Here is a 54671-nt window from a genome sequence, read left to right as displayed (position 1 = left end):
AAGTGCCAACGAGGCATAGACGCCGCCGGGAGTGTCGTAGACCGCCAGGATACGTGAGCCGATCTCGACCCGTGTGACCCAGTTCTTTTCCAGCCGAGTTGTCTCGATCACGTCTTTCCAGGGTTTTTCATCCGCCATGAGTTACGCCTCCGCCTTCTGCCGGATCTGCCTCAAGATCTCGCGATGGGCGGCCAGATACCCCCCAGGCTCAACATGAATGTGGTCTTTCAGCTTCTCATGAAGGCGAGGTAACGCGTGGAAAGGAACTGAGGCCACGTAGTGATGCTCTGCGTGGTAGTTCATGTTCCAGCACAAAAAGGACCAGGGGGCGGATACCAGATTGGTGCGCGTATTTTCGGACATCTGCGCCACGGTGGGGCGTCCGACATGTTCGGTCATCCGGATAAAGCGCATCACAGGCTCACCCAAAAACAAAGGGATTATCCAGTACCAGATCAGTCCCCACCAGCCGATGATGGCCATGCCCAGAAAGATGGCCGTATAGATGGCCAGCATTCTGCGCGCATCGCGATACACCGCCTGATGTTCCACTTTCGGGATGAATCGCAGCTCGGTCTCGCTGAGGTTGCCGCTGGCATGGCGAAACAGTTCCGTGAATTTACCGCGCCAGTAGGGCAGGGCGGACAGGTACATAAGGTACTCCCTCAACGTCTCGGGCAATGGGATCAGTTCAGGGTCGTCCCCGGTCAGTTGCGTATAAGTGTGGTGATCGCAATGTTCATAGCGAAAGAACCGATGCGGCAGGATAATGATCAGGCCGCAGATCTGACCAACCAGATCATTCAGCCACCTTGTACGGAATACGGTATAGTGCACGCATTCATGCTGCAGCGAGAAGTGGTGTACCAGAACGATGCCCTGGAGTAACATTGCAGGCCATATCAGCCAGTTGTTCCATGCCAGAGTAACAAGGGTGGTCGTGCAGGCCAGCACCAGAACCCAAAGCGCCAGATGGCATAAGCCGGGACCGTTAGACCGTTGCATGAAACCTTTCAGCTCTTCACGCGTGAGCTTGCCTTCGGCCAATGCCTGAGACAGGGGCGTTACGATTGCTTGTGACATGTGAGTTCCACACAATTTGCCGGTGCGGGGGCCGCGCCCTCATCGCATTTTCCGGCACCGGAGACGGGAGTGCTCCGCACCATAGGGTCCTGTCGGGTGGACTCTATTGCTACCAGATTAGCGTGATGGCACGCGTTCGATCAAGCTTGAATGATCAGCCGGTTCGGCGAAGGCCGATATCCGGATCGGGGTCGGCAAACAGTGCTGCCGCACAGGGGTGTTTGTCCAGAATGGAAGCTCCGCCGGGCAGGCGGTCAGCATGAAAAACCCCATCTTCCCAATAGGTCACACCATCGATCTTGATTGTCGGATCAAACACGTTCCAGCTGATTTCTCCGGGAGCATATGCGCCGCAAGTGTGGAAGTGCAGGATACGCGGATTGCCAAAAGCAGATCCGCCCCAGCGTTCGAAATTCTCGCGCATATCCCAAGGGTATCCGCAGCCCGGATGAATGCCAGCATGCCATGAATGCACGAAATTTCGGTCAATACCGAACTGGCCCGCGACCCGGTCATATTGTACTTCGGCCCGGGCGACATCGGTGGGCTCGCCCGTGAACCCGGTCAGGCGCCCGTTCTCAAGTGACGCAAACACCGGGCTGTCGAACTCGATCGTATAGTCTTCATAGTATCTTGATCCGGTTCCGGTTAGAAGCTTCAGCGCCACACGTCCTGAAAAACTGTGCGCCGGGACTGGCGTGAAAACTGACATGGGGAATCTCAGGATCGACGTATCGCCCGCCGGATCAAGGTTCATCTTCGGCTTCCCCTGAAAGGCCGTGCCCAGAGGGCAGGTGACCCGCACATCGGTTGCCTCGTTCAGGACGGCATTGATCGCCGCCTTGATGTCGAGAAAGGCATCATGGTGCCCGTTGGAAAAGCCCGACCCGAACAGCTCACGGTTCAGCGCAAAGCTGACGATGATTTTTTTGCCCCGGGGCATCTCCGAAAACCGTAGCTGATCCCCAAGACGGGCAAGAAAGAGGATTATCTCGGCTGCTTCGAACCGCGCCAGAAGATCCGGGGACAGGTGAGGATTGTCCGGATTAAATCCTACATCCACTGCATCAACCGACAACCCCATGGATTGCGCGACGTCCGATACGATCTTGACACTGTCCGCGTCAAAATAACCAAACTCGGGGGGTTCGTAAGCGATCAGAAGTCGGTCACCCGCCGCTGCGTGAGCGCAGTTCGTCAAAAGATTTCGCGCGCCGCGCTCGGGTGTGATGTCCGACATTCGCGTCTCCTACGGATTCAAGCCCGTACAGATTAGGCCTGCACCATGCGCCTAATCTATTTGAAAGTGATTATGTCTGACATTAGGGTGACTAATATGATTGTAAATCTGCCCTATTCAGCTCTGCGTGCCTTCGAGGCAGTTGTCCGTCATTCTGGCTTTTCCCCTGCCGCGGCCGAACTTGGTGTTAGCCAAAGTGCGGTCAGTCAGCATGTGCGGACGCTTGAGGAATGGTTGGGTCGCGATCTGCTGGTACGCGGCGCGCGGTCATCGCGCCCAACCCGAGAGGGTGAACTGCTAGCGCTGGCCATCTCCGAAGGGCTGGGGCGCATTTCAGGTGTTTGCACCCAGTTGCGGGATAAGACCCGCAACGACCGGACCATCGTGATTTCATGCCTGCCAGGTTTTGCTTTCAACTGGTTGTTTCCGCGTCTTTTGAACTTTGATCTGGCCCACCCGGACCTATCGATTTCGATCGCTACGGATACTGGTCAATATCCGTTCTCCGGCGCGGATGCGGATATCGGAATCCGCTATGGGCTGGGTGATTACCCCGGCTACCAGGTGGATCTGCTGATGACCGAGCAGTTGTTTCCTGTTTGCGCACCATCTTTGATACCCAACCTGCGCGGGGTCGAGGATCTTGCGAAGCACACGATGCTGGTAGATGAGAATCTGCATCATGGTCCTGCAAGCCCAACCTGGGATTTCTGGGCACGGCAATGCGGTCTGACGCTGCCGTCACCCTTGCGCACACGGCGATTTGGCCAATCCAATCTGGTGGTTCAGGCTGCAATTGAAGGGCTGGGTGTCGCGCTGGGTCGGGAACCCCTGGTGATCGATACGTTATGTGACGGGCGTCTGGTTCGACCCTTTCCAGAACTGACCGAGTCCCCTTTGTCTTACTGGCTGGTTCGGCGACACGAAACCAAGGACAGTCCGAAAGTCGGTGAGTTTCTGAACTGGATCAGTGCTGAAGTAGAAGCGCAACCGGACATCCCGCCATCCGCCGACGCTTATAATTAGCCTGGCTTATATGAGTCATTACCATTCCGACATGGCGCAAGGACGTCTCTCTGCCCATACTGGTACAAGCCATCTGACGATCTGGAGAGCATTTCAATGTATCTGAGAAACTGCTGGTATGTCGCTGCCTGGAGTAAGGATATCGGTCGCGAACTGAAGGCCGAAACGTTTCTGGGTGAAAACATCGTGCTTTACCGGCGGGAGGACGGCACTCCGGTCGCATTGGAAGATGCTTGCCCGCATCGTAAGCTGCCGCTGTCCAAAGGCAATCTGATCGGTGATGTGGTGGAATGCGGTTATCACGGCCTGAAATTCGACTGCTCGGGCAAATGCACGGACAGCCCGACCCAGCGTGGCATGACCCCGCGGCGGGCAGTGGTAAGATCATATCCGGTAGTGGATCGGTATCGGTTCCTGTGGATTTGGATGGGTGATCCGGAACAGGCGGACCCTGACAATATTTTCCTGATCGAGAATTTCGACGATGCCAGTTGGGGCATGACTGATGGTGGAGTGATGGATATCGACTGCCACTACCTGTGGGTTTGCGACAACCTGCTGGACCCCAGCCATGTAGCCTGGGTGCATGTCTCGTCCTTTGCCGGGGCTGGCACGGACGAAGAGCCGCTGAATGTCGAAAGAACGGACCGCGGCGTGATTGTCTCGCGCTGGATCGAGAACAAGCCGCCGTCGCCCTATTATGCGAAGCTGGTGGCCTTTGACGGTGATTGCGACAGGCTACAGCATTACGAGATGTGTATGCCCGCGATAGGGCTGAACAAATCCATCTACACGCCCGTCGGAACCGGCGGCTATGACAAACCGCCCGTTGCCGAGACTTTCATCAACGTCTCTTACAATTTCATGACCCCGATTGATGAGGATCGGACCCGGTATTTTTGGTTCCAGCACCGCAATTCCGATCCCGATAATGCTGAGGTGTCCAAATTCATGAATGATGGCGCGCGGATGGCGTTTCTTGAGGACAAGGAGGTTTTGGAGAAGGTTCATCTGGGCATGAAAAACGCCAAGACGCCAAACATTGATCTGGGATTGGACGCTGGGGCCAAACTATTCCGCAAAGCTTTGGACCGCGCGATTGAGGCTGAGGCTTTTCCGATCAACATGGTTGAGCGGGTGTAAGGTTTGTTGGCCGGTTCCGAAACCCACTAGGCATCGAGGGGGACGTGAAGCCGGGGATGCGCTGCGTCCTGTCGTTCGAACCCTCAGCCAGGTAGGCGGCTTGGGCTTCTGAATTGTCGGGGTGGGTGCCGACCATCATGTAAGAGCAGGACAGCGCGCGCGCCTTTTGTTTTGTGCTTTCGATAAGTTGCCGCCCGACACCCATGCGGCGATACAGCCGTCCAATAAAAAGGTGGTGCATGACGATACCGCGACGGCCTAGCTACAACTGTGTTAGCGGGCTCAGGGTGACATAGCCGATGACCTCGCCTTTCGTTTCGGCAACCAGCACATAGACCCATGGCTGATTGCCGAACACATCCCGCTCTAACACTGCGGCGTTGATGTTTGGGACATCACCGTGATGTGTGGCTAGAGCGCGGATCATTGACAGTAGAAAAGGCATGTCTTCGGGCTCTGCGTCCCGGATATGTACCTTTGCGTTAGGGTTGGTGGGTTTCATCTTTGCCTCCTGTTTCTTTGCCACAGAAGCGAGATGAAAAATGCCGCACTGTGGCGGCACTTTCTAACTACACATCAACGGTCGCACTGCTTAGGGCGCGTTGGAAAATGTGCCGCGGGGTTGGGCCATGACGATAATGGCCCAACGCTGTGACGATAGCAGAATAACGTCAAGTTATTCACTGTGCAATCAGAGGACCGGTGTCCGCCGCCGGTTACGCCGCGCCGTAGATCACTGGGAAACGCCCTCCGGCAAAAGGTGCGCCGGGGCGCAAACTGTCGTCATGCAGCCACTCTGTCACGGCATCGCGTGGCTGGTAGATGGCGCCCTCTACCGCAAATCGGACGGCATAGCCGCGTCTGCGCCGAGTTGAGGTGCGGTTGCCCATTGCCGAATGCACTGTCATGCCGTCAAATGCCAGCGCATCGCCGGGCTCCATCTTTGGGTAGTGAAAGATGTCGTAGGCGGCGCGGTTGGCCTCGAAATCAGGCATGTCGATATAATCGGGGTTGTCTTCCTCAAGATAGTGCAGGAACGCCCCAAGCTGGTCGGTTTTGAAAGGCCGGTACTTGGCACCCCAAGCGTGTGATCCACGAACGAACTCCAGCGCGCCATTGTCTGGGTCAACCGGGTCCAGAGCGATCCATATGGTCATGATTGGTCCGGCCACCGGCCAATAGGGTTGATCGGTGTGCCAGCCCGTCTGGGTTTTTGTCCCCGGCTCTTTGGCAAAAATCTGGTCATAGATAAGCGAAGTCCACGGGCTGCCCGCCACCTCAGCCACGCGCTGGCCGATATCCGATGTCAGGCAATAATCCTGAAATACGCCCGGGTTTTCGCGCATGTTCTTGTAGGCAAAATAGCGCTCGCCTTTAGAAACCTCTTCATCTACGGCCTTGCGTAGTTTGGTAAGCCAATCCTGCGACAGAATTTGTTTCAGCAGCACGACTCCGTCGCGTGCATAGGTTTCCTGAATGATCTTCAGGTCAGATGTCTGTGTCATGTAACATCCAATTCAACGCCTCTTCCATTGAGGCGGTTGCAGTATGCAGGCGCGTTGCACCCGGTTTGTCCGGCGTTACGTGATGGGTGAACTGCGGCAGTTTATAATGAAACAGGGCCAAAGCGATCGGGCCGACCATTTGCCGGCAAGACGTCGATGGAACTGTTCAATGCGAAGGCTCATTGCGGCACCTTTCACCAGCCAACTTAACCTAATTTTTCGCATTGGCATAGAACACATGACGGATCGTTTTACATGGCCATAAGTCTATTGACGGAATGTGCGTATTAATCAATATTATTACTACCATGCAAAAGTATTCCATCTTCTCGCTCGCCCGGAACGCACTGACCGGGCATAAGAACTGGCCCAGAGCCTGGCGTAGTCCGCCGCTGAGGAATCGGTACGATGTAGCGGTGATCGGGGCGGGGGGGCACGGTCTGGCCACCGCCTATTATCTAGCCAAAGAGTTTGGCATCACCGATGTGGCTGTGCTGGAACGTGGTTGGTTGGGTGGCGGCAACATTGCCCGGAACACTGTGACTATCCGATCAAACTACATGCGGGATGAATCGATCCCATTCTACGTCAAATCCGTCGCCATGTACGAAGGTCTCACGGATGAGCTGAACTTCAACATGATGCATTCCAAACGAACCATGGTGGATGTGGTTCAGACCTGGCCCAAGCTGCGCGAACTGCGGCGGCGACAGCTGGTGATGGATATCTATGGATCGACCTATGAACAGATCAGCACCGAGGAATTGCGCCGCCGCATTCCGGCGCTGACTGGCGGCGGGCCGGATGCGCGGCTGCCGGTGATCTGCGGCATGGTGCATACGGATGCCGGCGTGAACCGGCATGATGCCGTGGCCTGGGGCTATGCCCGTGCGGCTGACGCGCTTGGAGTAGAGATTCATCAGCAGACGGCGGTGCAATCCCTGCTGCGCGGGGCAGATGGCTCGATCGAAGGGGTTGAGACCAACCGGGGCGTTGTCCGGGCAAAGAAGGTGGTTGTGGCCGTCTCGGGTCACACAACCACGCTCACTGAAACTGCCGGGTTGAAACTGCCGCTACGGACGATGAACCTGACCGCGTTTGTGTCCGAACCGGTCAAGCCGTTGGTCGATGTGATCGTGAACTGCCCGGACAGCGGGTTCTATTTCAGTCAATCCGACAAGGGCGAGATGGTGATCGGCGGTGCGCCCGACATGGGGCAGAGTTTCCGCCGTGACATCAAGCAACACGTATTCGAAGACACGGTGACCGCAATGCTGTCCCTGTTCCCGAGTTTCAAGAAGCTCAAACTGATGCGGCAATGGGGCGGGCATCTGGATATTGCCCATGATGCCTCGCCGATCATGGATCAGACAGAGATTCCGGGGCTGTTTGTCACTGCCGGATGGTGGGGCGGCTACAAGGCCATTCCAGCAGGGGGGCTGACGCTGGCTCATCTGGTGGCAAAGGGGGAACCGCACCCGCTTATGGCGCCCTTCACTCTTGGCAGGTTCCGGCATCTGGACTTCGTGATGGAAGCCGGAACCACTACGGCGCGATAGGAAAGGTCAGGATCATGATGCTTTTACCCTGCCCATTCTGCGGCAAGCGAAACGAAAGCGAGTTTATTTTTGGCGGCCCGGTCGGGGCGGAGCGCCCTGACGCCAATGCCGTCAGCGATGAACAATGGGTCGAATATCTGACGGTGACGCCGAACCCATTGGGTCCGGTTGAGGAGAAATGGTGGCACGCGCGCGGATGCGGTGAATGGTTCACGATCTGGCGGGACACACGGACCCATGACATTGTGGAGGCGTCCGATGGCACAAAGTAACCGCCGCGCTTCGGGCGGGCGCATCGACCGAAACCGCCCTTTGCGATTCACATTCAATGGCAAACCCTATGAAGGGTTCGAGGGAGATACGCTGGCTTCAGCCCTGTTGGCAAACGGGGTTCGGGTCACGGCCCGCAGTTTCAAGTATCATCGCCCGCGGGGTATCATGGGGCACGGGCCCGAAGAACCCGCAACACTGGTGGAACTGGATGGCGAAGATGCTTCGGGCAACCGTCCCGCGACAACGGTGCCGCTGCGCGACGGGCTGAGCGCGCGGTCGGTCAATTGCTGGCCCTCGCCCGAGTTCGATCTGGGTGGGATCAATCAGCTTTTGACGCGCTTTATCCCCGCAGGGTTCTACTACAAAACGTTCAAGTGGCCGGACTGGCACCTGTTTGAACCCTCGATCCGTCGGGCCGCAGGGCTGGCGGCGGCACCCGCCAATCCTCCCGCTGCGGGTCATTTTGAGGCCCGGCACGCCCACGCCGATGTACTGATCGCCGGAGCAGGCCCAGCCGGTCTGCAAGCTGCGCTTGAGGCCGGTCGCGCGGGTAAACGTGTGTTTCTGGCGGATGAGGGCACCGAGGCGGGCGGTAGTCTGCTCAACCGCAATCTTTCGATCGGTGGCTGTCCCGCAATGGACTGGGTCGCGGATGCGGTGGCTGAGCTGCGCGGTATGGACAATGTCACCCATCTGCAAAATGCAACTGTCTGGGCCTATCGCGAACACAATCTGATAATGGTGAACGAACGCGAGCCGGAACAGGACAGTATTCTGGAACGCAGTTGGCGCGTGCGGGCCGGCGAAGTTGTTATTGCTACCGGAGCCACTGAACGCGCCATGGTTTTTGGCGGCAATGACCGGCCCGGTGTGATGTTGGCCTCATCCGTGCAGGCTTACGTCAACCGGTGGGGCGTGACGCCTGGGCAGCGTGTGGTGCTGTTTACCAACAACAACAGTGTTTATGCTGTGGCGGCTGATCTGTCAGCGGCAGGTACGCAGGTTATGGCCATTCTGGACAGCCGCAAGACTGTCCCGTCTGAGGTATTGGATCAGGTTCCGAATGTCTCGGTTCACACTGCAACAGTTGCAAGTGATGTACGTGGTCATAAAAGGGTTCGCGCGGTCAAAGCCGTTCCCATGACCGGAGGAGCAGGTCACTGGATCCATTGTGATGTGCTGGGCTGCTCCGGTGGGTGGAGCCCAACTGTGCACCTGTGGTCGCAATCCCGCAGCACGTTGCGGTTTGATGGGGATCTGGCAGCATTTGTCCCTGATCAGGCGGTTCAGAAGTGCCGCGCGGTGGGGGCAGCGGCAGGAGATCTGACGCTGAACAAGATCGTTGAGGGTGGCGACGATCTGCCTTATGCAATTGAAGCGCTCTGGCGGGTGGATGTTCCGGGCCAGCACGGCAAAGCCTTTTTGGATGTGCAGAACGATGTCTCGGTCAGTGATGTGCATTTGGCCTTGCGCGAAGGCTATGACAATGTCGAACACGTCAAGCGCTATACCACCGGCGGCATGGGGATCGACCAGGGCAAGACCGGCAATATCAACATCATCGGCACCGTTGCGATGCAAAAAGGCGTGCCGCTGCAAGAGGTTGGAACGACCACTTTCCGGTCTCCCTATACGCCTGTTTCCTTTGGTGCGATTGGCGGGTTGCGGGAGGGCTGGGGGCTGTTCCCCTATCGCCATACCCCTGTGACCCAGTGGAACAAGGACAACGGCGCGGTCATGTATGAGGCTGGCGCGCGCTGGCGGCGACCGGGATACTTCCCGAAACCGGGCGAAGGTCTGCAAGAGGCCGTCAATCGCGAATGTCGGGCGGTGCGGGAAGGCGTTGGCATCTATGATGGCTCGCCCCTTGGCACCTTTGAACTGAAGGGTCGGGATGTTCCGCAATTCCTCGATTTCATCTACTCCAACATCATGTCCAGCCTGAAACCGGGCAACGGGCGCTATGGGCTGATGCTGTCGGATGACGGGCTGATCCTGGATGATGGCGTTGCCTTCCGGCTGGACGAACACCGCTGGCTGGTTTCGACCTCGACGGGGCACGCGGATGCGGTCAATCAGCATATGGAAAAGTTGCTGCAAACCGAATTCCCCGGCTGGCAGGTGATGATCACTACAGTCACAAGTCAGTGGAACAACGCCACCATTTGCGGCCCCAAGGCCCGCGAAGTGATGCAGGCGCTGGGTACGGATATCGACCTTTCACCCGAGGCGTTCCCGTTCATGTCCTTCCGCGAAGGTACTGTCGCAGGCTTCCCGGCCCGAGTGGTGCGGGTGAGTTTCACCGGCGAATTGTCCTATGAAGTCAACGTTGCCACCCGCCACATGGCAGCTCTGTGGAATAAGGTGATGGAGGCCGGTGCGCCCTTTGGCATCCTGCCGGTTGGTTCAGAATCCAGCCACGTTTTGCGGGTCGAAAAAGGGTTCCTGTCGCTGGGGCATGAGGTCGACGGCACGGTAGACGCCTATGATCTGGGAATGGGCTGGGCGATGTCGAAGAAAAAGCCGGATTATCTGGGTAAACGCTCGGTCGCGCTACGTCGCGCAGGTGGCGGAACCCGACGCGAGCTGGTCGGTATTCTGGCGGATGATCCAAACCGGCAAATCCCCGAAGGTGCGCCGCTGACGCCCGGTGGCCGGAAAGAGGCTACTGACGGGTTGGTCACCGCCTGCGTCTGGAGCGTGGTGAACAACCGCTGGGTCGGCCTGGCATTGCTGGAGGATGGCCACGCGCGGCAGGGTGAAACGGCTCATGTGCGGCTAAAGGACGATGTGATCCCGGTCACGGTCACGAAACCGGTCTTCCACGACCCCGAGGGCAAGTTGCTTAGGTCCTGAGATGAGTTATGACGTAAAAATAGAACGACGCAGCCTGATGGCCCTATTCGACCTCAAAGGAGCGCCTGACGCGGTTTCGAATTGGGTCGGGGACGCTCTGCCGTTATTGCCGGATCGCCCGAACACCCGCGTGAATAAAGACAACACCGAGCTGTTTTACATCGGTCGTAACCACTGGGTCACCCGGGCCCCGCTGGCACAGGAAGATACGCTGGAGGCAAAGCTGAAGCCAACGGACTGCCCGGCGGATATTAGTATCGTGCGTATCTCGGACACCATGACATTCTTTCGCATTACAGGAACGGATGCGGATCAGGTGATGGCAATTGCCAGTCCGATGGACCTGCATGACAGCGTGTTCGGGCCAGATGCAGTTACCTATACCGAAGTTTTTGGTCTGAAGGCTTTGGTGATGCGGTGTCGGGATGGTATTGAGTTTGCGGTCGAACAGAGTTTTGCGGATATGATTGACGACTTTCTGACCCGCGCAACGGCCTGAGGAGGCAACTGCCATGGCCCGGACACACATCCACAAGTACCAGACGCGCTATCACGCGAAAGCAACCTATTCCAAGGCAATCCGTGCCCGGGGTGATTTTGTTTTCATGCAGGGGCAGGTTGGTACTTTGCTGGATGGAACACTGATTGGCGAAGGCGATCCCGGTGCCCAGGCGGATCAGGCCTGCCGCAATATCCAGCGCTGGATGGAAGAGGCCGGAGGCAGTTTGGCAGATGTCTGCAAGCTGACAGTTTACGTCACCGACATCTCGTACCGCCCTGCCGTTTACGAGGCCATCAATCGATGGTTCGAGGGCGTGCATCACTGCTCGACCGGTGTGGTGGTACAGGGGTTGGCCGACCCGTCGCTGTTGGTTGAGATCGACGCGATGGCTGTCATCGACGATGATGTGGGCGCTACCGGATAGGGATTTCGGCAAATCCCGATATTACGTTGTGTTGGTATTCAGGTCGTGAGAATGTCCGGTCAAACTTGTCCGGTTTTGTCTGCGAATAGTAATGCGGTCGACGCTAACCTCAATTCTTCCGTTCTTTTTGATCATTGCGCTGGGTCTGGCCCTGCGAAAGGGGGAATTCCCAGCACGGATTTCTGGAACCTGAATGACAAGCTTGTCTACTGGGTTCTGATGCCTTGCCTGCTGTTCAGCAAAATCTCACTGTCCCCTTTGGATAAGTCGGCGCTGGGATTGTACTCGGTCGCAATTCTGAGCGGGTTCGTCGCGGCGCTGTTGTATGCCGTTTTCACTGCTAAACTGATGGGACATGCGCCGCCGCGGACGACCTCGATCCTGCAGGGCAGTGCACGGCACAATTCTTTCATAGGGCTTGCACTGGCGGCGAATCTGTACGGTCCTGCCGCGCTGGATATCGCTATCCTTGCGACCGCCATTTTTGTGCCCACCACCAATATCGTTATGGTTATCCTGATGGTCGGCGCGCTTAAAAGCGACCGGGCCAACAGCCTGCCCGTGGCCATCCTGCGGGAGCTGGCGCGCAATCCTTACGTGATCTCGATCTTTCTGGCGGTCAGCGCCAATCAGGTGATCGGAGATCAGATACCGGTCGTGCATGATGTGACGGATGTTCTGGGGGCCGGGGCATTGCCGATCACTTTGCTTGCGGTCGGGGCGAACCTGCGGGTCCGGTCATGGCGGCCAGAGCATTGCCTCTGGTTCTTGCCATTGCCGGAAAGATGGTTGTCTTCCTTGTGACCGTGCTGGTGATCGGATTGACCGTTGGTTTGCCAAGGGATGTCCTGCAGATTGCCGTAGTCTATTCGGTCGTTCCGACCGGGGCGTCGTCGTACACATTGGCCAAACAACTGGGCGGTGATGCGCCATTGATGGCGGCAATCGTGACTCTGCAAACGCTGATTGCGGCCATCAGTATTCCGGTGTCGCTCGCATTGCTGTTGCCGCTGATCCCATAGTCGGGCGACTACTGCGCCAAAACACCGTGTGCCCAATGCGCAATATCCAGCAGCCTGGTATCGTCGCCTTTTCGACCGATCAGTTGAAAACCCAGTGGCAACCCGTTCTGATCCGCGCCAAAGGGCAAAGCGATCGAGGGCACCTGCAACAGGTTCCACATCCGCGAATACAGAGGGTTTCCGGTGGCTCCCAGTCCCTCCGGTGCTGGGCCCGGGGCGGATGGCACAAGCAACGCGTCCGTGTCCCGGAACAACTGATCCAGCATTGCTGTTGCGCGGTCCCGTGTCCCCAGTGCTGCGTGATATTCCGCGTCGCTGACATCCAACCCAGCGGCAATAAGGTCGTGGAACTGTGGACTAATGCCCGGCATGCCAACGGTGTATTCAGCAGCACGCAGACGGGCGGCTTCGTACCCCATGACGGTGATTTGAGCTTGTGTCAGATCCGTGAAGACAGGTGGATGGGTGATTTCACCAGTATCGGTCCCAATTGCGTCAAGGGCGGACAAGGCACGATTGCAGGTGTCGCGCATCTCAAGCGAGCCATCTTGCCAATAGGGCCCCCGCATTAAACTGATGCGGGGAAGGGCCTCGTCGAAATCTGTCGGGGGCAGCAGATCGGTGCCGCGTAGTACAGCATCGCTCAGCGCGAGGTCGCGGGGATCGCGTGCCAGAACGCCCAAAGTATCGAGGCTTTGGGACAGACCCATGACACCGGTCAGATCGTAGCGTCCGGTAGTTGGCTTGAAGCCGCAGACCCCGCAATAGGCGGCAGGGCGGATCAGCGAAGCCGCGGTTTGAGATCCAAATCCCAAAGGGGCCATGAAATCAGCCACAGCCGCGGCCGAACCGGATGATGATCCACCTGGTGTATGCGCCGGGTTGGCCGGGTTTGCAGTCTTGCCGGGTCGGAAATAGGCGAATTCGGTGGTAACCGTCTTGCCGATCGGAATGGCACCTGCGTCCAGAAAGGCCTGCACACAGGTCGCGTTCCGATCAGGGCGGCGATCCGAATAAAGGTCACTACCCCAACCGGTCGGCATGTCATCGGTGTCGATGATGTCCTTGATCACAAATGGCACGCCATGGAGCGGTCCGCCAACGGGGAGTGCGTCGGCAGACCTTGCACGTTCCATGGCAAGCTCGGCATCGAGGGTCTGAAAAGCCCCGATGACGGGTTCACGGTTTTCGATCCGGTCCAGATGATCCGCCATCACTTCGGATGGCTTCACCTCGCCAGCCCGGATCATTGCGGCCAGTGCGTGGGCGGAGTGATGGTTCAGCTGCGTCATGCCTCCAGCGCTTTCAGGGCGTCGGCAAAAGGCGTGACAGGCATGTCATAGATGCCTCCGCCCAGGCGTCCGGCTTCGCCCAGCCGGTCAAGAATGCCCAGGCCGATCACGGGCCCTGAACCCTGTTCTACTGCGCCGCGCGCGGTGCTTCCCAATTGAACATCCAATGCGCGGAAATAGGGATGCGCCCCGACCGACAGGCCGGACATGCGTGCCTGCGCATCTTCGGGCAGATAAGCCCCCAGACCCTTTTTCTGCTCCGGGCTCAGATCGATGGCCATGGCCCCCAACCCGAAGGCTTCGACGACGGCGCTGTCACCGATAGCACCAAGCGCCCGCTCCTGTGAGAGGTCTACCTCAAACGTCCCTTTGGGCGGGCTGGCCGGGATTGTGAACCACTGGCCCGGCAGACCGGAGATCTGAATGCCTGTTTCGCGCCCATTGCCGCCTGCCGCGGTGACGAAGCTGGAGCCGTCAATCCCTTCGGCCAGTTTCATCATACATTTGGTTGCCGCCATCCACAGGTTCAGAAACAGCGAAGGTGAGCTGTCCATAAAGGCCAACACATCGTCATCCGTGATCCCGCCCGGCGTGCGATCCTTGAGCTCGGCAATCAGCGCCTGCGCGGATACTGGTGTACGCCCGTGGCAATCATCCCCTCCCATCAGGCCGATCACAGCGAGCGGAACCAGAGCAATCCCTTCAGCGATCCCTTTCTCCAGCACGTCTAGAAACCGGGTATTGAGCCATTGGATATGGTCCAGCACCGCCTCGGACCGCAGCCCCAGCCGCATTGCCGGACGGCTACCCCCATTGATCGGCGCATAAACCTGCTGCCGCCCGCGCCACGCGTCATAGACCGTGTGCAGCGGCATATCCGCCGAGACCACGGTGGCCAGCGGCGTCACCACATCATGATCCTGTGCGGGTTTCAGGAGGATTTCACCTGCGTTGATCATTGCTTCGGCCTGATCGAAATTCCTCGCAAGTCCCTGCCAGACGGCAGCGACGCAGGCTGAGTTCAGGATCGGTGCAGCAATCTGATCGGGGCTGGCAAAAGCGGGGCCTGCGTGCAGCAGAACGTTCTCGTCCAAACCCAGCGCATCTGACGCGGTATTGAACCGGTTCCAGACCGGTTGGGTCACCATCGCCTTGTCGAATGCCAGTTGATCTGCGGCGTGCAGCATCACGTGTCCTCCGGCGGGATGATCCATGTTTCCGAGAAATACAGGAATGCTGTCGTCGTCTCATACCCGGCTTGTACCCGTGTACCCAGTTTGCCCGGCAAAGCATGGCCATTGACGATGATCTGCGCCGAATGGGCAGGCACCAGCAGCGAGAACATGTTCTGTTCGCCTGACGCGACTTCGTGCGGAGACAGTTCCAGCGCGCGGGGTGGTTCGAACCCTTCCCAGACCAGCTCAACGGTCAGATTCTCGCCTACGATGGTCTCGGTATAACGATGGCTCATCGGATCGCCTGAAGAACGCACGACCTGCGCGCCAATCTCGGGCAGGGTGGCGAAAGCAGGGGCGTTGGCGAAGGCGGCCAGTTTGCTGATGAAGTTGGTCTTCAGAAAAGCCGTGAGATCAGGATTGTCGCTGAGGATTACGTTCGGAGCCTCAGGTGGTCCGTCCACCTGATCCGGGGTTCCGTAAAGCAAGAGCACCTGACCCTGACCGACCGGAGACCAGGCCACGCGAAAGAACAGCGCCATGGCTGAGAAGTTGTCAATGTCGTCTTTGAGCAGGATGCCCGGGTTTTCGCCTGTCCAGTCGACGATGCCGGGTGTGATAGGTTCGTTCAAAGGCATCACAGATCTTCCTGCGGGGTTACCCAGGTTTCCGAGAAGGCGAGGAAGGCCGTCGACATGGTGCGGCCAAAGAACTGGCGGCTAGCGACCTGACCGGGCAGGCGGGTGCCGTTGATGACAACCTGCGCCGCCTTGGCCTCCAAAAATACCGAATACATTTCATGCGCTTTAGTAGCCGAGTTCTCCTTGGTCACCTCTACCGGCATTGGTGGACCCATGTCCTGCCAGATCATCTCGACCGTAACGCCCGAGCCGCGCAGGGTTTCGGAGTATCGGGACTTCAGATCGCGGGGGCGCTTTTCGACGCTGTCGCAGTCCAGCCAGCTCATCGCGCCGAGACCCGCCTTGCCAATGAAGGTCGGCATCTTTGTCACCCATCCATCGACGATCCAGCGCATCATCCGCTGGTTATCGGTCATGACCAGGTTTGGCACACGCGGCCAGCCCTGCGCCTGATCGGGCGCCCCGAGGATCAGTGCTGCGTGTCCACGACCATAAGGTGACAGAACCACCCGAAAGAAAAGCGCCAGCGTGTCATAGTGATCCTGGTCGGGGTCCTGTTTCAGATAGATGCCCGGGTTTTCACCGGACCAGTCCACTCGGCCGGGGTTATGGGGGATGCGCGCTGTCATGACCAGCTCGCTTCATACTCTTTCAGCGCATCAACGATGAACGACTTGCGAGCCTCACCCTGCAGGTGGTCACCGGATTTGTAGATTTCAGCTACCTGATGCGAGATCTCTTTGAGTACTGCCCCCTCGTCCCGCCCCACCTGCAATGGAATGCGCAGCATGGTGTCACCAGCATATGTCGGTATCACCTTGCCGGCGAAATTGTCAGAGGGTTGAGGCGGTATTTCGCCACTCTTCAGAGCGCGAATGGCGTTGCGCAGCAGGCGACGCGCCTTGGCGACACCCCGGTCGGTAAAGCTGAGGTTTTCGCGGGCGTGGATATTCTTGGGCCCCTGACTGACCCAGGCGTCATAGTCCCCCGGATCGCGTTGCCGCATCTCATACGGTCGGTCGGGATCCTGACCGTAGAAATCGGTCATTCCAAAACCCACCTTGCTTTTATCAGTCAGACCCTTGGGATCGTCATTCGCCGCCGCATCGCGGAAGTGACGCCAGGCGATGACCATCGTGTTGGTGTCGTCAATTGGAGTGATCCAGCGCGACAGCCCGCAGCGTCCAAAATAGCGCGGCCCATCCGGCACCGGGAAATGACCGCCGTTCTGGGTGAACGAGGGCAACATATGATCATGGATGCGGACCCAGACGATATCCTCCACACGCCGGACATTCGTGTAGAAATCGCCGGTCTGGCTTTCGTGAAACTCGATCATCGGCATTTCGGCAAAGGCGTCGATGAACTGGCTCCGCACAGCCAGAGTGTGCAGGTAGACCACATGGAACGGATCCCAGGCATTCTCCATCACTTGCAGCCAGTTGCAGGGGGACTTGATGAGATAGGGCACCAACTCGTCACCTTCGTCATCGAAGGTATCCATGACCGGGAAGGGGGGCTGCGCGACGGCCGGACCCATATAGGCAAAGGCCAACCCTTTGTATTCGATCACCGGATACGCCCCCAGGCAAGCCTTTTTCTTGACCTGAGAGGCAGGTGGTTCACACGGGGTTTCCAGGATGGTGCCGTCAAGTCCGTATTTCCAGCCGTGATAGGAACACCTGATGCCGCCTTCCTCTACAATGCCAAACTCAAGGCTCATATTGCGGTGGCAGCAATGCAGATGGGTCAGGCCTAGCTTGCCTTCTTTTTTTTCGCGAAACAGAACCAGATCTTCGCCCAGAATGCGCAGACGATAGGGCAGGTCGCCGATCTGGTCAGTCATCGCCACCGGCATCCAGAACCGGCGCAGATATTCGCCGCATGGCGTGCCGGGGCCGACTTCAGTCAGCTCCGGGTCGGGCTCTTGTTGCCAAACGCTCTGCTGGTCGTGACCGCGGAAATTGCCCTCGGGGGTTGAGAAATGATCGTTCATGGCATCCTCCGTGCGTATCGGTGGTCAGGGGAATGGATCGGGGACTGGCGCGGTGCCGGTCCATATCGATTTGACCTGACAGAAATCCTTGATGGCGTTCGGGCCAAGTTCACGCCCATAGCCCGACAGCTTGATCCCGCCGATGGGGCTGGCAGGGTCTACGCTGCGATAGTGGTTGATGTAGACCGTGCCTGTCGCAATAGCCCCGGCGATACGCGCGCCCTTGTCGGCATCGGTCGTCCACACCCCTGCAGCCAGCCCATAGTCGCTGTCATTGGCCAGCGCGATGGCTTCGTCTTCGGTAGTGAATGAGGTTACGGCAAGAACCGGGCCGAACACTTCTTCACGCCAAAGCTGCATGTCGGGGCTTACATTGTCGAACACCGTCGGCCCGATATGGAATCCGTTCCGACCCGCTGCCGTAGCGGTTCCATCCAGCAGGCAGGCTGCGCCATCGGCCTTGGCACGTTCGATCATCGCCGTCACCTTGCGCAGATGCGGCTCGTTGGCCAGTGGTGCGATCTGAGTGTCTGGGTCCATCGGGTCACCCATCCTAAGCGCTCGCGCCCGGTCGACCAGGCGTGATACCAGCTTGTCTTTCAACCCGGCCTCAACAATCAGCCTTGAACCGGCGACGCAGGTTTGACCGTTCGACAGGAAGATGCCGGACAGGATTCCGTTGACCACATTGTCCAGATCGCAGTCGGCAAAGACCACCTGCGGAGACTTTCCACCCAGCTCCAGCACCGCAGGGATTACTCCGGCTGAGGCAGCCTCGGCCACTTTACGACCGCCAAAATCCGAGCCGGTAAAAGTGACCTTGCGCGTCAGGGGGTGACGAACCAACGCCTCGCCCACTTCGTGACCCAGTCCGGTGACCACGTTTAACACCCCGGGCGGCAGTCCTGCTTCGTGCGCCAGCCGTGCGAATTCCAGAGTCGAGGCCGAGGCCATTTCAGAAGGTTTCACAACCACCGTATTGCCCGCCGCCAATGCCGGTGCCAGCTTCCAGGCAAGGATCATCAACGGAGAGTTCCATGGCGTGATGGCGACCACGACGCCATAGGGCAAATGGTACCCAACGCTCTGCACGCCTGGGACGTTGTTGGCTTGCGGTTCGGGTTGTAGTTTGCGCGCCTCTGCCGCGAAATACCTGAACCAGCTGTGCAGCCCGGAAAATTGTCCGCGCACCTCGGCTATGCGCTTTCCGTTGTCGCGGATTTCAGGCGTTACAAGCTCTTCCCAGCAGGTTTCCAAGATGTCTGCCAATCGGTCGAGCGCATCCGACCTCTCTGGCGGCCCCGACTTTGCCCATGGCCCGTTCCGGAAAGCATGATCGGCATCCCGGATAGCCTGATCGGCGGTTTGTGCGTCGCAACGGGCGACCTTGCACCAGACCTGACCAGTGGCGGGGTCGACGCTGGGCAGGGTTTCACCATCCCAATCAACAAAGGCACCGGAAATGAACGGAGAGCAGGTTTTCATTCAACGTCCCTCGGGCACGGGTTGGGCAACCAGCGCCAGCAAATCGCCCCGGCGTACAATGCCGCGATTGCCATGGGCCAGAACATGGCCCGTTGCGGGAAAGGTAAGCTTGACAGCTGCGCGTTCCGGTTCGGTCGGAAAGTGCAGAGTACCCGCCAGATCACCTTTGATTACCTGTTGCCCGGCAGCGCAGCGGCGGTCGAACAGGCCATCCGCAGGCGCATGGATCGAATGCAGCGGATCGGCGACTTCCACACATTGCGCCGGTGCTGGGGCAGGAGAGCCGCCCGGCAGAATGCCCAGATGTTTCAGGCAGCGTATCAGCCCGGCTTCAGCAAGGTCAGTGGCATGAGGATCGACACCCCCTCCGCCACTAAGTTCTGCTGCGATCATCGGAACTCCGGCGCGGGCAGCGGCAGCATTCACCGAGCGGTTGTCGTTATGCACGCCCAGTACCCAGATCAGCGGAAGCCCAAAGGCGCGGGCCAAATCCATGTTGGCTGCGGTCAGGTCTGTGTCATCCCCCCTTGCCGCCAGTGCGCAAGGATCGAAAACGGACGCCTTACCACCTGAGTGCAGGTCTATGGCTGCGTCAACGCGGTGCAGCAGTACGGTTTCGACAAAATGCGCCAGCATGGCCGTCGGGCCACCATCCGCATCGCCCGGAAAAGCGCGGTTCAGGTTCTGACCATCCAATGGCGAAACCCGCGACGAAGCCTGAAAGGCGGGCGCGTTCAGGGCCGGGAGCAGGATCACCTGCCCGGAGAGTTCGGCAGGGTTCAGCCGTTCCGCCAGACGCAGGATTGCTGAGGGCCCTTCGAATTCGTCCCCATGTGTGCCGCCCAGAATCAGGACAGACGGCCCCGGTTTGCCCCGCAGGCTGATGATCGGGATGGGATGGTATCCCAGCGGTACGGTATTGTCGGACCATTTCAGCATAAGATCGCCAACCTGCCGACCCGGCGCATCCAGATTAATGGTCAGGTGAAGCCTGCTGGGTTGGGGTGAAAGCGTGTCGGTCATCCGGGTTCTTCTACTGGGCTGCGACTTTCATAACATAATTTTTTTGAAAGTGAATTGTCTAAAATTATATGTTGTGTGATATATGTATGAAATTGCCATTGCCGTCAATGGCGGCGCCGGAGGATTTGGATGGTCATAGCCCGTGCTAAAGCTGGAATAGACAGGATCAAACCTCATATGATGGGTGCGGCGTCCATGGACGTTCCGCCGCCTGCGATCCTTCTGAACTCGAATGAAAGTGTGTTTGGTCCCAGCCCGACGGCCCGCTCCGCCGCCTGTGCGGCCATCAGCAGTGTCGAACGCTATGTTGAAAACCCCGATCACATTCTGGCCCCAGCAATCGCCGAGAAATTTGGGCTGGACGCCGCACGGATCACCACCGGGCAGGGATCGGACGATCTGCTGGCCCGCCTGGCCCGCGCCTATCTGGGGCAGGGCACCGAGTTGATCCGCAGCGCAAACGGCTATCTCAAAGTACCGAACTACGCCTATGCCAATGACGCCGAGGTGGTGTCGGTCGCGGACGATGCCTTCAAACCCTCAGTCGACCGAATGATCGAGGCGGTGACTAAACGTACCCGGATCGTTTACCTTGCCAATCCCGAAAACCCGGCAGGTACATATCTGAACGGATCAGAGCTGTGCCGTCTTCATGCTGCGTTGCCTGAAAATGTGCTTCTGATCATTGATGCCGCCTACGAGGAATATGTCGATGCGGCGGATTATGAGCCTGCGCACAAGCAGGTGGAGGCTGCGGACAATGTTGTCATGTGCCGGACGTTTTCAAAGATTTTCGGACTGGCGGGCGCACGCGTCGGCTGGATGTTCGGGCCTGAGGATGTGGTCGACAGCGTGCGCCGGATCAGTCTGACCTTTCCCGTGGCGTCTTCTTCGGTTGCGGCAGCAGTTGCAGCACTGGAAGACACTGTGCACACCCGTTTTGTGCGAGAGACCAACCTGAATAATCGAAAATGGCTTTCGACCGCACTAACGGAACTGGGCCTGTATGTGGTTCCAAGCCAGACCAACTTTGTGCTGGTTCAGTTTCCAGATCCCAGGAAATCTGCCGAAGCGGTGGATCGGTTCTTGCGGCAGCGCGGCGTTGCCGTCCGCCGGTTCGCCTCGCCCGCCTATCGCGACTATATCCGCATTACCATTGGCCACCGCCATGAATTGCAGGCGGCACGGGACGGGATCGCTGCGTTTCTGGCCGGAGGTGCCTGATGGTCGCGTCCCCTCAACCAGCAGAAGATGCTCCGCAGGTCGCGCATCCATCCGGCGCCGCAATCATAGCCGCAATCAAGGTGGCGGGTGTTCGTGAAATAGTTGCGCTGCCGGATATTGTTACCAGTGATGGACTTCTCTGGCCGATCTCACGCGATCCCGTATTTCGCCTGACCCGTATCTGTAAAGAAGATGAGGGCGTCAGTATTTGCGGGGCGATGTCATACAACGGTACGCGGGCGGTCTTGATGATGCAGCAAACCGGGTTGATGGATTCCCTGAATGCGATCCGGGCCATTGGCGTCGACTATGAACTGCCGGTGGTCATGATGGTTGGACTGCAAGGCAAGGAGCCACATATGCACCCGGATCAGTCAGCCTCTTACGGGGTGCGGATCGTCCGGCCGGTGCTGGACGCTATGGAGCTGTCACATTCCCTGATCGAGGAACCGGGAGATGAAGACCATATCCCGCAGGCGATCGAAGCGGCCTATGCGGCCTCAAGACCTCATATTTTCCTGATTGGCCGCGCACCGGAGGCGCCATGACAATGCACCGCGATGCCGCGTTGAAAGCCCTGATCCCTCATGTCCGCGAGGAGGACATCGTGGTCGCCGTGTATCAGAACTGTTTCGACTGGCTTGCCCTGAACCCGCGCGATCTGAACTACGTGGCTGTAGGAGCGATGGGGCAGGCATCCTCTCATGGTTTGGGTCTGGCACTGGCCAATCCTGATCGGCGTGTGATCGTGCTGGATGGCGACGGCAGCCTGCTGATGAATCTGGGAACTTTGGTGACGATTGCCAATGCGGGAGTGACAAACCTTTACCATTTCCTTTCGGCCAACCGCGTCTATGAGGTGAACGGGTCGCACCCTTTGCCCGGCGCGGACAAAGTGGATTTTACTGCTATGGCATGGGCCGCCGGTTATGCCGGAGTGCAGCGATTTACCACGCTGGATCAGTTTTCCGCGGCGCTGCCGCAGGTGCTGTCATCCACCGGCCCACAGTTTGTTTCGATGGAATTGACGGCAGGTGCTCCTTATCCGCAGGACTACGCCTATATTCACAGCGCACAGGCGCGTGCCAGTTTCCGCGAGGCGCTTAATCGCCGTTGATCTGAGATTGCACGATCTTTAGAAAGGATTGCCCGACGGCAGACAGGGGCTTGTTTTTGGACCAGAACAGAACTGCCCGAAAGGTCAGAGGTGCCGCAAAGGGCAGGGCGACACAGTCAGGAATTGTTCTGAGGTAATCCAGGCTGGCCCCGACAACCGAGACGCCCAACCCACGCGCAACAAGACGGCATACTGCGTCGGTAGTGCGCGTCTCATACTGCATCTGCCGTTGAATGCCTTTTGCCTCGAAAAACTGATCCATCTCGAACCGGAACCGCGAGGAAGGCATGTATGAGATAAAATTCTCACCAGCCAGATCCTGCGCCTGTACAAGGGTTTTCCCGGCCAGAGGGTGACCAGTTGGAACGACGCAGCACACATCGCTGTTCCGGATAACCAGACTATCAAAGGACGGGTTGGCGGGTTCGGTCGTCGTGACCCCGAAATCGTAATTCTGCGAGACCATCCATTCGACCGCATCGTCGCTGGGCGCGATTTCCATCCGGGCCATGGCCTGCGGCCAGGTGGCGGCGAATTCCTGAATCAGATCGGGGGCCAGTTGGGACGACACCCCCGGGGTGATCACAAGGCTAAGCCGCGCGTGGCCGAATTTCCCGATGGCAGTCGCAGATTCCTTGATGTGTTCCATGCCGCTGACGGCCTGCCGCACCTCTTCCACCAGCAGACGGGCCTCATCCGTGGGCACCAGCACCCGGCCCGAGCGTTGAAACAACCGAAATCCAACTTCGGCCTCAAAGTCCGAAATCAGGCGACTGACCGCGGGCTGCGAGATACCCAGCATCGCCGCCGCCTCGGTCACGGTTCCGGTCGAAACCACGGTTCGAAAAGCGTCAACCTGTTTGAAAGTGATCTTCATGCGGGGACTAGGCCTGATTGAGATTTACGGTCGGATTATTCATAGTTTCACATAATATAGGAATATGAAATGGTTCCGGTGGGTTATACGGCCCGATGCCGCCGGAATGTGATGCCTGCTTACTGCGGACGTGTTGAAACGGTGATGAATTCAATCGCATTTGACAGGATTTGATGAAAGCCATGAGGCAGCTTGGCGTCAAAGCTCAGCGTATCTCCGGCGGCCATCGTAAAATCCTCGGTCCCGCATCGATAGACCGCCGTGCCCCTGATCATATAGAGAAAGACGTACCCTTCATGCTGATAGCTTGGCAGGCTTTCTGACTGGTCACGTGAGATGGTGATATGGGCAGACTGAAACGTGCCACGGGGCCCGCCATGTTTGCCCAGCAACATGTAATCATGTGCGTGGCCCTGTGTGATGCGCCGCGATGGCAACCCGTCGCCCGCTTTGACATGATGCACATCAGCTGCCACTTCGGAATGTGCAAACAGCGCCATCAGCGCGACGTCCAAAGCATCCGCCAATGATTGCAACGTGCCAAGTGAAGGGGATACATGCCCGTTTTCGATCCGGCTGATCATCGCGGTTGAAATCTGCGCCCGGGTGGCCAGATCCGCCAGCGTCAGATTACGCTCCTGCCGCAACCTTTGCAGAGTCTGTCCGACTTCTTTTTCAGTATCCGTTTTATTTACCATCAAGCGATCGCCATTCATCCTTGTCTGGATGTTGATAGCGGTTGGCAGGAATGGCCGCAAACTTTTCCCGACCCGGTTCTGCGGGGAATTGTGGGTCAGTTGTAAGGTCGTTCTGGCTTAGGTTTTAATCGTACCATCCTCAACCCAGGCGTCGAACTGTGCAAGAACAGCGTCGCAGAATGCAGCGTTGTTGATGTGTGCGTCCAGTACGGTCATCGAAAGAATCTGTTGGTAAGCTGCTTAGGAATCTCCGTGTATGACCGCAAACCCTACCGGAAAGGGTACTCATTTTCTATCGCTGTTCGCATGTCCTGATCCCGATTTTCAGATCGGGTGAAAAAACGGGCGAACTCATCATGCGGCTCGATCGGCGTTCGGAATCATCCTGAGTCATCGCGCACTACGCGAAAGCCTACATCGAACGATCTGAGGTTGGGATCAAATGCAGATCGGTTGGCGGATCTGGCGTAGGTCATTGAGTAGTGAGAGGTTCCTCCTCTCGCAACACGGCGGCAACCCTGTTCTCCTGTTCGAGGCTTTGGGTAGTCACTGAATTCGGCATAGGCAGATTCGTCATAGCAATCCTGCACCCATTCGGAAACATTGCCGTGGATGTCGTGCAGTCCGAACGCGTTTGGCGCATATTCCCCAACCGGGACGGTCTTGGCCACGGTTGTATTGGCGATCCGGTCAGCGGTTGTTCTGATATCCCAGTTTGCGTCAGTTGCCAGTAATTCTGTGCCTGTATGATAGGGGGTGGTTGTGGCAGCGCGGGCGAAATACTCCCATTCGGCTTCGGTCGGCAGCCGGTAGAGATGTCCGGAAACCCCCGTCAGCCAGCTTAGGTATTGCGCAGTGTCATACCAGCTCACTAGATGACGGGCCTTGCGCCTCGACCCCAGTCGACATCCGCCGGGTCAAGCGTGCAGGTGCCTGCATCCTGGCAGAATTGCCAGTCATCAAAGGTGATCTCGAACTGGCTGACCGAGAGTCCATCCGGAACTGTGACAAGATGTACCGGCCCTTCGTCCACGCCGCGACCGGCTTCGCCGTCTGGAGATCCCATATGGTATTCTCCGCCAGGCAGAGGCACCATGCCCGGGCATTGGACGCAATCCTTGAAAACGCGCGCATCATCATGGTTCTGTTGCAAAGATTTGAGCCCGCTGAGTTGTTTCAGCAATCGCTTATGAGTCAGGTGGCGAGCTCAGCGAACTGCTGAAATGGACAGAGTCTGGGTGTGAATTGGTCCTTGTGGATCATATGCGACGCTTCGATTCCGTCGAGCGTTGCCGCCGCTGAAGCGAAGGCCTTGAACCCCATCATTGGCCGCGTGCGTCTCTTGATGAAACGGTGGTCCTGTTCCACGATATTGTTATCCGCCATTCGTGCTCCCAACGCCCCAATCCCGGTGGTTCAATAATAAACCACATTGAAGTCTTCGGAACCTCCGATTGAAGCGTCGCGATCATTCATGCCGGATAATAACCTGATCGAACAGGATCATCGGCTTATTAAGCGTCGCGTACGACACATGTGCAGTTTCAAATCATTCAGATCCGCATCGGCGACTTTGGACGGTATCGAGGTCGCCAACATGATACGGAAGCGGCATTCTCAGGCGATACGACTTCCGGCTTTCAGCTTTTCGCCAAGATAGCAGGATAAGTATATCCAGTAAGTCGCTTACTCTGGCCGTCCCAAAAATTTGCGACACATCCCACACGGTTAGGGGTCGAAAGCCATTTTCGGTTCAGCTCTGCCCTGCCGGAAGACCACTTGCGAGAGGGGCTTGCAAAGCTCAACGTTCTGACCGGTGATATTCTAAACCACGCGTGACGGGTAACGGATTGCAGGATTGTTAAAACGTCGCCACTGATTCGCGCCGTTTTGGTTTGTCGGAGACCGGGATGCGGTTGCCATTCGGGCACGAGGGATCGTTCGGAACCCGCGTGGCTTCACGAAAATGTCACGAAAACCGGGCCGATCCTCAGAAAATTGCCAGCGACAGGTCGTTGGGGATATTTCTGCTTATGGTTGCTTGAAATTTCATCAAGGCTTTATCCCAGAGCCAAAAGATGTCACGGTTTGCGGCAGCGAAAGACAACTTTCGCAACTTCTTTACCGACAGAAACCAAGAAAGCTGCGACGCAGTGTTCCTTGCGAATTGGCAAAATCAAAATCGAAATGAACGAAGTCTCAGCGGGCGTCGGTCTAATCCGGCTGCTGCGTGCGACCCCGATCAAGTGGGGCCGCGCAGCGACGAACTTATGGGAGAGAAATCATGAACAGATACATTCGGAACTCAGTGGCGGGGCTTTTGTCGTCGACCATGATCACAGGTGCCGCGTTTGCCGCTGGCACGCATCCTGAAACCGGCGAAGCGCTGGCGGACGATCAGACCTTTACCTACCGCATTCTGGACGAGCACAGCTCGGTCGATCCGCAGGTTGTCGAAGACGTTTCCGGTGCTGAAATTGTACGTGACCTGTTTGAAGGGCTGATGAACCAGGATGAGGATGGCAATCTGGTTCCGGGCGTTGCCACAGGTTACACCGTCGATGACAGCAAGAAGGTTTACACCTTCACACTGCGCGACAATGCGAAATGGTCGAATGGCGACCCGGTAACCGCCGGAGATTTCGTTTTTGCTTGGAAACGCGCAGTTGATCCGGCACTGTCCTCTCCTTACGCGTGGTTCATGGAGCTGATGTCGATCGAAAACGCTTCGGCAATCATCGCAGGCGAAAAGCCGATTGATGATCTGGGCGTCAAAGCCATCGATGACACAACCCTGGAAGTCACGTTGAGCGCGCCGCTGCCGTATTTCCCGCAGATGACGACGCATTCGACAACCTTCCCGGCACCTCAGAAGGTGATCGCGGAATTTGGTGATGAATGGACCAAACCGGGAAACATCGTGTCGAATGGCGCGTATGTTCTGACCGAGCACTTGCCGCAGGAACGTTCGGTCCGTGAGCGCAACGAGATGTACTGGGACAATGACAACACCATCATCGACAAGGTTGTGGCACTGGTCATCAATGATGAAAACGTAGCCCTGACCCGCTATCTGGCCGGTGAACTGGACCGGACCGAAGTTCCTGCCGGTCAATTCCCGCGTCTGCAAGAAGAGCATCCGGGCGAGGCAATCAGCTTCCCGCGCCTGTGCAACTATTACTACACGTTTAACGTGTCTGACAGCGGCCCTGAAGAATTCAAGGATCCCAAAGTTCGTCAGGCTCTGTCGCTAGCCGTTGACCGGGACATCATCACCAAGAACATCAAGGCCGGTGGCGAGCCGCCCGCGTATACATTTGTGCCAGAAGCAACCGCAGGCTTTACGGTTCCGGTCGTTGAAATGGCGTCAATGAGCCAGGCCGAGCGCGATGAGCTGGCCAAGGAACTGTTGGCCGAGGCCGGCTTTGGTGCGGATAACCCTTTGACCTTCTCGATGGTCTACAACACTTCGGAAGCCCACAAGAAAGTTGCTGTCGCGCTGAGTCAGATGTGGAAGCAAAAACTGGGCGCCAATGTTGAACTGGCCAACATGGAATGGAAAGTCTTCCTGGAAGAGCGGGGCAACCAGAACTTTGATCTGGCCCGCGGCGCGTGGTGTGGCGATTATAACGAAGCCTCAACCTTCCTTGACCTGTTGCAGTCGGATTCGGGCTACAACGACGGCAAGTATAACAATGCCCGTGTGGACGAGTTGTTGGCCGAAGCCAAAACTTCGGACGATCCGGCACCGCTGTACACCGAGGTCGAGCGTATTATCGCTCAGGAAACCCCCGTTATCCCGATCTATCACTATGCTGGTGTCTACATGATGGACAGCGATGTCGGAAACTGGCCGGTCAAAAACGTAGAGCAAAACTGGTATTCCAAGAACCTCTACAAAATCGCCGAGTAATCATCTTCTGACCATGACCTGCCCCGAAGTTTTCTTCGGGGCAGCGCCATCTATTGGGGGCATTGAATGCTTGCCTATGTCATTCGGCGGGTGCTGACCGCCATACCGACGATCCTGCTGCTGATCGTCGCCTGTTTCTTTTTGATGCACTATGCGCCCGGTGGGCCCTTTACCTCGGAACGGACATTGCCGCCGCAGGTTCTGGCCAATATCGAGGCGCGGTATGGTCTGGACCAGCCGTTGTGGAAGCAACTCTGGGACTATCTGTACAATATCGTTGTGCATTTCGATTTTGGACCGTCCTTCAAGTTCAAGGACCGCGATGTGAACGACATCATCGCGCAGGGCTTTCCGATCTCGCTGACCTATGGGTCGCTGTCCTTTCTGGTCGCTACTGTGGTTGGCATCGGGCTGGGGATTGCCGCCGCGATCCGGCACAACAGCTGGATCGACTACTTTGCGGTTGGGCTGGGGATTGCAGCGCAGGCGCTGCCCAACTTCATCATGGGTCCGATCCTGATCCTGACCTTCACCCTGTGGCTGGGATGGTTGCCCGGCGGTGGGTGGAATGGTGGTCAATGGCCCTATCTGATCATGCCGGTTATCGCCCTTGCGACATCTTACATGGGATCGATTGCACGGATCACCCGGTCTTCAATGCTGGAGGTTCTGAATTCGAACTTTATCAGAACCGCCCGTGCCAAGGGCCTGCCGACAAGAACCGTGATCTGGCGCCATGCGATGAAGCCGACCTTGCTGCCGGTCGTATCTTATCTGGGGCCGGTGTTTGTTTATGTGCTGACCGGATCCGTCTTTGTTGACATCTACTTCTCGACCGGTGGTCTGGGGCAGGCTTATGTCGGCTCGGCCTTGTCACGCGACTATGCTGTGCTGCTTGGGGTTACGATCCTCTATGGCGTTCTGACCGTTCTGGTAAACCTGCTGACCGATCTGGCCTATGCCTGGTTCGATCCGAAGATCCGCTACTGAGGGGCTGGATATGCTAGGAAAATCACAAAAAGCCGCGCATCTGGCCGAAGAAATCACCGATTATACAGCCGTTCAGGGGCGTTCGCTCTGGCAGGACGCGCGCATGCGCTTTGTAAGAAACAAAGCGGCAATGGCCAGTGTGTTCATTTTGCTGCTTATCGTGTTGTTCACAATCCTTGGCCCGTATTTTGCGGTCTGGAGCAATGAAGAGATCGACTGGAATGTCATGGGCGATGTCCGGGGCATGGGAATGCCGTCGATGGAAACGGGTCACTATTTCGGTGTCGATGATCTGGGGCGCGATCTGTACAGCCGCGTCATTCAGGCTACCACGACGTCCCTGCTTGTGGGGTTGATCGGGGCGGCGACCGCTCTGATCGTTGGTACGTGTTATGGCATTACTGCCGGTTACTTTGGGGGTCGGACGGATGGCGCCATGATGCGTTTTGTCGACATCCTTCTGGCTATCCCGACAACTCTGATCATCATCCTTCTGCTGGTTGTTGCCGGGCGATCCTTCTTCACGCTTTTCATCGCACTAGGCGCGGTTGGATGGCTGACCATGTCACGTATCGTTCGCGGGCAGACGCTTGCCCTGAAGAACCGCGAATTCATCGAGGCTGCTCGCGCCGCAGGCGTCAGTGAATTCACGATCATGTATCGCCATATTTTGCCCAATCTGCTGGGTGTCGTGATCGTCTATGCCTCGCTTCTGGTGCCCGAAATGATCCTGACCGAAAGCTTCATCTCATTCCTGGGTCTGGGAATTTCCGAACCCTACACGTCACTGGGAAGACTGATCGCAGAAGGGGCGGGAACCATGGGCTATGGAACGCTGTGGCAATTGATGTTCCCGCTGACATTCTATGTCGCCATTATCATCACGATGTTCTTCATCGGCGATGGTCTGCGTGACGCTTTGGACCCGAAGGACCGCTGATATGAGTCTGTTTTCCGTAAAGAACCTGAGCGTCCGGTTTGACACCCCCGATGGTGTCGTCGAGGCGGTCAAGGATATCAGTTTTGATATCAATCCGGGCGAATGCCTTGGTATCGTTGGTGAAAGTGGATCCGGCAAAAGCCAGACTTTCATGGCCGCTATGGGTTTGTTGCCCTCTGCCGGACACGCCAGCGGGTCAGCCAAGCTGAACGGTCAGGAGATTTTGAACCTGCCGGTGAACAAGCTGAACCAGATCCGCGGCGACGATGTCGGCATGATCTTTCAGGATCCTCTGACTGCATTAACGCCACATCTGAAGATTGGGCAACAGATGCGTGAAGTGCTGCAGGTCCACGAGGGCCTGAAGGGGTCAGCCGCGCGCGCGCGCTGTCTGGAGTGGTTGGACAGGGTGCGCATTCCCGAAGCGGGCCGCCGTCTGGACCAGTTCCCGCACGAATTATCCGGTGGAATGCGACAGCGTGTGATGATTGCGATGTCGATGCTGTGCAGTCCCAAACTGCTTATTGCGGACGAGCCGACGACGGCGCTGGATGTTACGGTTCAGGCAGACATCCTTGATCTGATGGTTCATCTGCAAAAGGATGAAGGCACCGCAATTGCACTGATCACACATGACATGGGCGTCGTTGCGCGCATGTGCGACCGGGTTCAGGTCATGCGGATGGGTGAATTCGTCGAAGTCGGTGAAACACGCGCGCTGTTCCGAAATCCGCAACATGAATACACGCGGGCCCTGCTGGAGGCGATGCCCCGGATTGATTCCGGCGACGCACCGCGCGCTTTGGAAAAGGCCGAAGAACCCCTTCTCAAGGTTGATGATGTCAAGGTTCATTTCCCCATTCATGTCTCTGGCGGGTTGTTCGGGCGCAAGGTTCCGCTGAAAGCTGTCGACGGTGTCAGCTTTGATATTCGCAAGAGCGAAACTCTGGGTGTCGTGGGCGAATCCGGTTGTGGAAAATCGACGCTGGCGCGCGCGGTCTTGCAACTGATCGAACCCAGCGCGGGCGGCGTCAGCTGGTTGGGCCATCCGATCGTCGGCTTGAAGCGATCCGAGCTGAACAAATACCGCAAGGACCTGCAGATCGTGTTCCAAGACCCGTTGGCCAGTCTTGATCCACGCATGACCATTTCAGCGTCGATTGCTGAGCCGCTGAAAACCTACCGCCCCGATCTGACGGACCGGGAACGCAAACAGATGGTCGCCGAGATGATGGAGCGGGTTGGTCTACAGGCCAACATGATCAACCGTTACCCGCACGAGCTGTCCGGAGGGCAGAACCAGCGCGTCGGCATTGCACGGGCGATGATCAACAAGCCCAGGCTGATTATCTGTGACGAAGCGGTTTCAGCGCTCGACGTTTCCATTCAGGCACAGATTGTCGAGCTGCTAAAGGAACTTCAGCAGGAATTTGGCCTGTCGATGATATTCATCAGCCATGACTTGTCGGTTGTGCGTGCGGTATCGAACCGGATCATGGTTCTGTATCTTGGTCGGATTGTGGAAATGGGTGATGGAGAGGTGATCTGCTCGGAGCCGATCCATCCTTATACTCAATCACTGATCTCGGCCGTGCCGATACCGGACCCGGATGTAGAGCGGACGCGGCAGCGCCTAAAACTGCCGGGTGAGCTGCCATCGCCGCTGGATCCCAAAGCCGCGTTGCGGTTTTTGCCCAGCCGACTGGTCAACGGTCACAGCGACTATGTTCCTAAGCTGCAAGAAGTCGCACCAGACCATTTTGTAGCGGAACACGACACGCTGGATTCCATCATGGCCAATGGCTGATCGAAAGGTCTGTTGCAGGTTTTCGATGCTTGGTGCGTGCACCGAAAACCTGCGCAGGGACTGTTCGAAGAAACCGCAGCGTGTGGTGGGGCTTAACGTTCGGGAATGAAAGACAATCCTGACACAAGCTGTCGCAGGCCAAGAGCTGCTCCGGCAAAGATCGCCGCAAAGGTTATGGGCGCGCTATAGGCCAGCAGAGAAAAAGCGGAGATGCCTTGCCCGACACTGCATCCAACCGCAATTATTGCCCCGGGCCCCATTATCGCCGCCCCCAACATCTGCCGCTTAAGCTCACGTGGATCTTCGCAGGCTTCCCATCGGAAATGACCTTTTGACCATGACCCCAGGAAAGCACCAATCAGAACCCCTGAAACCGAACCGACCGCAAACGAGAGCGTGTTGCCTGAGGCGGTCATGAGATAGAACACGGTATCACCCAAAGGCGCGGCAAACGTGTGTGTCTGCAAGGTCTCACCGTCAAACCCGTGTGTGGCTACCCAATTGGTGCCAAGCCAGCCTGAAACGACTGCCAATCCGACCGCCGCACCCCAAAAAACCTGCGCAGGTGATTTACGAAAACGATCATTTGTCAGGGCAAACACTACTATGGCAGAGCCGACAAGCGTTCCTGTAACCCATGCAGGTATCGACGTCAGCCGTTCGGCAAGGAAGCTGACGCTTTGTGGATTACCGAGATCCATGGCTTCGGGAAAAAGCCAGATCCTGACATAGGCCAGAGGGCCGGACATGACCACATATGCGGAAAGGCCCACGATCAGGACAATGACGAATGACCGAAGGTCACCGCCGCCAAGGCGCGCGAGCGCGCCATAGCCACAGTTTCCGCTGATGGCCATGCCATATCCGAACATCAATCCGCCAATGACCGATCCGATCGGATTCCACGTCTGCGCAATATAGGTCGTGCTGAGTGGATCAATCCACCCTAACGCCATGCCCAAATGGCTGCCGACGATCGCAACACCAATCGCGACGGCCCACATACGCAGGCGCCGGTCGTCATTTGCATAAAGATAATCTTCAATCGCACCCAAGGTGCAGAACCGCCCAATGCGAGCGGCAAGCCCAAGTACAATGCCGCCGACCAGACCGACCAGCGCAACTGTATTGGCGTCTCCCAGAAGTTCGAACATGGCCAGTCTCCTCCCAAAGCTGGCGGTGTTTCTCTCGGGCTTCTACTTGTCCCGACAGAAAAGATTGTAGACGACTTCCAGAATCTGAGTCGACCGGTCGTCCGCCAATCTGTAGTAGATCGTTTTGCCTTCGCGTCGTGTCTTGACCAGCCCTTCAAAGCGCAGGCGGGACAACTGTTGGGAAACGGCAGCCTGTCTGGCCGACAGCATTTCCTCCATCTGCGTGACGGATTTCTCACCAGATGACAAATAACACAGAATCATCAGCCGCCCCTCATGGCTGATCGCCTTGAGGAAATTGGACGCCGTCTGGGCGTTATCCATCATCCTGTCCAAGTCCTCGTTGTACATGTCCTTGGTGAACACGGGCAGTTTCGACTGTTTGTCCAACAAGATCCTCTCGCTTTCGTGGCTTCACGTATTCAAAACAGTATATGTAAATCCTGGGGATTTAACCAGAGCTCTCGATCATTACTCCGGCGTCACGTAGTAAAACACCCAATAGCCCCCAGAAAAAGTCTTCGCCAGGATAACCCTCGATCCGGCCGATTTCATGACCGTCCTCCAGCAATACAAAGGTCGGCGTATAGAAAAGGGGCCGATCCAGGATAATCCATTCGGGCGTGGTTGCGTGGATGTCCGTTCGTTGCAATGGGGCAACTTTTCCTTCCGCTGTCAGCGGGTAGATTTCGGAAATCTCGGCGTCCCAGCGGGCGCACCACATGCACCCGTCTTCTTCCGCCATCAGCAACACCATTTCGGCCCGCGACGCAGCAGGCCAGATCAACAATGTGATGACGAACAATGTTTGAATTGCGTGACGCATCAAAAGCTCCGATTGACCGAGGTGGTATATCTTTATTATTTTGAATGTATGAATAATAGCCTGTCAGGACTGATTTGACCATGCTCGACATCACGTTTGCAGGGGCTCTGATCGCGGGGCTTTTGTCTTTCCTGTCCCCCTGCATTCTGCCCATAGTCCCGTTCTACCTAAGTTATCTGGCGGGTGTCGGGATGGAGCAGATTTCGGCTGGTTCGACGATCACCCCGGATGTTCGCCGCCGGGCGACCCTGTCAGCGATAGCTTTTGCCGCCGGGATCATCACGGTCTTCATGGCGCTTGGGGCCACGGCGTCGATCTTTGGTCAGATGGTACGCGCGTATTTCGACATTCTGCGATGGATCGCTGCGCTCATCATCATCGCGATGGGCCTGCATTTTCTGGGTCTTTTCCGTATCGGGTTCCTGTATCGACAGTTCCGTGCAGATATCGGCAAGACGACAAATGTAAGCGTGATCGGGGCATATGTTCTGGGGCTGTCTTTTGCCTTTGGCTGGACGCCTTGCGTCGGGCCGGTTCTGGCGGCGATCCTGTTCACGGCGGCCGGAACCGAAACCGCTTGGCGCGGTGCCGCGCTTTTGTTTGTCTATGGGGTTGGCATGACGGCGCCGTTTGTTCTGGCAGCCTTTTTGGTTCGACCCTTCATGCAATGGATGGCGCGCTTCCGGAAACATCTGGGAATCATTGAAAAGGCGATGGGTGTCTTGCTGATTCTTTTTGGCATCCTGATCGCGACCAATACCATAAATCTAATCGCACAATGGATGCTGGATCACATGCCTTGGCTGGCGGCCATCGGCTAATTCGGGAGGACACCATGACACGGGTAATACTGTTCTTGATTACAGGGCTGTTTGCAGGGGCGGTTTCCGCAGCTGAACTGGGGGATGACGGTCTGCATAAAACGCCGTGGATGCGAGACACGTTCAAAGACCTTCGTGAAGACCTTGAAGAGGCGAGGGGGGAAGGTAAGCGGCTGGTTCTGTTCATTGAACAACAGGGCTGCATCTACTGCAAAAAAATGCATGAAGAGGTTTTCCCCCAACCCGACCTGTCTTCGTATATCGAAGAAAACTTCTTTGTCGTTCAGCTGGACTTACACGGAAGCACCTTGGCCACCGATTTTGACGGAGAAGAAGCCGAGCAAAGATCACTGATGCGCAAATGGGGGATTCTGTTCACCCCTACATTGGTTTTCTTACCGGAGGACGTATCAGAGGATGCCACAGCAATCGAAGCGGCCGTTGCGGTCATGCCCGGGGCGTTCTCGAAGGGAACGACCCTCGATCTTTTTACCTGGGTCAATGAAAAACGGTACGAGCTTGATAATGGGGAAGATTTTCAACGGTATCATGCGCGCCGCATTCAAGAGCGAAACAATGTTTCGCAAGATTGATGCGGCGCAATATAAATAAAAAAATTCATTAAGATGAATTTAATGTTGCGATGAACCCTGCCCGTCGACTACGGTACACAGAGGCTTTGGGTCGCAAAGCGCCATCGGCGCGGTAGCAAATGGGAGGGATCATGAAGCTGAGACACTTGACTTTGGCTTGTATCATAACAGGCAGTGCCGCCATCGCGGCAGAAACAGGACCAAAAGACGTACAGTTTGACGATTATGGCGCGGTGGAGGCTTCATTGACCGGCGTCGCTGGCGATGCGGCAAACGGTGCGGTCATCGTGGGCGAGAAATCCAAGGGCAACTGTGTGGCCTGTCATCAGGTCACGGCCTTGGCGGATATTCCGTTCCATGGCGAAGTCGGTCCGCTGCTGGATGGGGCCGGGGATCGGTGGTCCGAAGCGGAGCTTCGAGGATTGGTTGCAAATGCCAAGATGACGTTTGACGGAACGGTCATGCCCGCCTTCTACAAGGATGACGGCTATATCCGCCCGGGCGACGCCTATACGGGCAAAGCCCCATCAGGGCCTTTGACGTCAATCCTGACTGCACAGGAAATCGAGGACGTCGTTGCGTTCCTCGCAACCCTTAAAGAACAATAATCACGCTTTCAGGCGTGAATTCGTGAGGATCCAAAGGAGATTGAAAATGGAAATTTCTCGTCGCGAGACTCTGGCTCTTGGTCTGGGCGCTGCGGTCCTGACCCTGATGCCGTTCCGCGCAAATGCGGCTGCGGAAGACGCGATAGCTGCGTTTACTGGCGGTGCAGACATGGCCGACGGCGGTGTGACACTGACGGCGCCGGAAATTGCCGAGAACGGAAACACCGTTCCGATCGAAGTCAGCGCACCGGGTGCGGCTGCAATCCTGATCGTAGCAGCCGGAAACCCCGAGCCCGGCGTTGCCACGTTCAACTTTGGCCCGCTGGCTGCTGCACAGGCGGCTTCGACCCGTATTCGACTTGCCGGAACGCAGGATGTCATTGCTGTGGCCAAAATGGCTGATGGCAGCTTTGCCAAGGCCTCGGCAACCGTAAAAGTGACAATTGGCGGCTGCGGCGGCTGATCGCCACGCGCCCTGAAGAACAGGAGAACAACCAATGGCATCCGGTGTAAAACCCCGCGTCAAGGTTCCAAAAACAGCCGCTGCTGGCGAAGCAGTCACGATCAAAACGCTGATCAGCCACAATATGGAAAGCGGTCAGCGAAAGGACAAGGAAGGCAACGTTATCCCGCGGTCGATCATCAACCGATTCACCTGCGAGTTTAACGGCCAGCTCGTGATAGACGTGGCCATGGAACCAGCGATTTCGACAAACCCGTACTTTCAATTCGATGCAACCGTGCCCGAAGCCGGGGAATTCGTCTTCACGTGGTATGACGATGACGGTTCTGTTTACGACACAAAAAACTCGATCGAGATCGCCTGACGGCTCGACCGCAATGGCAGATCAGCGCCGGTGGTGAAACCTGCGCTGATCACCCAAGGGAGGAACGCAATGAATAAAAAAGCACTCACGGCGATCGCGGCAGTTCTGGCATTCCCAGTATCAGTGGCCGCCGGACCTGACGAAGACAAGTTGGTGATCAACGAAGAACTGGAAATGGTTTCGGTGACCGAAGCCCCGGCCCATGTCGAGAACTTCGATACGATCTACTCGGGGTGGCATTTCAGGACCGATGAAACCCAGGCTTTGCAGATCGACGATTTCGACAACCCGGCGATGGTATTTGTCGATCAGGCCTCGGACCTGTACCAGACTGTCGACGGGGCGGCTGGCAAAAGCTGCGCGTCCTGCCACGGTGACGTGGAAAGCTTTGATGGGTTGCAGGCGTCTATGCCCAAGGTCGATGCGGAAACCGGCAAGCTGGTTGTAATGGAAGACCTGATCAACAAGTGCCGCACGGAACGCATGGAAGCGGATGCGTGGAAGTGGTCGGGTGCGGATATGCAGGGTGTGGTGGCATTGATCGCTCTGCAATCGCGTGGATTGCCCATGAATGTCGCCATTGATGGTGATGCGGCCCCGTATTGGGAGCAGGGCAAGGAAATATATTACACACGATATGGTCAGCTGGAGCTGAGCTGCGCCAACTGTCACGAAGACAACTGGGGCAACATGATCCGGGCCGACCATCTGAGCCAGGGGATGGTCAACGGTTTCCCGACCTATCGTCTGAAACAGGCCAAGCTGATCTCGCGCCACAATCGCTTCCGCGGCTGTATTCGCGATACACGCGCTGAAACCTTTGCAGAAGGCTCGGACGAATTCCGCGCACTGGAGCTTTATGTAGCATCGCGCGGCAATGGGCTTTCGGTCGAAACGCCGTCGGTACGCCAGTAACAAAGAACCCGCGCCGGGATTGTCGGGCGCGGGTTTTTAATTTCTACTACATTCACACATTTATATGTGAAACAGGAAAGCCGACAGATGATATCGCGACGTGATTTTCTACAGGTCTCCATGGCGGCCTCAGCGCTGTATGGGGCATCCGGTTTCGGGAACTGGGCAAGGCTGACGGCCCAGCAAAGCCTGAGCCAGGACCAGTTGCTGGAATTTGAGACCTTCGGAAATATCAGCCTGATTCATATCACCGATATCCACGCGCAGCTTAAACCGATCTACTTCCGCGAGCCCGAGGTCAATCTGGGCATCGGAGACGCGCGCGGGCAAATGCCGCATGTGACGGGGGCCGCGTTTCGCAAGGCTTATGGGATCGAAGATGGCAGCCCGTCCGCCTATGCGCTTACCTACAATGACTTTGCTGCATTGGCAAAAACGTATGGCCGCGTCGGAGGGCTTGACCGGGTCTCGACTGTTATCAACGCCATCCGTGCCGACCGGCCAGATGCGCTGTTGCTGGATGGGGGCGACACCTGGCATGGCTCGTATACCTGCTATCAGACGGCGGGTCAGGACATGGTCAACGTGATGAATGCACTCAAGCCCGATGCGATGACATTCCATTGGGAGTTCACGTTGGGCAGCGAGCGGGTCAACGAGATCGTCGAAGGTTTGCCCTTTGCGGCGCTAGGTCAGAATATCTTTGACGCGGAATGGGATGAACCTGCGGAACTTTTCAAGCCCTACAAGTTCTTCGAGCGCGGTGGGGCCAAAGTTGCCGTTATCGGACAGGCTTTCCCGTATATGCCAATTGCCAACCCCAGTTGGATGTTCCCGGAATACTCGTTCGGGATCCGGGATGAGAACATGCAGGCCATGGTGGACGAGGTGCGCGACGCCGGTGCCGATGTGGTCGTTGTCCTCAGCCATAACGGCTTTGACGTGGATAAGAAGATGGCGAGCCGTGTTCAGGGGATTGACGTAATCCTGAGCGGTCACACCCATGACGCATTGCCTGAACCGGTTCTGGTCGAAAAGACGCATATCATCGCGTCCGGCTCGAACGGAAAGTTCGTCAGCCGCGTTGATCTGGACGTGCGGGATGGCCAGATGATGGGGTTGAAGCACAAGCTGATCCCGATCTTTTCAGACGTCATCGCGCCTGATCCGGCAATCACGGCCCTGATCAACGAACAGCGTGCACCATATGATGCGGCGCTAAGCGAAGTGATTGGCAAGACGGACTCGCTGCTGTATCGTCGCGGAAACTTCAATGGCACGTGGGACGATCTGATCTGTGACGCACTGATCAGCGAGCGCGAGGCAGACATTGCCATGTCGCCGGGTGTGCGCTGGGGACCGTCGATCCTGCCCGGTCACGAGATCACGCGCGAGGATATCTGGAACGTCACCTCGATGTCTTATCCGAATGCGTATCGCACGGAAATGACGGGTGAGTTCATTCACGTGATCCTCGAGGATGTTGGCGACAACCTGTTCAACCCCGATCCCTATTACCAGCAGGGTGGCGACATGGTGCGTGTCGGCGGACTTGGATACCGTATCGATGTGACCAAACCGCAAGGGCAGCGGATCAGCGACATGACCCTGCTCAAGACTGGTGAGGCGATTGATCCGGCGAAATCCTATGTTGTGGCCGGTTGGGCCAGCGTCAACGAAGGCACCGAAGGCCCGCCCATCTGGGATGTCGTCGAAAACCACATTCGCAGCCAGGGTACCGTAACTGTCGAACCGAATACATCGGTCGAGGTGATCGGAGCCTGACAGCGCGAACCGAACTTCAAACATTGAATACAAGATTTGCTGATCGAATGACGGAGGCAAACAAGATGAGCGAGAACCCAAGGGGAAAAGCCCCATCGCGTCGCCAGTTTCTAAGCGGTGCCGCCGCGGTTGGCGTAGGTGCGGTCGGAGCCTCAGCGGCGCGCGCCGCAGGCCCTGACCCGCTGATCACGCAGGTTCAGGAATGGGCACAGTCAACGGGCGAAGGCGTGGATGCAACCCCCTACGGCCTGCCAATCCAATTCGAGAGTGATGTTGTACGGCGCAATGTCGAGTGGTTGACCGCAGACACGATCAGTTCGATCAATTTCACGCCGATCCACGCGCTGGACGGTACGATCACCCCGCAGGGATGCGCGTTCGAGCGGCACCATTCGGGTGCGATCGAGCTGAGCAAGGCGGACTACCGTCTGATGATCAACGGTCTGGTCGAAACTCCGCTGATCTTCACATATGAAGATCTGGAACGTTTCCCGCGTGAAAACCGTATCTATTTCTGCGAATGCGCTGCCAATACCGGTATGGAATGGGCCGGTGCGCAGCTCAACGGCGCGCAGTTCACGCACGGAATGATCCACAACATGGAATACTCCGGTGTGCCGCTGCGCACCCTGCTGGAAGAAGCGGGGGTAAAGACCGAAGGCAAATGGGTTTACGTCGAAGGCGCGGATGCTTCCTCGAACGGCCGCTCAATCCCACTGGAAAAGGCAATGGACGACGTACTTGTTGCGTTCAAAGCCAATGGAGAGGCTTTGCGCAAAGAACACGGCTATCCGGTCAGGCTGGTCGTTCCCGGCTGGGAAGGCAACATGTGGGTTAAGTGGCTGCGCCGGGTCGAGGTCACCGAGATTGCTATCGAAAGTCGCGAAGAGACATCCAAGTATACGGATACACTCGAAGACGGAACATCACGCAAATGGACATGGGTAATGGACGCCAAATCGGTCGTCACCTCGCCCAGCCCGCAAGCGCCGATCACGCATGGGCCGGGGCCGTTGGTGATCACCGGGTTGGCCTGGTCCGGGCGGGGCTCGATTACCGGCGTCGATTTGTCGGTGGATGGTGGCAAAAACTGGTTTCCTGCGCGTCTGGCGGCCCCCGGAACAGACAAGGCGCTGACCCGGTTTTATTTGGACCATAACTGGGACGGTACAGAGATGCTGTTGCAGGCCCGCGCCAAGGATTCGACCGGTTACGTCCAACCCAGCAAAGCTCAGCTGCGCGACGTGCGTGGTGAGAACTCGATCTACCACAACAATTGTATCCAGACCTGGTGGATCAAGGAAAGCGGAGAGGCGGAAAATGTCGAAGTATCGTAAGCTATTGGCCGCCTCGGCCCTTGGGTTGTGCGTGGCGGTTCCAGCCCATGCAGACAAGCTTGGACTTGGGCGCCCTGCGTTGCCCGAAGAAATCGCAGCATGGGACCACGACGTTGCACCTGACGGAACCGGATTGCCCGAAGGGTCCGGCGACGTGTTCACCGGTGAAGAGGTCTTTGCCGAACGGTGCGCGATCTGTCATGGCGATTTTGCAGAAGGTGTGGGCAATTGGCCGAAACTGGCGGGCGGCGAGGGCACGCTTGCGGATAAGGACCCGCTGAAAACAGTGGGCTCCTTCTGGCCGCACCTTTCGACGGTATGGGACTATGTGAACCGTTCGATGCCGTTTGGAGACGCACAATCGCTGGAGCCTGACGATGTTTACGCGATTGTCGCCTATATCCTGTATTCCAACGACATCGTTGATGATGAGTTCACGCTGTCGCACGAAAATTTCCTTGAAGTGGAAATGCCGAATGCCGGGGGTTTCATCGTGGATGACCGCGAAACGGCCGAGGCGCATTTCTGGACGGATGAGCCATGCATGGTGGGTTGCAAAGAAGGCGTGGAAATCACCATGCGCGCCGCCGTTCTGGATGTAACGCCTGACGAAGCCGGGGCTGAAAGCGCGGACCCGGCATCTGTTTCCGAGGAAGCACCCGTCGAGGTCGAAGAAACCGCTGACGACACAGCGGCACTTGATCCCGAAATGATCGAAAATGGCGAAAAAGTTTTCAAGAAGTGCAAGTCATGCCATCAGGTCGGCGAGGGGGCCAAGCATCGCACGGGTCCGGCATTGAACGGCGTTGCCGGTGCCAATGCGGCCGCCGTCGAAGGCTTTAAGTACTCCAAGGCCATGAAAGCTGCCGCCGAGGATGGCTTGATCTGGACGGATGAAGAGATGGCCGCGTTTCTGGCCAAGCCTAAAGCCTACATGAAGGGGACACGTATGTCCTTTGCCGGGCTGAAGAAACAGGATGAAATCGACGCGGTCATCGTTTACCTGAAGTCGTTCGGAAGCTGATCATGTGGCGGCGGTGGGCAACAGGTGTCATGTTTGCTGCGAGTATCCTGACAACTGCCGCCACCGCGACCGAAGACTTGGGCGATGCTGTAGCCGGCAAACTTGTGTTTGCCCAATGCAAAGAATGTCATCAGGTCGGCGCCGGTGCTGAAAACAGGATCGGTCCGCACCTGAATGGTGTATTTGGCCGCCGGGCTGCCGGGCTAGAGGAGTTCACCTATTCCAAAAGCCTGATCCGTGCAGGTACTTCGGGGCTGGAATGGCACGCCGACACATTGTCGGCTTACATTGAAAACCCCCGCGCATTCGCATCCGGCACCAGAATGAGCTTTCGTGGGCTCGAGAACCCGGAAGATCGGGCCAATGTAATTGCCTATTTGCGTGTGTTTTCCGACAACCCGCAGGACATCCCCGAAGCCGACCCAACGGCAAAGAGAACGGACCATTCCGTCAACCCCGAAATCCTCGCGATACAGGGTGATCCAGAATACGGCGAATATCTGAGCAGCGAATGCACGACATGCCACCAGATAGAGGGAGGCGATGATGGGATTCCCTCGATCGTTTACTGGCCCGACCAGGATTTCGTTGTCGCCATGCACGCCTACAAGGACAAGCAGCGGCCCCATCCCGTCATGCAGATGATCGCGGGCCGCCTGAGCAGCGATGAGATCGCGGCATTGGCCGCTTACTTCAACAACCCACAGTGACAATGCCCAAGGGGAGGAAACGCGATGACACTCAACAGACGGACATTTCTGGGAACCGCAGGGGTACTTGCCGCCGGGCTGTCGGCCCCGATGGTGCTGGCGCAGGGAAAGCCCCGTGTCGTGGTGGTCGGGGGCGGGGCAGGCGGCGCAACCGCCGCGCGCTATATTGCCAAAGACAGCAAGGGCGAGATTGACGTCACCCTGATCGAGCCGTCCAAAACATATTACACTTGTTTTTTCTCGAACCTGTATCTGGGCGGGTTTCAGGAGCTTTCGGACATTGCGCACAGCTATGGCACGCTTGCCGCAAAATACGGTATCAACGTGGTTCACGATTGGGCCGTGGGTGTCGACCGCGACGCCAAAACCGTCTCGTTAGCGGGTGGCGGATCTATTCCATATAACAAACTGATCCTGAGTCCGGGTATCGACTTTGTCGATGGCGCGGTCAAGGGGTGGGATGTGACTGCACAAAACAAGATGCCGCATGCGTATAAGGCGGGCTCTCAAACCGAGCTGTTGAAGGCGCAGGTTCTGGCGATGCCCGAGGGTGGAACCTTTGCGATGGTCGCGCCGCCGAACCCGTACCGTTGCCCCCCCGGACCTTATGAGCGGGTTTCGATGGTTGCGCATGTGCTGAAGGCGAACAATCCGACAGCGAAAATCATCATTGCTGATCCGAAAGACAAATTCTCCAAGATGTCTTTGTTCCAGGAAGGTTGGGCCGACCACTACGAAGGCATGATCGACTGGATCGGAGAGGATTTTGGCGGCGGCAATGTCTCGGTCAATCCGGATGCCATGACGGTGACCATCGATGGTGAAGAAACCAAGGTCGATGTCTGCAACGTGATCCCGGCCATGAAAGCCGGGCGTATTTCGGAAATGGCCGGTGTGACCGATGGCAACTGGGCACCGGTGAACGCGGCGGACATGTCATCGAAAGCTGACCCTGACATCTATGTTCTTGGTGATGCCAGCCAGCAAGGCGACATGCCGAAATCCGGTTTTTCGGCCAACAGCCAGGCGAAAGTCTGCGCCAATGCCGTTCGCGGTGCATTGACCGGATCAAAGATATTCCCGGCCAAGTTTTCGAACACGTGCTGGTCGCTCATTGATACGGATGACGGGATCAAGGTTGGTGCGACTTATGAAGCAACGCCAGAAAAGATTGCCAAGGTGGACGGCTTTATCAGCCAGACCGGCGAAGACTCCGACCTGAGAAAAGCAACCTACCAAGAGTCGCTGGGTTGGTATGCCGGTATCACATCGGACATGTTCGGTTAAGAAACGCCAAGGCTTTGACCGGTGTCAAAGCCTTGGCGGTGAAATCTGAAGAAATGTGGTTCAGGAGGAGGAACATCATCATGAAACACTTTATCGCATCAGCCGCTTTTTCGGTTGCATTAGCAAACCCGGTTTTTGCAGGGGAGGTCATTGCCGTCCCCTTTGACGGCAGCTTTGATGACGCCACCTTTGCCGTTGAATCAGCAATTGTTGGGCAGGGGCTGGTTATCGATTATGTGAGCCATGTTGGTGACATGCTGAACCGGACGGGGGCGGATGTCGGCAGCGACAAGCAGATCTTCACAGCCGCTGAAATATTTATCTTTTGTTCCGCAAAGCTCTCGCGCGAAATGATGGAGGCCGACCCGATGAATATCGGCTATTGCCCCTACGGGATCTTCGTGGCCGAGGACGAAGGCGGTGTCAAAGTGGGCTACCGAAGCTATCCTGACGGACCGATGGAGAAAGTCGAAGCCCTGTTGGCCGGTATCGTAGAAGAAGCCGTTGGAAACTGACATGAACTACCAACAGTTTTTTCTTGATCAGCTAGGGCAATTGCAGGCCGAAGGAAATTACCGGGTCTTCGCCGAGCTTGAGCGTCATTGCGGAGCATTTCCAACTGCACACAACCATGCAGAAAACGGACCTGAGAAAGTCACAGTCTGGTGCTCGAACGATTATTTGGGAATGGGTCAGCATCCAAAGGTTCTGGCGGCCATGCACCGCGCGATCGACACCTGTGGCGCAGGGGCTGGCGGGACTCGGAATATTTCGGGGACCACGCATGAACATGTTCTGCTTGAGCAGGAGCTTGCGGATCTGCATGGCAAGGAAGCAGCGCTGCTATTCACGTCCGGGTATGTTTCAAATTGGGCTGCTTTGGGAACTCTGGCTTCGCGAATTCCCGGTATCACGGTTCTGTCCGACGAATTGAACCACGCGTCGATGATCGAGGGTATCCGTCACAGTCGTTGCGCAAAGCGGGTCTGGAAGCATAACGATTTGAAGGACCTTGAACGACATCTCATGGACCTGCCATCCAACGCACCAAAACTGATCGCGTTTGAAAGTGTGTATTCGATGGATGGCGATATCGCGCCGATTGCCGAAATCTGCGATCTGGCGGATCGGTACGGCGCGATGACCTATCTGGACGAGGTTCATGCCGTCGGGCTGTATGGGCCGCGCGGTGGCGGCATCGCTGAACGCGAAGAGCTGATGGATCGCCTGACGGTTATCGAAGGCACGTTGGGCAAAGCGTTCGGCGTGGTTGGTGGATACATCGCGGCGTCAAAGGAACTTGTCGACTTTGTCCGTTCCTTTGCCAGCGGATTTATCTTTACCACAGCATTGCCCCCGGCCGTCGCCGCCGGCGCCGCAGCATCCGTCCGGCACCTCAAGCATAGCAATGAGGAGCGGTGCCTGCATCAGCAACGCGTAAGCGAGGTTCGGAGCAGGCTGGACGCTTTGGGCATCCCGCACACGCCCAACCCAAGCCATATTATCCCGGTCATGGTCGGTGATCCGGTCAAGTGCCGCTTCATCTCGGATGTTTTGATGCGCGACTACGGGATTTATATCCAGCCGATAAACTATCCTACTGTCCCGAAAGGCACCGAACGCCTTCGGATTACGCCGTCACCTGTACATTCGTCAGAAGATGTAACCCTGTTGGTCGAGGCGTTGGGTGCATTGTGGACACAGTGCCAGCTTGCGCGCAAACCGATGGCCGCACAGTGAGAACTTGACGGAAGGCAAAGACGGACACGTAAAGAGGTGAGAGTTTTGTCTATGGAACGCCTCATCGATCTGCTGGGAGATTCGGGCACATTGGCTGCCGCCGGTTTGCTTGTTGGCATCCTGTTCGGAGTCACCGCTCAGAAATCTCAATTCTGTTTGCGGGCATCCACTGTTGAAGTCGCCGAGGGCGAGCTTGGCCCCCGTCTGGCCGTCTGGCTGGTCGCGTTCACGTCGGCGCTGACGCTGGTACAGGGGTTCGTCTCGATTGAATGGCTGGATTTGTCCGAGGCGCGGTCAATTGCGTCGACAGGCAGCCTGAGTGGCGCGGTGATCGGCGGTTTGATGTTTGGCGTCGGAATGATTTTGGCGCGCGGATGCGCGTCGCGCCTGTTGGTGTTGGCCTCATGCGGCAACCTTAGGGCAATGGTGACGGGGCTGGTTCTGACGTTGGTCGCGCAAGCGGCTTACACAGGTGTGCTCAGCCCCGCGCGCGAGGCGCTGTCCGGTCTTTGGACGATCGCAGGTGGCAACGCGCGCGACCTTTCGGCACTACTTGGATTTTCGCCGATCGCATACTCCGCCTTTGCCGCGGGGACATTTGTTCTGGCCGTTGCGTTTGCAGCGCGCCTGCAGGTTACAATGACAAAGATTGTCATGGCAGCCGGAGTTGGTGTCGCTGTGGCGCTTGGCTGGTTGATGACATTTGCGATTGCACAAGCCTCCTTCGACGTCGTGCCGGTGTCTTCGGTCACGTTCACCGGCCCGGCAACGGACACATTGATGGCGCTGGTGGCTGAGCGGAAAATTGCCCTGTCCTTTGGCATTGGTCTGGTTCCGGGCGTTGCAATTGGCGCCGCTGTTTCTGCCATTCTTTCCGGCGAGTGGAAGATCGAACAATTTGGCCCGGATACTCCGATGGAGCGCTACCTTGTGGGGGCCGTCTTGATGGGATTTGGTGCAATGTTGGCAGGTGGCTGCGCCGTTGGTGCCGGATTGTCCGGGGGATCGTCCTTGTCGCTAACTGCGTGGCTTGCCGTCTTCTCGATGTGGGTCGGGGCCGTCGCCACCCATCGGATGATGATGCGAATGCTCGTTCTTCGGCGGTCCTGACTTATTCGAATTCCATCTGTTCGTAGACACGACCGGCGTTTTTTGTGGCCAGTTCCTCGAACGTGTCCAAATGGGCATAAAGGGTTTGGTCGACGTAATAGGCCTCGGCCAGATCCCCGCCTGCATCCATATGTTCGCGTATCTTTGCGCGCAGGTAGACCAGATAATCATGTGTATACCGGCGCACCTGATCCATGTTCGTAGGATGACCGTGCCCGGGGATCACATATGTGGCTTCCAGTGCCTCGAACTCATTGTCCCAGGTCTCAAGCCAATCTGCGGTGTAGGTGTCCTGAAAGATCGGCAGCATACGTTCGTGAAATGCCATGTCACCCGCGATGACAAGGCTTTGATTGGGCAACCAGATCGAAATGTCGCCGGGGCTGTGCGCAGGTCCAAGATGTTTGGCCTCGATGCGAAAATCGCCGAGTTCGACGATGTATTCATCGTCAAACGTTTCTGTCGGACCGGCCAGAAAAGTTCCTTTTGCCTTGTCCTTGTTATATGCCTGCATCCCTTCAAGGATTTGCGGCCCATATTCTTCGAATTCAGCCGCCGCATCTGAATGAGCAACGATGGGCACTCCAAGTTCCGACCAGTAGGCGTTCCCCAGCATGGCGTGCCCCTGACCGTTTTCGTTAAAGACAAGCTTCACGGGCTGATCCGTGATCGCTTGGATCTCCTTGTGAAGCGCTTCGGCAAGCGCATAAGCCGCGCCACCGTTGATGACGACAACGCCCTCTCCGGTCACGATGAAGCTGAGGTTGTTGTTGTGGCCCGAATTCTCATAGGTTGGGGGTGCGGTTGCGCCTATGGCAGAAAAGACGCCGGGAATAAACTCGACAGGTTTCGAGTAAAGAACGCTCTGCGGGTACTGGTCAGCAATATCCTCACTGGCCCAGGTTTGTGTGGCCAGGGTACAGGCAATCAACAAAGCGCGCATCATGCAGGCTCTCCAATAAATCGATAGGTCGAACCGGCCTTTTCGACACGGCCAAATCCGCCATTTGGCAGATGGAATCCAATAATATTCATTTGGGCATGAGAAATCTGATCCAGCAGCGATTTCCGTGCACTTGCCGCGGCGTCGGGGTCCTGATCCGTACCGCTGCGCCAGTCCGGACGCTCGAACGCGACGTGCGGATTGCCGAGCGCATCGCCCACGACCATCACCGCGTCACTGCCTTTGCGAATCTCGAAGGCCATATGTCCGGGCGTGTGCCCGAAACTAGCGCGTGCTGCGATACCGGGAAGGATTTCCTGCCCCTCATCAAAAAACGCAACCATGCCTTCGATGGCTTCCATGCGCCGCTTTGCGCCCACCGCGAAGGCCGTGCGGTCGGCCCCTATCGTTTCCACGGTTGCGGGGTTCCACCAATAGTCCCATTCCGTGCGGCCAAGATGAAATCTGGCATTGGGAAAGAGTGGATCTCCGAAGTCGTCCAGCACACCCCAGATGTGATCTGGATGTGCATGGGTGAAGATCACCTGCGTGACCTCATCCGGAGACAACCCGACGGCGTCCAGAGTTTCCGGAAGTTTGCCAGCGGTTTGCATGAAGTCGGGCCCGGCTCCAACGTCGAACAGTATGGTATTCTGGTCATCGCGGTAGAGCACAATGTTGCACTCGGGCTGGTAACTGGTCAGATCTGCCTGATAGCGGTTCAGAAGTTCTGTTAGCTCTGCCTCGGGCATTGCGCCAAAGACCATTTCGGGCGGCAACGACAGATACCCATCTGACAAAGTCGAAATCCTTGCCGATTGGCCAATTGTCATCTCCGCAATCGCAAAGCTGGGTCGCAGGCAGAGCGCCAGACATGCGCCCTGAGACAGGAAGGTGCGCCGGGAGAAATGTGGGTCTCTGCTCATACACAATCATTAAGATGAATGTTTTTATTTGTAAATGATGAATGACGCGGACGGCACATTATCTCTGGGGCTTTCCACCACTTGCGTTGGAATGTTCGCAGCAAGGTGTCGCACATCTGGCCCATCCCAAAGTACCTTTGACACGTCTTTGCGAAGCAGATACGGAATGGACTACCTGGAGCGGCGGTGAAAACCTGTGCATCGCGGCGCAGGATGTCCTGTTGCAGGTGCAGGGCACCCGCCACGGCTTGCAGGAGATTTCAACGCAAAGCGACCTACCAGGACACTACAATTGTGACGTCACCCAGCCAGCGCATGCGGCAGGTGTTCAACCAGAGCCCGTTGCACGACCGCAAATCTTGGCGTGTGTGCGATTTCCTCTAGCGTCGCGACCCAAAGTGGAACCTCGATTCTGGGATCAATGTCGTTCAACCTGTGAAGCCGGGGATCAGCGTCGCCAATAAAAGCAGGTAACAAAGCTCGCCCCGCACCCGATGCAACCATCTGCTGAAGCACCAGAAAACTGTCTGCTCCGTTTGTCATGTCATCGGCGCGAACATGTTCAGCCAACCATTTGGCCGGGAGTGAACGGCTGAGAGCCCCATCAAGCCGCATCCATTTTTGGTCACGGGTACCGTCACTGTAAACCCCAAAGAACAACGTTCCTGCGCGCTCTCCGGTCAACCCTTCACCAAGTTGAACTGAAGGGCGGACAACTATATCCGCAGTTAACCTGGTCAGATCATGGTGACTGTTACCGCTGAGGATCGTCAGTTCGAGGCTCGGATAGAGGGCGGAAATTGAGTTTAGTATCTGTGGCAGGACAAACTGGCAAAGGCTGTCCGTGGACGCGATACGCACATGACCCGCAGGCGAACGATTTGCGCCCACAACGGCGCGTTCTACCGAAAGCACGGCGTCTTCAACGCTTTCCATGGCGGACAGAATTGTTCTGGCTTCGGGAAGTACTGAATACCCTGACGGGTCTTTCCGAAAAACAACACAGCCATATCGGTGTTCGAAGGCGGCAACTCTGCGCAGGACGGTTGCATGTGCAACGCCCAGGGCTGTCGCCGCCGCATTCAACGAGCCGTGTTTGCTGACGGCGAGGGCATACCGAATATCGTCCCAATTGTCGTTGTTCATAAATGAACAGGTGAGGCCGAATAACAAACAATTACAAGAAAAATCGTTCAAGCTATCATATGGCACATTAAACAGGGAGCCACACCATGATTAAGAAGTCTTCGATCTTTGCGGCAGGTCTTTTGTCCTTGGCCGTAGTTGGAACTGCAATTGCTCAGGATAGCGAAAACCCGGCTGTAAAAGCGCGGACTTCGATTATGCAGCTTTACGCTTTCAACCTTGGCACGCTGGGCGCCATGGCCAAGGGAGAGGCAGAATATGATGCCGAAGCGGCTACGCGAGCCGCAAATAATATTGTCGTTGTGTCGCAGATCGACCAGTCCGCGATGTGGCCAGCCGGATCGGATAATGTGTCAGACCCGTCAACCCGCGCCTTGCCCGCTATTTGGGAAAACTTCGCAGATGTCGGGGCCAAAGGGCAGGCACTGGCCGATGCCGCTGTTGCGATGCAGGCTGCGGCAGGTCAGGACGTTGAAGCTCTGAAAGGGGCGATGGGCCAACTTGGCGGAGCCTGCTCGGCCTGTCACAAAGCATACAGAGCACCGGAAAATTAAAGGAGTATTGATCAGTGCGGCGCATTCTACTTTTCGCCGTTCTAGTCATGCTTTTGGTCGGGTTGGCCGGTTTGCTGCTGACCCGACCGCAAAGGGTTGATCCAGCCCGGTTGGCCGGTCTGACCCCCGACGTGACCAGAGGGGCGTCTGTCTTCTATTCAGCAGGATGCGCCTCGTGCCACTCGGCCCCGGATGCCAGCGAGGAAGGAAAGCTTGTTCTAGCAGGCGGGCGCCGGTTTGAAACGGATTTCGGTACGTTTGTAGCTCCAAACATCTCCAGTGATCCAGACACCGGAATTGGATCATGGTCCGTGCTGGATCTGGCCAATGCCCTGAAACACGGAACAGGACCAAAGGGACAACATTATTACCCGGCCTTTCCCTATACCTCTTATGCCAAGATGACGGTCGAGGACGTCGCGGCGCTTCATGCGTTTTTGAACACCCTGCCTGCATCTGATGCGGCAAGTATCCCGCATGACGTTGGTTTCCCTTTCAATATCCGGCGCGGGCTGGGGTTGTGGAAATTTCTGTTTTCAGGCTCGGGCTGGGTGATTGAAGGTGATTTGACCGACCAGCAAATCCGGGGGCGGTATCTGGTGGAAGCTTTGGGGCACTGCGCGGAATGCCATTCACCGCGAAACGGACTGGGAGGGTTGAAGCGGGATCTCTGGCTGACCGGAGCGCCAAATCCGAATGGCAAGGGGCGCATCCCCGGTCTGACCACCGCCCAGCTTGACTGGTCCGAGGCTGACATCGCTGAATATCTGAAATCCGGTTTCACACCGGATTATGACAGCGCCGGAGGCGAAATGGTCGAAGTCATCGAGAACACCTCGAAACTAAGCGATGAAGACCGATTGGCCATTGCTGCTTATCTGAAATCCGTTCCCGTTCAGTGAATTGGCTACTGGTTGCAGAAACTCGGGCATTTGTCAGCGCAGGTCTTATGACACTGGTTCTGAGCAACGCAAAAAACGTTTGGATTGCTGGGTCAAACCAGCACGGCTACATTGCTCAGATCTCTGGCAATGCGGATCAGCGGGCATTGCTCTCCTATGGTTAACCGCCCCGCGTCGGATAATCCTGTCACTTCGGCGGGTATGCGAGTTGCGGCAGCCAATGCGTCTTCCAACGGCACTTCTGCCTGCGTGGTCAGAACACGCAGTGCTGTGGTCAAGTCCAAATCAGCCCCCGCTAAAGTGCCATCAGACAGTGTCAAACGGCCGTCTTTGCGGGAAATGCGGCGGCCTTCCAGTTCGAACATGCGCTGGTCTGTGCCAGCCGGTGCCATCGCATCGCTGACCAGAAATATCCGGCCTGGGCCCCGCTTGGCGGCCCAGGCTGTGCGCATGGCTTCAGGGTGAACATGAATACCGTCTGCGATCAGTCCGGCGTTTAATCGACCCGAGGTCAGAACCGCCCCGACAAGCCCGGGAGATCGATTGCCAAGTTGGCTCATTGCGTTGAACAGATGCGTGACGCAGGACGCACCGGCTTCGGCATAGGACAAGCAGGTATCAAAATCCGCATCACTGTGGCCCAGCGAAACAACGGCGCCTGCTGAGACCAGCGCTTTCACCTGCGCAATTGACACGTTTTCTGGCGCAACCGTCAGCATCAATGCGGGCAGGGCATGCGCAGCCGCGACAAGCGTCGTCAGGTCCTCGTCATCCATGGGGCGGATCAGGGCTGCATCATGGGCACCTTTCCGAGCCACCGAAAGATGCGGCCCTTCCAGATGCAGGCCAGCGATCCCCGGAACACCCGCAGAAATCGCGGCCTTGACCGCTTCGATGGCGGCGCGGGTCTTGGCTGCGGTATCCGTGATCAGGGTGGGAAGGATCGAGGTCGCCCCAAGCGTCCGGTGCGCCTTGGCGATGCGTGCCAGTGTTTCGACAGACGGGGCGGCGTTGAACATCACTCCGCCGCCGCCATTCACTTGCAGGTCAACATAACCGGGCGCCAGTATATCGCCTTGCAGGTCGACAAGCTTGCCAGCGTCTGTCTTCACGTCAACGCCTATGTCAGCTATGCGGCCCGACTCCAGCCGCAGCGCGGCACCGTCGTGCAATCTGGTGCCGTCGTAAACAAGCCCGCCGTGGTAGGTGATCGCCTGGCCGCTCATACCGTTTCCGTCACTTTTCGCAGGTGACGTGGCGCATCCGGGTTGATCCCGCGCTGTACTGCGACCTGCTCGACCATTGAATAAAAGGACACGATAGCCGCCACCGGGTCCGTCAGCCAGTGATCCGTGCGGACATGAGGCAGCACCTCGGCCTTTGTGACCATTGCGCTGGTGGCAAATACCTGTGCTCCTTTGGCCGCGAGCGTGTCGGCAACCTCGGCCAACAGCGGCTCAGCCGGATCATTGGCGGCAAAGGCAATAACCGGGAACCCGCCTTCCACGATCGAGACCGGGCCGTGCAGCACCTCGGCCGAGGAATAGCTTTCGGCATGGATCTGGCAGGTTTCTTTGAATTTCAGCGCAGCCTCGTTCGAGATTGCTACGCTTGGTCCGCGGCCAAGCGTATAAAGCGAGCTTTGGGTGACGACAGCCGCCGCTTTGCTCCAGTCACACCGCGTGGCGGCATCAAGGTGCTTGGGCAGGTCACGCAGCGCAGCCAGAAGATCTTTGTCGCCTTTCAGTTCCGCCAGCAGCCAAAGCCCGGCAACCAGCGAGGTCACGAATGTCTTTGTCGCCGCTACACTAAGCTCAGGACCCGCGTGCAGCGGCAAAGCCGCCTCAGCCGCCAGTGCAAGGGGCGACGACGGATCATTTGTGATTGCCACCGTGCTGGCCCCGGCCTTTCGGGCACTTTTCGTAAGCTGCACGATATCCGGGCTTTTTCCTGATTGTGAAACAGAAAGGCAAAGCGCCCCGGCCACATGCAGGTCGGCGCCATACACGGACGCGACTGATGGGCCGACGGATGCCATGGGCAAACCAAGAAGCAGTTCGCTTGCGTATTTCAGAAATGTGCAGGCGTGGTCCGAAGAGCCACGCGCCGCCGAAATCATGAACTTCAGCCCGCCGTTCCGGGCGACGTCCGTCGCTGTGCTCAGGGCATCTCCGCCATTGCTGAGTAATCGCTCGACAGCAACAGGAATCTCTTCGATTTCCTGACGCATCAGGGTCGTTTTCGGGGTCATCGGGGCAGCCTTTCCATCGGAATCACAGATCATGGAGTGAGTCGCAGCTCAGCCACGAAGTCGTAGGCATCGCCGCGATAGTTGGATTTTGTGAACTCGGCGACGCGCCCGCCTTCCAGATGGGAAATCCGCTGGATGCTCAGCCCTGCTGCGCCTTCGGCGACACCGAGCAGAGCGGCATCTTCAGCCTCAAGATTAACGGCGGAAATCTTCTGGATAGCGCGAACTGGTCGGCAGCCGTTTTCTTCCAGAAGATCGTAGAGTGAGTCGCGCACGGCTAGTGGGTTTGGCAGAATGTCCAATGGCAACGAGGCACGTTCGACTGCCATGGGGCGCCCGCCAGCTTCTCGCAGGCGGCAAATGCGGGCCACCTGTCCGTCAGCGGGCAGCCCGAGTACCGCCGTTTCCTCGGGTGATGGCAGAAAAACGCCCCGTTCCAACCACTTGGAGGTTGACTCCATGCCGCGCAGGCGCATGTCCTCACTGAACGAAGTCAGATGCGAAAGCGATTGTTCTAATTTCGGCGCGGCGTTCCGCACGAAAGATCCGGAACCCTGCCGCTGTACGATTGCGCCCTGTTTCACCAATTCCTGAATGGCCTTGCGCACGGTGACCCTGGACAGGCCGGTGATCTCGGCGATTTCGCGCTCGGGCGGTAATGAGGAATTCGGGGGAAGGACACCAGCGTCGATGCCTTCTTCCAGCCGCTGGCGCAGCCGGACATAGCGCGGCCCTCCGCTGTTTTCGAGCCAGTCGTCAGAAGCCAGAAAAGAAGCTGCGTTCATGCCGAATGCTCCACTTGAAAAGCCCGGGCCAACGCGATGGCTCCGTCGATAGGCGCACCTTTGGGTTCTGTTACTGCGCCACGCGCACGATCCGGCAGATACGCCTCGTAATGTGGGCCAATACCCCCGGTCAGGCATAATGGCATGGCCGGCGTCCAGCCCATTGCTTCCAGTGCCTGCAAAAGATGCACGGCGCCTTCGCGCATAAGCGAAACCGCCCGTTCATCCCCTGACCTTGCTGCCGCTGTCACCTGTCGCGCAATTTGGCCGAATTCATGAGGTCGGGCCGCAGCCGCGAAAGCGACAATGCCGCTTGTACTTCCAAATTCGTTCAGCAAGGCCTCAGTCAGGTTGGATTTTGGCACCAGCCCATCCCATGCATCCAGCGTCACCGAAAGCGCTCTGCGCCCAATCCACTGAGCAGAAGCCTCATCCCCCAGCACGGAGCCCCAGCCACCGGCAAAGCGTCGGCCGGCTTGCGATTGAAGGGCCAGAAAAGAACCCGTCCCGCAATGGGCGATTGCACCGTCGGTTGCCTGATGCGCACCCGCCAGCGCAGGGTGACGATCATCCTCGACCAGTATACTGTCCAACGGCAAATCCGCGGCCACTCGCT

At 57.2% G+C, this 54671-nt stretch carries 60 protein-coding genes and 2 pseudogenes (2 of these 62 cut by a window edge); 33 read left to right on the top strand and 29 right to left on the bottom strand.

Annotated features, from left to right (window positions below):
* The 3 genes from ACR0BK_RS14985 to ACR0BK_RS14975 all read right to left on the bottom strand — a co-directional run.
* Positions 1-138, bottom strand: the beginning of a protein-coding gene (locus ACR0BK_RS14985; protein WP_480520678.1) for a non-heme iron oxygenase ferredoxin subunit. The gene continues 180 nt to the left of window position 1, outside the view; the window shows 138 of its 318 coding nt (coding positions 1-138); the start codon lies at positions 136-138; its stop codon lies off the left edge, out of view.
* A 3-nt stretch (positions 139-141) separates the two neighbouring features.
* The gene (locus tag ACR0BK_RS14980) at positions 142-1083 is read right to left on the bottom strand and encodes a fatty acid desaturase family protein (protein ID WP_480520676.1); all 942 of its coding nucleotides are present in this window, start codon (positions 1081-1083) and stop codon (positions 142-144) included.
* Between the two features lie 154 nt (positions 1084-1237).
* Positions 1238-2323, bottom strand: a complete 1086-nt coding sequence (locus ACR0BK_RS14975) for a hypothetical protein (RefSeq protein ID WP_480555238.1) — start codon at positions 2321-2323, stop codon at positions 1238-1240.
* 96 nt (positions 2324-2419) lie between these two features.
* Between ACR0BK_RS14975 and ACR0BK_RS14970 the strand changes: the two genes are divergently transcribed.
* Together ACR0BK_RS14970 and ACR0BK_RS14965 are read left to right on the top strand one after the other, a co-directional pair.
* Complete coding sequence (locus tag ACR0BK_RS14970; protein ID WP_480478019.1) at positions 2420-3349, top strand: LysR substrate-binding domain-containing protein; 930 nt, start codon at positions 2420-2422, stop codon at positions 3347-3349.
* 96 nt (positions 3350-3445) lie between these two features.
* Positions 3446-4492, top strand: coding sequence for an aromatic ring-hydroxylating dioxygenase subunit alpha (locus ACR0BK_RS14965; RefSeq protein ID WP_480555237.1), 1047 nt, complete (start codon positions 3446-3448; stop codon positions 4490-4492).
* Here ACR0BK_RS14965 and ACR0BK_RS14960 read toward each other — a convergent pair.
* From ACR0BK_RS14960 to ACR0BK_RS14945, 4 genes are all read right to left on the bottom strand, one after another.
* Positions 4470-4733: a GNAT family N-acetyltransferase gene (locus ACR0BK_RS14960; RefSeq protein ID WP_480555235.1), complete on the bottom strand. Its 264-nt coding sequence runs from the start codon at positions 4731-4733 to the stop codon at positions 4470-4472. The two genes, ACR0BK_RS14965 and ACR0BK_RS14960, sit on opposite strands and share 23 nt — an antisense overlap.
* 21 nt (positions 4734-4754) lie before the next feature.
* On the bottom strand, positions 4755-4994 hold the full coding sequence (locus ACR0BK_RS14955) for an N-acetyltransferase family protein (protein ID WP_480555233.1): 240 nt from the start codon (positions 4992-4994) through the stop codon (positions 4755-4757).
* A 214-nt stretch (positions 4995-5208) separates the two neighbouring features.
* Entirely contained in the window at positions 5209-5997 is a 789-nt protein-coding gene (locus ACR0BK_RS14950; RefSeq protein ID WP_480555231.1) for a phytanoyl-CoA dioxygenase family protein, read from the bottom strand.
* Entirely contained in the window at positions 5981-6136 is a 156-nt protein-coding gene (locus ACR0BK_RS14945; RefSeq protein ID WP_480555230.1) for a hypothetical protein, read from the bottom strand. The genes ACR0BK_RS14950 and ACR0BK_RS14945 overlap by 17 nt, the downstream gene beginning before the upstream one ends.
* A gap of 169 nt (positions 6137-6305) precedes the next feature.
* Here ACR0BK_RS14945 and ACR0BK_RS14940 point away from each other — a divergent pair, with 169 nt between their 5' ends.
* The 7 genes from ACR0BK_RS14940 (at position 6306) to ACR0BK_RS14910 (ending at position 12633) form a co-directional block, all read left to right on the top strand.
* Positions 6306-7556: an FAD-dependent oxidoreductase gene (locus ACR0BK_RS14940; protein WP_480496288.1), complete on the top strand. Its 1251-nt coding sequence runs from the start codon at positions 6306-6308 to the stop codon at positions 7554-7556.
* A 14-nt stretch (positions 7557-7570) separates the two neighbouring features.
* Positions 7571-7828 (top strand): sarcosine oxidase subunit delta, encoded by a 258-nt coding sequence (locus tag ACR0BK_RS14935; protein WP_480496286.1) that lies wholly within the window; start codon positions 7571-7573, stop codon positions 7826-7828.
* Positions 7815-10685 carry a 2Fe-2S iron-sulfur cluster-binding protein gene (locus tag ACR0BK_RS14930; protein WP_480555229.1) on the top strand — a complete coding sequence of 957 codons (2871 nt, stop codon included), beginning with the start codon at positions 7815-7817 and terminating at the stop codon, positions 10683-10685. Before ACR0BK_RS14935 ends, ACR0BK_RS14930 begins: the two co-directional genes overlap by 14 nt.
* A gap of 37 nt (positions 10686-10722) precedes the next feature.
* Positions 10723-11184, top strand: a complete 462-nt coding sequence (locus ACR0BK_RS14925; RefSeq protein ID WP_480520662.1) for a sarcosine oxidase subunit gamma family protein — start codon at positions 10723-10725, stop codon at positions 11182-11184.
* Between the two features lie 13 nt (positions 11185-11197).
* Positions 11198-11611 (top strand): RidA family protein, encoded by a 414-nt coding sequence (locus ACR0BK_RS14920; RefSeq protein ID WP_480555228.1) that lies wholly within the window; start codon positions 11198-11200, stop codon positions 11609-11611.
* Between the two features lie 219 nt (positions 11612-11830).
* Positions 11831-12415, top strand: a complete 585-nt coding sequence (locus ACR0BK_RS14915) for an AEC family transporter (RefSeq protein ID WP_480555226.1) — start codon at positions 11831-11833, stop codon at positions 12413-12415.
* The gene (locus ACR0BK_RS14910; RefSeq protein WP_480555225.1) at positions 12397-12633 is read left to right on the top strand and encodes an AEC family transporter; all 237 of its coding nucleotides are present in this window, start codon (positions 12397-12399) and stop codon (positions 12631-12633) included. The genes ACR0BK_RS14915 and ACR0BK_RS14910 overlap by 19 nt, the downstream gene beginning before the upstream one ends.
* 8 nt (positions 12634-12641) lie before the next feature.
* On the opposite strand, the gene ACR0BK_RS14905 is transcribed toward ACR0BK_RS14910, so the two are convergent.
* Genes ACR0BK_RS14905 through ACR0BK_RS14875 form a run of 7 tightly spaced genes read right to left on the bottom strand, consistent with a single transcriptional unit; the run spans position 12642 to position 20245 of the window.
* A complete protein-coding gene (locus ACR0BK_RS14905) occupies positions 12642-13925 on the bottom strand; it encodes an amidase (protein ID WP_480555223.1) in 1284 nt (427 codons plus the stop codon).
* Positions 13922-15112: a YlbE family protein gene (locus ACR0BK_RS14900; RefSeq protein WP_480555222.1), complete on the bottom strand. Its 1191-nt coding sequence runs from the start codon at positions 15110-15112 to the stop codon at positions 13922-13924. Before ACR0BK_RS14900 ends, ACR0BK_RS14905 begins: the two co-directional genes overlap by 4 nt.
* The gene (locus ACR0BK_RS14895; protein WP_480555221.1) at positions 15112-15738 is read right to left on the bottom strand and encodes a hypothetical protein; all 627 of its coding nucleotides are present in this window, start codon (positions 15736-15738) and stop codon (positions 15112-15114) included. Before ACR0BK_RS14895 ends, ACR0BK_RS14900 begins: the two co-directional genes overlap by 1 nt.
* Positions 15738-16370 carry a hypothetical protein gene (locus ACR0BK_RS14890; RefSeq protein ID WP_480520648.1) on the bottom strand — a complete coding sequence of 211 codons (633 nt, stop codon included), beginning with the start codon at positions 16368-16370 and terminating at the stop codon, positions 15738-15740. The genes ACR0BK_RS14895 and ACR0BK_RS14890 overlap by 1 nt, the downstream gene beginning before the upstream one ends.
* A complete protein-coding gene (locus ACR0BK_RS14885; RefSeq protein WP_480555220.1) occupies positions 16367-17737 on the bottom strand; it encodes a Rieske 2Fe-2S domain-containing protein in 1371 nt (456 codons plus the stop codon). The genes ACR0BK_RS14890 and ACR0BK_RS14885 overlap by 4 nt, the downstream gene beginning before the upstream one ends.
* A gap of 24 nt (positions 17738-17761) precedes the next feature.
* Positions 17762-19222, bottom strand: coding sequence for an aldehyde dehydrogenase (locus ACR0BK_RS14880; RefSeq protein WP_480520644.1), 1461 nt, complete (start codon positions 19220-19222; stop codon positions 17762-17764).
* Complete coding sequence (locus tag ACR0BK_RS14875; RefSeq protein WP_480555219.1) at positions 19223-20245, bottom strand: succinylglutamate desuccinylase/aspartoacylase family protein; 1023 nt, start codon at positions 20243-20245, stop codon at positions 19223-19225.
* Positions 20246-20374: 129 nt separating this feature from the next.
* On the opposite strand from ACR0BK_RS14875, the gene ACR0BK_RS14870 reads away from it, so the two are divergent.
* From ACR0BK_RS14870 to ACR0BK_RS14860, 3 genes are read left to right on the top strand one after another with little or no spacing between them, the layout of a single operon-like run.
* Positions 20375-21469 (top strand): pyridoxal phosphate-dependent aminotransferase, encoded by a 1095-nt coding sequence (locus ACR0BK_RS14870; RefSeq protein WP_480555217.1) that lies wholly within the window; start codon positions 20375-20377, stop codon positions 21467-21469.
* Positions 21469-22017, top strand: coding sequence for a decarboxylase (locus ACR0BK_RS14865; protein WP_480477985.1), 549 nt, complete (start codon positions 21469-21471; stop codon positions 22015-22017). Before ACR0BK_RS14870 ends, ACR0BK_RS14865 begins: the two co-directional genes overlap by 1 nt.
* Entirely contained in the window at positions 22014-22586 is a 573-nt protein-coding gene (locus tag ACR0BK_RS14860; protein WP_480520638.1) for a thiamine pyrophosphate-dependent enzyme, read from the top strand. Before ACR0BK_RS14865 ends, ACR0BK_RS14860 begins: the two co-directional genes overlap by 4 nt.
* Here the strand turns inward: ACR0BK_RS14860 and ACR0BK_RS14855 are convergent.
* The 5 genes and pseudogenes from ACR0BK_RS14855 to ACR0BK_RS14835 all read right to left on the bottom strand — a co-directional run.
* Positions 22573-23463 (bottom strand): LysR substrate-binding domain-containing protein, encoded by an 891-nt coding sequence (locus ACR0BK_RS14855; RefSeq protein WP_480520636.1) that lies wholly within the window; start codon positions 23461-23463, stop codon positions 22573-22575. The genes ACR0BK_RS14860 and ACR0BK_RS14855 overlap by 14 nt on opposite strands.
* Before the next feature lie 119 nt (positions 23464-23582).
* Complete coding sequence (locus tag ACR0BK_RS14850) at positions 23583-24161, bottom strand: helix-turn-helix domain-containing protein (RefSeq protein ID WP_480555215.1); 579 nt, start codon at positions 24159-24161, stop codon at positions 23583-23585.
* Positions 24162-24541: 380 nt separating this feature from the next.
* Complete coding sequence (locus tag ACR0BK_RS14845; RefSeq protein ID WP_480555213.1) at positions 24542-25033, bottom strand: formylglycine-generating enzyme family protein; 492 nt, start codon at positions 25031-25033, stop codon at positions 24542-24544.
* Positions 25033-25257 carry an SUMF1/EgtB/PvdO family nonheme iron enzyme gene (locus tag ACR0BK_RS14840; RefSeq protein ID WP_480520692.1) on the bottom strand — a complete coding sequence of 75 codons (225 nt, stop codon included), beginning with the start codon at positions 25255-25257 and terminating at the stop codon, positions 25033-25035. Before ACR0BK_RS14840 ends, ACR0BK_RS14845 begins: the two co-directional genes overlap by 1 nt.
* Positions 25258-25355: 98 nt before the next feature.
* A pseudogene (locus ACR0BK_RS14835) lies at positions 25356-25538 on the bottom strand (DDE-type integrase/transposase/recombinase); the annotation flags it as partial.
* Positions 25539-25644: 106 nt separating this feature from the next.
* Between ACR0BK_RS14835 and ACR0BK_RS14830 the strand changes: the two are divergent.
* The 5 genes and pseudogenes from ACR0BK_RS14830 to ACR0BK_RS14810 all read left to right on the top strand — a co-directional run.
* A pseudogene (locus ACR0BK_RS14830) lies at positions 25645-25829 on the top strand (DDE-type integrase/transposase/recombinase); the annotation flags it as partial.
* A gap of 616 nt (positions 25830-26445) precedes the next feature.
* Positions 26446-28074 (top strand): peptide ABC transporter substrate-binding protein, encoded by a 1629-nt coding sequence (locus tag ACR0BK_RS14825; RefSeq protein WP_480478071.1) that lies wholly within the window; start codon positions 26446-26448, stop codon positions 28072-28074.
* Between the two features lie 66 nt (positions 28075-28140).
* On the top strand, positions 28141-29064 hold the full coding sequence (gene oppB, locus ACR0BK_RS14820) for an oligopeptide ABC transporter permease OppB (protein ID WP_209507493.1): 924 nt from the start codon (positions 28141-28143) through the stop codon (positions 29062-29064).
* A gap of 10 nt (positions 29065-29074) precedes the next feature.
* Positions 29075-30004: an ABC transporter permease subunit gene (locus ACR0BK_RS14815; protein ID WP_480478073.1), complete on the top strand. Its 930-nt coding sequence runs from the start codon at positions 29075-29077 to the stop codon at positions 30002-30004.
* 1 nt (position 30005) lies between these two features.
* The gene (locus ACR0BK_RS14810) at positions 30006-31811 is read left to right on the top strand and encodes an ABC transporter ATP-binding protein (protein WP_480555212.1); all 1806 of its coding nucleotides are present in this window, start codon (positions 30006-30008) and stop codon (positions 31809-31811) included.
* A 92-nt stretch (positions 31812-31903) separates the two neighbouring features.
* Here the strand turns inward: ACR0BK_RS14810 and ACR0BK_RS14805 are convergent, their stop codons facing one another.
* From ACR0BK_RS14805 to ACR0BK_RS14795, 3 genes are all read right to left on the bottom strand, one after another.
* On the bottom strand, positions 31904-32965 hold the full coding sequence (locus ACR0BK_RS14805; protein ID WP_480555211.1) for a YeeE/YedE family protein: 1062 nt from the start codon (positions 32963-32965) through the stop codon (positions 31904-31906).
* A gap of 42 nt (positions 32966-33007) precedes the next feature.
* Positions 33008-33316, bottom strand: coding sequence for a metalloregulator ArsR/SmtB family transcription factor (locus tag ACR0BK_RS14800; RefSeq protein WP_480520690.1), 309 nt, complete (start codon positions 33314-33316; stop codon positions 33008-33010).
* A 100-nt stretch (positions 33317-33416) separates the two neighbouring features.
* Positions 33417-33791 carry a hypothetical protein gene (locus ACR0BK_RS14795; protein ID WP_480520623.1) on the bottom strand — a complete coding sequence of 125 codons (375 nt, stop codon included), beginning with the start codon at positions 33789-33791 and terminating at the stop codon, positions 33417-33419.
* 80 nt (positions 33792-33871) lie between these two features.
* Between ACR0BK_RS14795 and ACR0BK_RS14790 the strand changes: the two genes are divergently transcribed.
* The 14 genes from ACR0BK_RS14790 to ACR0BK_RS14725 all read left to right on the top strand — a co-directional run bounded on the left by ACR0BK_RS14790 (position 33872) and on the right by ACR0BK_RS14725 (position 46548).
* A complete protein-coding gene (locus ACR0BK_RS14790) occupies positions 33872-34612 on the top strand; it encodes a cytochrome c biogenesis CcdA family protein (protein ID WP_480555209.1) in 741 nt (246 codons plus the stop codon).
* A gap of 14 nt (positions 34613-34626) precedes the next feature.
* On the top strand, positions 34627-35205 hold the full coding sequence (locus tag ACR0BK_RS14785) for a thioredoxin family protein (protein WP_480520688.1): 579 nt from the start codon (positions 34627-34629) through the stop codon (positions 35203-35205).
* Between the two features lie 131 nt (positions 35206-35336).
* Positions 35337-35813: a sulfur oxidation c-type cytochrome SoxX gene (gene soxX / locus ACR0BK_RS14780; protein WP_480555208.1), complete on the top strand. Its 477-nt coding sequence runs from the start codon at positions 35337-35339 to the stop codon at positions 35811-35813.
* Positions 35814-35859: 46 nt separating this feature from the next.
* Positions 35860-36276 carry a thiosulfate oxidation carrier protein SoxY gene (gene soxY, locus ACR0BK_RS14775; protein ID WP_480555207.1) on the top strand — a complete coding sequence of 139 codons (417 nt, stop codon included), beginning with the start codon at positions 35860-35862 and terminating at the stop codon, positions 36274-36276.
* 34 nt (positions 36277-36310) lie between these two features.
* On the top strand, positions 36311-36640 hold the full coding sequence (gene soxZ / locus ACR0BK_RS14770) for a thiosulfate oxidation carrier complex protein SoxZ (RefSeq protein ID WP_480495914.1): 330 nt from the start codon (positions 36311-36313) through the stop codon (positions 36638-36640).
* A 69-nt stretch (positions 36641-36709) separates the two neighbouring features.
* Complete coding sequence (gene soxA, locus ACR0BK_RS14765; RefSeq protein WP_480555206.1) at positions 36710-37555, top strand: sulfur oxidation c-type cytochrome SoxA; 846 nt, start codon at positions 36710-36712, stop codon at positions 37553-37555.
* An 87-nt stretch (positions 37556-37642) separates the two neighbouring features.
* Positions 37643-39340, top strand: coding sequence for a thiosulfohydrolase SoxB (gene soxB, locus ACR0BK_RS14760; RefSeq protein WP_480555205.1), 1698 nt, complete (start codon positions 37643-37645; stop codon positions 39338-39340).
* Between the two features lie 65 nt (positions 39341-39405).
* Positions 39406-40677 (top strand): sulfite dehydrogenase, encoded by a 1272-nt coding sequence (gene soxC, locus ACR0BK_RS14755; RefSeq protein ID WP_480555204.1) that lies wholly within the window; start codon positions 39406-39408, stop codon positions 40675-40677.
* Complete coding sequence (locus ACR0BK_RS14750) at positions 40661-41701, top strand: c-type cytochrome (RefSeq protein ID WP_480555203.1); 1041 nt, start codon at positions 40661-40663, stop codon at positions 41699-41701. Before soxC ends, ACR0BK_RS14750 begins: the two co-directional genes overlap by 17 nt.
* A 29-nt stretch (positions 41702-41730) precedes the next feature.
* Positions 41731-42411: a c-type cytochrome gene (locus ACR0BK_RS14745; RefSeq protein WP_480478212.1), complete on the top strand. Its 681-nt coding sequence runs from the start codon at positions 41731-41733 to the stop codon at positions 42409-42411.
* Between the two features lie 24 nt (positions 42412-42435).
* A complete protein-coding gene (locus ACR0BK_RS14740; protein ID WP_480555202.1) occupies positions 42436-43698 on the top strand; it encodes an FCSD flavin-binding domain-containing protein in 1263 nt (420 codons plus the stop codon).
* 80 nt (positions 43699-43778) lie between these two features.
* The gene (locus ACR0BK_RS14735; protein ID WP_480520613.1) at positions 43779-44213 is read left to right on the top strand and encodes a DUF302 domain-containing protein; all 435 of its coding nucleotides are present in this window, start codon (positions 43779-43781) and stop codon (positions 44211-44213) included.
* 1 nt (position 44214) lies between these two features.
* Positions 44215-45438 (top strand): 5-aminolevulinate synthase, encoded by a 1224-nt coding sequence (hemA, locus tag ACR0BK_RS14730; protein ID WP_480555201.1) that lies wholly within the window; start codon positions 44215-44217, stop codon positions 45436-45438.
* A gap of 51 nt (positions 45439-45489) precedes the next feature.
* Positions 45490-46548: a YeeE/YedE family protein gene (locus ACR0BK_RS14725; protein WP_480555200.1), complete on the top strand. Its 1059-nt coding sequence runs from the start codon at positions 45490-45492 to the stop codon at positions 46546-46548.
* 1 nt (position 46549) lies between these two features.
* Here the strand turns inward: ACR0BK_RS14725 and ACR0BK_RS14720 are convergent, their stop codons facing one another.
* The 3 genes from ACR0BK_RS14720 to ACR0BK_RS14710 form a co-directional block, all read right to left on the bottom strand.
* On the bottom strand, positions 46550-47494 hold the full coding sequence (locus ACR0BK_RS14720; protein WP_480555199.1) for an MBL fold metallo-hydrolase: 945 nt from the start codon (positions 47492-47494) through the stop codon (positions 46550-46552).
* Positions 47491-48417, bottom strand: coding sequence for an MBL fold metallo-hydrolase (locus tag ACR0BK_RS14715; RefSeq protein WP_480555198.1), 927 nt, complete (start codon positions 48415-48417; stop codon positions 47491-47493). Before ACR0BK_RS14715 ends, ACR0BK_RS14720 begins: the two co-directional genes overlap by 4 nt.
* A gap of 300 nt (positions 48418-48717) precedes the next feature.
* Positions 48718-49563: a LysR family transcriptional regulator gene (locus tag ACR0BK_RS14710; RefSeq protein WP_480478105.1), complete on the bottom strand. Its 846-nt coding sequence runs from the start codon at positions 49561-49563 to the stop codon at positions 48718-48720.
* Positions 49564-49649: 86 nt separating this feature from the next.
* On the opposite strand from ACR0BK_RS14710, the gene ACR0BK_RS14705 reads away from it, so the two are divergent.
* The gene (locus tag ACR0BK_RS14705; RefSeq protein WP_480478107.1) at positions 49650-50117 is read left to right on the top strand and encodes a c-type cytochrome; all 468 of its coding nucleotides are present in this window, start codon (positions 49650-49652) and stop codon (positions 50115-50117) included.
* Between the two features lie 14 nt (positions 50118-50131).
* The gene (locus tag ACR0BK_RS14700) at positions 50132-51019 is read left to right on the top strand and encodes a c-type cytochrome (protein ID WP_480555196.1); all 888 of its coding nucleotides are present in this window, start codon (positions 50132-50134) and stop codon (positions 51017-51019) included.
* A gap of 92 nt (positions 51020-51111) precedes the next feature.
* On the opposite strand, the gene nagA is transcribed toward ACR0BK_RS14700, so the two are convergent.
* The 4 genes in view from nagA to ACR0BK_RS14680 are tightly spaced (at most 29 nt apart) and all read right to left on the bottom strand, a layout consistent with a single transcriptional unit that may run on beyond the window.
* The gene (nagA, locus tag ACR0BK_RS14695; protein ID WP_480520603.1) at positions 51112-52245 is read right to left on the bottom strand and encodes an N-acetylglucosamine-6-phosphate deacetylase; all 1134 of its coding nucleotides are present in this window, start codon (positions 52243-52245) and stop codon (positions 51112-51114) included.
* Entirely contained in the window at positions 52242-53270 is a 1029-nt protein-coding gene (locus tag ACR0BK_RS14690) for an SIS domain-containing protein (RefSeq protein WP_480520601.1), read from the bottom strand. Before ACR0BK_RS14690 ends, nagA begins: the two co-directional genes overlap by 4 nt.
* Before the next feature lie 29 nt (positions 53271-53299).
* Positions 53300-54055, bottom strand: a complete 756-nt coding sequence (locus ACR0BK_RS14685; RefSeq protein WP_480478115.1) for a GntR family transcriptional regulator — start codon at positions 54053-54055, stop codon at positions 53300-53302.
* Positions 54052-54671: the 3' portion of a glucosamine kinase nucleotide-binding domain-containing protein gene (locus tag ACR0BK_RS14680; RefSeq protein WP_480555195.1), read on the bottom strand. Its footprint extends 259 nt past the window's final position; 620 of the gene's 879 nt are visible here — the last part of the coding sequence; the start codon falls outside the window, past its right edge; it ends in the stop codon at positions 54052-54054. Before ACR0BK_RS14680 ends, ACR0BK_RS14685 begins: the two co-directional genes overlap by 4 nt.

This window comes from Ruegeria sp. AF1, from assembly GCF_056542125.1.
This window is presented reverse-complemented; position numbering and strand designations above follow the sequence as displayed.

Excerpts from the sequence above, each read along its gene's own strand:
- ACR0BK_RS14950 (WP_480555231.1), bottom strand. The coding sequence starts at position 5,997 with ATGACACAGACATCTGACCTGAAGATCATTCAGGAAACCTATGCACGC.
- ACR0BK_RS14905 (WP_480555223.1), bottom strand. The coding sequence starts at position 13,925 with ATGACGCAGCTGAACCATCACTCCGCCCACGCACTGGCCGCAATGATC.
- ACR0BK_RS14890 (WP_480520648.1), bottom strand. The coding sequence starts at position 16,370 with ATGACAGCGCGCATCCCCCATAACCCCGGCCGAGTGGACTGGTCCGGT.
- ACR0BK_RS14975 (WP_480555238.1), bottom strand. The coding sequence starts at position 2,323 with ATGTCGGACATCACACCCGAGCGCGGCGCGCGAAATCTTTTGACGAAC.
- ACR0BK_RS14895 (WP_480555221.1), bottom strand. The coding sequence starts at position 15,738 with ATGCCTTTGAACGAACCTATCACACCCGGCATCGTCGACTGGACAGGC.
- ACR0BK_RS14865 (WP_480477985.1), top strand. The coding sequence starts at position 21,469 with ATGGTCGCGTCCCCTCAACCAGCAGAAGATGCTCCGCAGGTCGCGCAT.
- ACR0BK_RS14850 (WP_480555215.1), bottom strand. The coding sequence starts at position 24,161 with ATGGTAAATAAAACGGATACTGAAAAAGAAGTCGGACAGACTCTGCAA.
- ACR0BK_RS14840 (WP_480520692.1), bottom strand. The coding sequence starts at position 25,257 with ATGGTGCCTCTGCCTGGCGGAGAATACCATATGGGATCTCCAGACGGC.
- ACR0BK_RS14960 (WP_480555235.1), bottom strand. The coding sequence starts at position 4,733 with ATGCACCACCTTTTTATTGGACGGCTGTATCGCCGCATGGGTGTCGGG.
- soxC (WP_480555204.1), top strand. The coding sequence starts at position 39,406 with ATGAGCGAGAACCCAAGGGGAAAAGCCCCATCGCGTCGCCAGTTTCTA.
- ACR0BK_RS14955 (WP_480555233.1), bottom strand. The coding sequence starts at position 4,994 with ATGAAACCCACCAACCCTAACGCAAAGGTACATATCCGGGACGCAGAG.
- ACR0BK_RS14785 (WP_480520688.1), top strand. The coding sequence starts at position 34,627 with ATGACACGGGTAATACTGTTCTTGATTACAGGGCTGTTTGCAGGGGCG.
- ACR0BK_RS14720 (WP_480555199.1), bottom strand. The coding sequence starts at position 47,494 with ATGATGCGCGCTTTGTTGATTGCCTGTACCCTGGCCACACAAACCTGG.
- soxY (WP_480555207.1), top strand. The coding sequence starts at position 35,860 with ATGGAAATTTCTCGTCGCGAGACTCTGGCTCTTGGTCTGGGCGCTGCG.
- ACR0BK_RS14745 (WP_480478212.1), top strand. The coding sequence starts at position 41,731 with ATGTTTGCTGCGAGTATCCTGACAACTGCCGCCACCGCGACCGAAGAC.
- ACR0BK_RS14900 (WP_480555222.1), bottom strand. The coding sequence starts at position 15,112 with ATGCTGCACGCCGCAGATCAACTGGCATTCGACAAGGCGATGGTGACC.
- ACR0BK_RS14740 (WP_480555202.1), top strand. The coding sequence starts at position 42,436 with ATGACACTCAACAGACGGACATTTCTGGGAACCGCAGGGGTACTTGCC.
- ACR0BK_RS14810 (WP_480555212.1), top strand. The coding sequence starts at position 30,006 with ATGAGTCTGTTTTCCGTAAAGAACCTGAGCGTCCGGTTTGACACCCCC.
- ACR0BK_RS14885 (WP_480555220.1), bottom strand. The coding sequence starts at position 17,737 with ATGAACGATCATTTCTCAACCCCCGAGGGCAATTTCCGCGGTCACGAC.
- soxX (WP_480555208.1), top strand. The coding sequence starts at position 35,337 with ATGAAGCTGAGACACTTGACTTTGGCTTGTATCATAACAGGCAGTGCC.
- ACR0BK_RS14965 (WP_480555237.1), top strand. The coding sequence starts at position 3,446 with ATGTATCTGAGAAACTGCTGGTATGTCGCTGCCTGGAGTAAGGATATC.
- soxZ (WP_480495914.1), top strand. The coding sequence starts at position 36,311 with ATGGCATCCGGTGTAAAACCCCGCGTCAAGGTTCCAAAAACAGCCGCT.
- ACR0BK_RS14860 (WP_480520638.1), top strand. The coding sequence starts at position 22,014 with ATGACAATGCACCGCGATGCCGCGTTGAAAGCCCTGATCCCTCATGTC.
- ACR0BK_RS14935 (WP_480496286.1), top strand. The coding sequence starts at position 7,571 with ATGATGCTTTTACCCTGCCCATTCTGCGGCAAGCGAAACGAAAGCGAG.
- ACR0BK_RS14920 (WP_480555228.1), top strand. The coding sequence starts at position 11,198 with ATGGCCCGGACACACATCCACAAGTACCAGACGCGCTATCACGCGAAA.
- ACR0BK_RS14750 (WP_480555203.1), top strand. The coding sequence starts at position 40,661 with ATGTCGAAGTATCGTAAGCTATTGGCCGCCTCGGCCCTTGGGTTGTGC.
- hemA (WP_480555201.1), top strand. The coding sequence starts at position 44,215 with ATGAACTACCAACAGTTTTTTCTTGATCAGCTAGGGCAATTGCAGGCC.
- ACR0BK_RS14725 (WP_480555200.1), top strand. The coding sequence starts at position 45,490 with ATGGAACGCCTCATCGATCTGCTGGGAGATTCGGGCACATTGGCTGCC.
- ACR0BK_RS14970 (WP_480478019.1), top strand. The coding sequence starts at position 2,420 with ATGATTGTAAATCTGCCCTATTCAGCTCTGCGTGCCTTCGAGGCAGTT.
- nagA (WP_480520603.1), bottom strand. The coding sequence starts at position 52,245 with ATGAGCGGCCAGGCGATCACCTACCACGGCGGGCTTGTTTACGACGGC.
- ACR0BK_RS14915 (WP_480555226.1), top strand. The coding sequence starts at position 11,831 with ATGCCTTGCCTGCTGTTCAGCAAAATCTCACTGTCCCCTTTGGATAAG.
- oppB (WP_209507493.1), top strand. The coding sequence starts at position 28,141 with ATGCTTGCCTATGTCATTCGGCGGGTGCTGACCGCCATACCGACGATC.
- ACR0BK_RS14855 (WP_480520636.1), bottom strand. The coding sequence starts at position 23,463 with ATGAAGATCACTTTCAAACAGGTTGACGCTTTTCGAACCGTGGTTTCG.
- soxA (WP_480555206.1), top strand. The coding sequence starts at position 36,710 with ATGAATAAAAAAGCACTCACGGCGATCGCGGCAGTTCTGGCATTCCCA.
- ACR0BK_RS14815 (WP_480478073.1), top strand. The coding sequence starts at position 29,075 with ATGCTAGGAAAATCACAAAAAGCCGCGCATCTGGCCGAAGAAATCACC.
- ACR0BK_RS14945 (WP_480555230.1), bottom strand. The coding sequence starts at position 6,136 with ATGGTCGGCCCGATCGCTTTGGCCCTGTTTCATTATAAACTGCCGCAG.
- ACR0BK_RS14880 (WP_480520644.1), bottom strand. The coding sequence starts at position 19,222 with ATGAAAACCTGCTCTCCGTTCATTTCCGGTGCCTTTGTTGATTGGGAT.
- ACR0BK_RS14910 (WP_480555225.1), top strand. The coding sequence starts at position 12,397 with ATGGTTGTCTTCCTTGTGACCGTGCTGGTGATCGGATTGACCGTTGGT.
- ACR0BK_RS14875 (WP_480555219.1), bottom strand. The coding sequence starts at position 20,245 with ATGACCGACACGCTTTCACCCCAACCCAGCAGGCTTCACCTGACCATT.
- ACR0BK_RS14715 (WP_480555198.1), bottom strand. The coding sequence starts at position 48,417 with ATGAGCAGAGACCCACATTTCTCCCGGCGCACCTTCCTGTCTCAGGGC.
- soxB (WP_480555205.1), top strand. The coding sequence starts at position 37,643 with ATGATATCGCGACGTGATTTTCTACAGGTCTCCATGGCGGCCTCAGCG.
- ACR0BK_RS14790 (WP_480555209.1), top strand. The coding sequence starts at position 33,872 with ATGCTCGACATCACGTTTGCAGGGGCTCTGATCGCGGGGCTTTTGTCT.
- ACR0BK_RS14710 (WP_480478105.1), bottom strand. The coding sequence starts at position 49,563 with ATGAACAACGACAATTGGGACGATATTCGGTATGCCCTCGCCGTCAGC.
- ACR0BK_RS14825 (WP_480478071.1), top strand. The coding sequence starts at position 26,446 with ATGAACAGATACATTCGGAACTCAGTGGCGGGGCTTTTGTCGTCGACC.
- ACR0BK_RS14870 (WP_480555217.1), top strand. The coding sequence starts at position 20,375 with ATGGTCATAGCCCGTGCTAAAGCTGGAATAGACAGGATCAAACCTCAT.
- ACR0BK_RS14690 (WP_480520601.1), bottom strand. The coding sequence starts at position 53,270 with ATGACCCCGAAAACGACCCTGATGCGTCAGGAAATCGAAGAGATTCCT.
- ACR0BK_RS14940 (WP_480496288.1), top strand. The coding sequence starts at position 6,306 with ATGCAAAAGTATTCCATCTTCTCGCTCGCCCGGAACGCACTGACCGGG.
- ACR0BK_RS14980 (WP_480520676.1), bottom strand. The coding sequence starts at position 1,083 with ATGTCACAAGCAATCGTAACGCCCCTGTCTCAGGCATTGGCCGAAGGC.
- ACR0BK_RS14800 (WP_480520690.1), bottom strand. The coding sequence starts at position 33,316 with ATGTACAACGAGGACTTGGACAGGATGATGGATAACGCCCAGACGGCG.
- ACR0BK_RS14685 (WP_480478115.1), bottom strand. The coding sequence starts at position 54,055 with ATGAACGCAGCTTCTTTTCTGGCTTCTGACGACTGGCTCGAAAACAGC.
- ACR0BK_RS14925 (WP_480520662.1), top strand. The coding sequence starts at position 10,723 with ATGGCCCTATTCGACCTCAAAGGAGCGCCTGACGCGGTTTCGAATTGG.
- ACR0BK_RS14805 (WP_480555211.1), bottom strand. The coding sequence starts at position 32,965 with ATGTTCGAACTTCTGGGAGACGCCAATACAGTTGCGCTGGTCGGTCTG.
- ACR0BK_RS14735 (WP_480520613.1), top strand. The coding sequence starts at position 43,779 with ATGAAACACTTTATCGCATCAGCCGCTTTTTCGGTTGCATTAGCAAAC.
- ACR0BK_RS14795 (WP_480520623.1), bottom strand. The coding sequence starts at position 33,791 with ATGCGTCACGCAATTCAAACATTGTTCGTCATCACATTGTTGATCTGG.
- ACR0BK_RS14930 (WP_480555229.1), top strand. The coding sequence starts at position 7,815 with ATGGCACAAAGTAACCGCCGCGCTTCGGGCGGGCGCATCGACCGAAAC.
- ACR0BK_RS14705 (WP_480478107.1), top strand. The coding sequence starts at position 49,650 with ATGATTAAGAAGTCTTCGATCTTTGCGGCAGGTCTTTTGTCCTTGGCC.